General features: G+C 68.1%; 58 protein-coding genes and 6 pseudogenes (1 of these 64 cut by a window edge). 17 read left to right on the plus strand and 47 right to left on the minus strand.

Annotation, left to right across the window (positions count from 1 at the left end; genetic code table 11):
- Positions 1–323: 323 nt before the first annotated feature.
- Both ACFYXM_RS24090 and ACFYXM_RS24095 read left to right on the plus strand, forming a co-directional pair.
- Positions 324–428, plus strand: a pseudogene (locus tag ACFYXM_RS24090) (IS5/IS1182 family transposase); the annotation flags it as partial.
- Positions 429–455: 27 nt separating this feature from the next.
- A pseudogene (locus tag ACFYXM_RS24095) lies at positions 456–800 on the plus strand (FG-GAP repeat domain-containing protein); the annotation flags it as partial.
- Between the two features lie 121 nt (positions 801–921).
- Here ACFYXM_RS24095 and ACFYXM_RS24100 read toward each other — a convergent pair.
- The 6 genes and pseudogenes from ACFYXM_RS24100 to ACFYXM_RS24125 all read right to left on the minus strand — a co-directional run bounded on the left by ACFYXM_RS24100 (position 922) and on the right by ACFYXM_RS24125 (position 7231).
- Positions 922–2131: pseudogene (locus ACFYXM_RS24100) on the minus strand (IS701 family transposase).
- 83 nt (positions 2132–2214) lie between these two features.
- A protein-coding gene (locus ACFYXM_RS24105) for an IS3 family transposase (protein ID WP_389292233.1) occupies positions 2215–3452 on the minus strand; the annotation gives its coding sequence in 2 pieces (ribosomal slippage) (positions 2215–3128 and positions 3128–3452; 1239 coding nt in all).
- Positions 3453–3785: 333 nt separating this feature from the next.
- Positions 3786–4061 (minus strand): hypothetical protein, encoded by a 276-nt coding sequence (locus tag ACFYXM_RS24110; RefSeq protein ID WP_386610424.1) that lies wholly within the window; start codon positions 4059–4061, stop codon positions 3786–3788.
- Between the two features lie 67 nt (positions 4062–4128).
- Complete coding sequence (locus ACFYXM_RS24115; protein WP_389292235.1) at positions 4129–4959, minus strand: glycoside hydrolase domain-containing protein; 831 nt, start codon at positions 4957–4959, stop codon at positions 4129–4131.
- Between the two features lie 711 nt (positions 4960–5670).
- Positions 5671–5958 carry a hypothetical protein gene (locus ACFYXM_RS24120; protein WP_389292237.1) on the minus strand — a complete coding sequence of 96 codons (288 nt, stop codon included), beginning with the start codon at positions 5956–5958 and terminating at the stop codon, positions 5671–5673.
- Positions 5959–5986: 28 nt separating this feature from the next.
- A complete protein-coding gene (locus ACFYXM_RS24125) occupies positions 5987–7231 on the minus strand; it encodes a transcriptional regulator (RefSeq protein WP_389292239.1) in 1245 nt (414 codons plus the stop codon).
- Positions 7232–7582: 351 nt separating this feature from the next.
- On the opposite strand from ACFYXM_RS24125, the gene ACFYXM_RS24130 reads away from it, so the two are divergent.
- From ACFYXM_RS24130 to ACFYXM_RS24145, 4 genes are all read left to right on the plus strand, one after another.
- Complete coding sequence (locus ACFYXM_RS24130) at positions 7583–8755, plus strand: cupin domain-containing protein (RefSeq protein ID WP_389292240.1); 1173 nt, start codon at positions 7583–7585, stop codon at positions 8753–8755.
- Between the two features lie 9 nt (positions 8756–8764).
- Positions 8765–9574, plus strand: coding sequence for a hypothetical protein (locus tag ACFYXM_RS24135; protein WP_389292241.1), 810 nt, complete (start codon positions 8765–8767; stop codon positions 9572–9574).
- Positions 9575–9863: 289 nt separating this feature from the next.
- Entirely contained in the window at positions 9864–10193 is a 330-nt protein-coding gene (locus ACFYXM_RS24140) for a hypothetical protein (RefSeq protein WP_389292243.1), read from the plus strand.
- A gap of 162 nt (positions 10194–10355) precedes the next feature.
- Positions 10356–10730, plus strand: coding sequence for a hypothetical protein (locus ACFYXM_RS24145; protein ID WP_389292245.1), 375 nt, complete (start codon positions 10356–10358; stop codon positions 10728–10730).
- A gap of 43 nt (positions 10731–10773) precedes the next feature.
- Here ACFYXM_RS24145 and ACFYXM_RS24150 read toward each other — a convergent pair whose 3' ends face one another.
- From ACFYXM_RS24150 to ACFYXM_RS24165, 4 genes and pseudogenes are all read right to left on the minus strand, one after another.
- A complete protein-coding gene (locus ACFYXM_RS24150; protein WP_389292246.1) occupies positions 10774–11799 on the minus strand; it encodes a ParB/RepB/Spo0J family partition protein in 1026 nt (341 codons plus the stop codon).
- Positions 11796–13082, minus strand: coding sequence for a ParA family protein (locus tag ACFYXM_RS24155; protein ID WP_389292248.1), 1287 nt, complete (start codon positions 13080–13082; stop codon positions 11796–11798). Before ACFYXM_RS24155 ends, ACFYXM_RS24150 begins: the two co-directional genes overlap by 4 nt.
- A gap of 119 nt (positions 13083–13201) precedes the next feature.
- The gene (locus ACFYXM_RS24160; RefSeq protein ID WP_389292381.1) at positions 13202–13516 is read right to left on the minus strand and encodes a hypothetical protein; all 315 of its coding nucleotides are present in this window, start codon (positions 13514–13516) and stop codon (positions 13202–13204) included.
- A 16-nt stretch (positions 13517–13532) separates the two neighbouring features.
- Positions 13533–13628 (minus strand): annotated as a pseudogene (locus ACFYXM_RS24165) (DnaB-like helicase C-terminal domain-containing protein); the annotation flags it as partial.
- Between the two features lie 208 nt (positions 13629–13836).
- Between ACFYXM_RS24165 and ACFYXM_RS24170 the strand changes: the two are divergent.
- Positions 13837–14226, plus strand: coding sequence for a hypothetical protein (locus ACFYXM_RS24170; protein WP_389292250.1), 390 nt, complete (start codon positions 13837–13839; stop codon positions 14224–14226).
- A gap of 210 nt (positions 14227–14436) precedes the next feature.
- Here ACFYXM_RS24170 and ACFYXM_RS24175 read toward each other — a convergent pair whose 3' ends face one another.
- Both ACFYXM_RS24175 and ACFYXM_RS24180 read right to left on the minus strand, forming a co-directional pair.
- Entirely contained in the window at positions 14437–15429 is a 993-nt protein-coding gene (locus tag ACFYXM_RS24175) for a hypothetical protein (protein WP_389292252.1), read from the minus strand.
- Positions 15426–15962 carry a hypothetical protein gene (locus tag ACFYXM_RS24180; RefSeq protein ID WP_389292253.1) on the minus strand — a complete coding sequence of 179 codons (537 nt, stop codon included), beginning with the start codon at positions 15960–15962 and terminating at the stop codon, positions 15426–15428. Before ACFYXM_RS24180 ends, ACFYXM_RS24175 begins: the two co-directional genes overlap by 4 nt.
- 399 nt (positions 15963–16361) lie before the next feature.
- Between ACFYXM_RS24180 and ACFYXM_RS24185 the strand changes: the two genes are divergently transcribed.
- Both ACFYXM_RS24185 and ACFYXM_RS24190 read left to right on the plus strand, forming a co-directional pair.
- Positions 16362–17633: a hypothetical protein gene (locus ACFYXM_RS24185; RefSeq protein WP_389292255.1), complete on the plus strand. Its 1272-nt coding sequence runs from the start codon at positions 16362–16364 to the stop codon at positions 17631–17633.
- On the plus strand, positions 17630–18271 hold the full coding sequence (locus ACFYXM_RS24190) for a hypothetical protein (RefSeq protein ID WP_389292256.1): 642 nt from the start codon (positions 17630–17632) through the stop codon (positions 18269–18271). Before ACFYXM_RS24185 ends, ACFYXM_RS24190 begins: the two co-directional genes overlap by 4 nt.
- 24 nt (positions 18272–18295) lie before the next feature.
- Here ACFYXM_RS24190 and ACFYXM_RS24195 read toward each other — a convergent pair whose 3' ends face one another.
- The 5 genes from ACFYXM_RS24195 to ACFYXM_RS24215 form a co-directional block, all read right to left on the minus strand.
- A complete protein-coding gene (locus tag ACFYXM_RS24195) occupies positions 18296–18634 on the minus strand; it encodes a helix-turn-helix domain-containing protein (RefSeq protein WP_389292258.1) in 339 nt (112 codons plus the stop codon).
- A 446-nt stretch (positions 18635–19080) separates the two neighbouring features.
- A complete protein-coding gene (locus ACFYXM_RS24200) occupies positions 19081–19593 on the minus strand; it encodes a hypothetical protein (RefSeq protein WP_389292260.1) in 513 nt (170 codons plus the stop codon).
- Between the two features lie 19 nt (positions 19594–19612).
- Positions 19613–20725: a NucA/NucB deoxyribonuclease domain-containing protein gene (locus tag ACFYXM_RS24205; RefSeq protein ID WP_389292262.1), complete on the minus strand. Its 1113-nt coding sequence runs from the start codon at positions 20723–20725 to the stop codon at positions 19613–19615.
- Between the two features lie 1199 nt (positions 20726–21924).
- On the minus strand, positions 21925–22542 hold the full coding sequence (locus tag ACFYXM_RS24210) for a DUF6461 domain-containing protein (RefSeq protein WP_389292264.1): 618 nt from the start codon (positions 22540–22542) through the stop codon (positions 21925–21927).
- 307 nt (positions 22543–22849) lie between these two features.
- Entirely contained in the window at positions 22850–23086 is a 237-nt protein-coding gene (locus ACFYXM_RS24215) for a hypothetical protein (RefSeq protein WP_389292266.1), read from the minus strand.
- Between the two features lie 925 nt (positions 23087–24011).
- Here ACFYXM_RS24215 and ACFYXM_RS24220 point away from each other — a divergent pair.
- A complete protein-coding gene (locus tag ACFYXM_RS24220) occupies positions 24012–24263 on the plus strand; it encodes a DUF6207 family protein (RefSeq protein ID WP_389292267.1) in 252 nt (83 codons plus the stop codon).
- Positions 24264–24592: 329 nt separating this feature from the next.
- Here the strand turns inward: ACFYXM_RS24220 and ACFYXM_RS24225 are convergent, their stop codons facing one another.
- From ACFYXM_RS24225 to ACFYXM_RS24250, 6 genes are all read right to left on the minus strand, one after another.
- Complete coding sequence (locus ACFYXM_RS24225; protein ID WP_389292269.1) at positions 24593–24901, minus strand: hypothetical protein; 309 nt, start codon at positions 24899–24901, stop codon at positions 24593–24595.
- A 36-nt stretch (positions 24902–24937) separates the two neighbouring features.
- Positions 24938–25090, minus strand: a complete 153-nt coding sequence (locus ACFYXM_RS24230) for a hypothetical protein (RefSeq protein WP_389292270.1) — start codon at positions 25088–25090, stop codon at positions 24938–24940.
- Positions 25091–25098: 8 nt separating this feature from the next.
- Positions 25099–25536: a hypothetical protein gene (locus ACFYXM_RS24235; RefSeq protein WP_389292272.1), complete on the minus strand. Its 438-nt coding sequence runs from the start codon at positions 25534–25536 to the stop codon at positions 25099–25101.
- A gap of 104 nt (positions 25537–25640) precedes the next feature.
- Positions 25641–26027, minus strand: a complete 387-nt coding sequence (locus ACFYXM_RS24240) for a hypothetical protein (RefSeq protein WP_389292273.1) — start codon at positions 26025–26027, stop codon at positions 25641–25643.
- 31 nt (positions 26028–26058) lie between these two features.
- Positions 26059–26901, minus strand: a complete 843-nt coding sequence (locus tag ACFYXM_RS24245) for a helix-turn-helix domain-containing protein (protein ID WP_389195741.1) — start codon at positions 26899–26901, stop codon at positions 26059–26061.
- Positions 26902–27112: 211 nt separating this feature from the next.
- Positions 27113–27241, minus strand: a complete 129-nt coding sequence (locus tag ACFYXM_RS24250) for a hypothetical protein (RefSeq protein ID WP_266501892.1) — start codon at positions 27239–27241, stop codon at positions 27113–27115.
- A 700-nt stretch (positions 27242–27941) separates the two neighbouring features.
- On the opposite strand from ACFYXM_RS24250, the gene ACFYXM_RS24255 reads away from it, so the two are divergent.
- The 3 genes from ACFYXM_RS24255 (at position 27942) to ACFYXM_RS24265 (ending at position 31058) form a co-directional block, all read left to right on the plus strand.
- Positions 27942–28694, plus strand: a complete 753-nt coding sequence (locus ACFYXM_RS24255; protein ID WP_389292275.1) for an HNH endonuclease family protein — start codon at positions 27942–27944, stop codon at positions 28692–28694.
- Between the two features lie 942 nt (positions 28695–29636).
- Complete coding sequence (locus tag ACFYXM_RS24260) at positions 29637–30047, plus strand: hypothetical protein (protein ID WP_389292277.1); 411 nt, start codon at positions 29637–29639, stop codon at positions 30045–30047.
- Between the two features lie 231 nt (positions 30048–30278).
- Complete coding sequence (locus ACFYXM_RS24265; protein ID WP_389292278.1) at positions 30279–31058, plus strand: hypothetical protein; 780 nt, start codon at positions 30279–30281, stop codon at positions 31056–31058.
- A 128-nt stretch (positions 31059–31186) separates the two neighbouring features.
- On the opposite strand, the gene ACFYXM_RS24270 is transcribed toward ACFYXM_RS24265, so the two are convergent.
- The 15 genes and pseudogenes from ACFYXM_RS24270 to ACFYXM_RS24340 all read right to left on the minus strand — a co-directional run bounded on the left by ACFYXM_RS24270 (position 31187) and on the right by ACFYXM_RS24340 (position 44528).
- Positions 31187–31528 (minus strand): hypothetical protein, encoded by a 342-nt coding sequence (locus tag ACFYXM_RS24270; protein ID WP_389292280.1) that lies wholly within the window; start codon positions 31526–31528, stop codon positions 31187–31189.
- Positions 31525–32343: a hypothetical protein gene (locus ACFYXM_RS24275; RefSeq protein WP_389292281.1), complete on the minus strand. Its 819-nt coding sequence runs from the start codon at positions 32341–32343 to the stop codon at positions 31525–31527. Before ACFYXM_RS24275 ends, ACFYXM_RS24270 begins: the two co-directional genes overlap by 4 nt.
- 272 nt (positions 32344–32615) lie before the next feature.
- Positions 32616–33170: a hypothetical protein gene (locus tag ACFYXM_RS24280; protein WP_389292283.1), complete on the minus strand. Its 555-nt coding sequence runs from the start codon at positions 33168–33170 to the stop codon at positions 32616–32618.
- 133 nt (positions 33171–33303) lie between these two features.
- Positions 33304–33738: a hypothetical protein gene (locus ACFYXM_RS24285; protein ID WP_389292285.1), complete on the minus strand. Its 435-nt coding sequence runs from the start codon at positions 33736–33738 to the stop codon at positions 33304–33306.
- A gap of 59 nt (positions 33739–33797) precedes the next feature.
- The gene (locus tag ACFYXM_RS24290) at positions 33798–34058 is read right to left on the minus strand and encodes a hypothetical protein (protein ID WP_389292286.1); all 261 of its coding nucleotides are present in this window, start codon (positions 34056–34058) and stop codon (positions 33798–33800) included.
- 156 nt (positions 34059–34214) lie between these two features.
- On the minus strand, positions 34215–35774 hold the full coding sequence (locus tag ACFYXM_RS24295; RefSeq protein WP_389292288.1) for a hypothetical protein: 1560 nt from the start codon (positions 35772–35774) through the stop codon (positions 34215–34217).
- A 638-nt stretch (positions 35775–36412) separates the two neighbouring features.
- Positions 36413–36595, minus strand: a pseudogene (locus ACFYXM_RS24300) (hypothetical protein); the annotation flags it as partial.
- 463 nt (positions 36596–37058) lie between these two features.
- Positions 37059–37190 (minus strand): annotated as a pseudogene (locus tag ACFYXM_RS24305) (IS6 family transposase); the annotation flags it as partial.
- Positions 37191–37340: 150 nt separating this feature from the next.
- Positions 37341–37883 (minus strand): hypothetical protein, encoded by a 543-nt coding sequence (locus ACFYXM_RS24310; protein WP_389292290.1) that lies wholly within the window; start codon positions 37881–37883, stop codon positions 37341–37343.
- Entirely contained in the window at positions 37877–39616 is a 1740-nt protein-coding gene (locus ACFYXM_RS24315) for a DNA/RNA non-specific endonuclease (protein ID WP_389292292.1), read from the minus strand. The genes ACFYXM_RS24310 and ACFYXM_RS24315 overlap by 7 nt, the downstream gene beginning before the upstream one ends.
- On the minus strand, positions 39613–40578 hold the full coding sequence (locus tag ACFYXM_RS24320) for a sensor domain-containing protein (protein ID WP_389292294.1): 966 nt from the start codon (positions 40576–40578) through the stop codon (positions 39613–39615). Before ACFYXM_RS24320 ends, ACFYXM_RS24315 begins: the two co-directional genes overlap by 4 nt.
- 266 nt (positions 40579–40844) lie before the next feature.
- Positions 40845–41564: an IS6 family transposase gene (locus ACFYXM_RS24325; protein WP_389292296.1), complete on the minus strand. Its 720-nt coding sequence runs from the start codon at positions 41562–41564 to the stop codon at positions 40845–40847.
- A 146-nt stretch (positions 41565–41710) separates the two neighbouring features.
- Positions 41711–42007, minus strand: a complete 297-nt coding sequence (locus ACFYXM_RS24330) for a hypothetical protein (protein WP_389292298.1) — start codon at positions 42005–42007, stop codon at positions 41711–41713.
- A 503-nt stretch (positions 42008–42510) separates the two neighbouring features.
- On the minus strand, positions 42511–44169 hold the full coding sequence (locus ACFYXM_RS24335; protein ID WP_389292300.1) for a caspase family protein: 1659 nt from the start codon (positions 44167–44169) through the stop codon (positions 42511–42513).
- Positions 44166–44528, minus strand: a complete 363-nt coding sequence (locus ACFYXM_RS24340) for a hypothetical protein (RefSeq protein WP_389292301.1) — start codon at positions 44526–44528, stop codon at positions 44166–44168. Before ACFYXM_RS24340 ends, ACFYXM_RS24335 begins: the two co-directional genes overlap by 4 nt.
- A 202-nt stretch (positions 44529–44730) precedes the next feature.
- On the opposite strand from ACFYXM_RS24340, the gene ACFYXM_RS24345 reads away from it, so the two are divergent.
- Entirely contained in the window at positions 44731–45126 is a 396-nt protein-coding gene (locus ACFYXM_RS24345) for an SLATT domain-containing protein (RefSeq protein WP_389292303.1), read from the plus strand.
- A 4-nt stretch (positions 45127–45130) separates the two neighbouring features.
- Here the strand turns inward: ACFYXM_RS24345 and ACFYXM_RS24350 are convergent, their stop codons facing one another.
- The 4 genes from ACFYXM_RS24350 to ACFYXM_RS24365 all read right to left on the minus strand — a co-directional run bounded on the left by ACFYXM_RS24350 (position 45131) and on the right by ACFYXM_RS24365 (position 49347).
- A complete protein-coding gene (locus tag ACFYXM_RS24350) occupies positions 45131–45400 on the minus strand; it encodes a hypothetical protein (protein ID WP_389292305.1) in 270 nt (89 codons plus the stop codon).
- A 535-nt stretch (positions 45401–45935) separates the two neighbouring features.
- Positions 45936–48119: a hypothetical protein gene (locus ACFYXM_RS24355; RefSeq protein ID WP_389292306.1), complete on the minus strand. Its 2184-nt coding sequence runs from the start codon at positions 48117–48119 to the stop codon at positions 45936–45938.
- A 181-nt stretch (positions 48120–48300) separates the two neighbouring features.
- Complete coding sequence (locus ACFYXM_RS24360; protein ID WP_389292308.1) at positions 48301–49065, minus strand: DciA family protein; 765 nt, start codon at positions 49063–49065, stop codon at positions 48301–48303.
- A 6-nt stretch (positions 49066–49071) separates the two neighbouring features.
- Positions 49072–49347, minus strand: a complete 276-nt coding sequence (locus ACFYXM_RS24365) for a hypothetical protein (protein WP_389292310.1) — start codon at positions 49345–49347, stop codon at positions 49072–49074.
- A gap of 118 nt (positions 49348–49465) precedes the next feature.
- On the opposite strand from ACFYXM_RS24365, the gene ACFYXM_RS24370 reads away from it, so the two are divergent.
- Both ACFYXM_RS24370 and ACFYXM_RS24375 read left to right on the plus strand, forming a co-directional pair.
- Positions 49466–49618 (plus strand): hypothetical protein, encoded by a 153-nt coding sequence (locus ACFYXM_RS24370; RefSeq protein ID WP_384422963.1) that lies wholly within the window; start codon positions 49466–49468, stop codon positions 49616–49618.
- A gap of 299 nt (positions 49619–49917) precedes the next feature.
- Complete coding sequence (locus ACFYXM_RS24375; RefSeq protein WP_389292312.1) at positions 49918–51348, plus strand: competence protein CoiA family protein; 1431 nt, start codon at positions 49918–49920, stop codon at positions 51346–51348.
- Here the strand turns inward: ACFYXM_RS24375 and ACFYXM_RS24380 are convergent.
- Positions 51243–51587 (minus strand): hypothetical protein, encoded by a 345-nt coding sequence (locus tag ACFYXM_RS24380; protein WP_389292314.1) that lies wholly within the window; start codon positions 51585–51587, stop codon positions 51243–51245. The two genes, ACFYXM_RS24375 and ACFYXM_RS24380, sit on opposite strands and share 106 nt — an antisense overlap.
- Positions 51588–51658: 71 nt before the next feature.
- A complete protein-coding gene (locus ACFYXM_RS24385; protein WP_389292315.1) occupies positions 51659–52087 on the minus strand; it encodes a hypothetical protein in 429 nt (142 codons plus the stop codon).
- Between the two features lie 229 nt (positions 52088–52316).
- On the opposite strand from ACFYXM_RS24385, the gene ACFYXM_RS24390 reads away from it, so the two are divergent.
- Entirely contained in the window at positions 52317–54008 is a 1692-nt protein-coding gene (locus tag ACFYXM_RS24390) for a hypothetical protein (protein ID WP_389292317.1), read from the plus strand.
- Positions 54009–54403: 395 nt separating this feature from the next.
- Here the strand turns inward: ACFYXM_RS24390 and ACFYXM_RS24395 are convergent, their stop codons facing one another.
- The 3 genes from ACFYXM_RS24395 to ACFYXM_RS24405 all read right to left on the minus strand — a co-directional run.
- Positions 54404–55075 carry a hypothetical protein gene (locus ACFYXM_RS24395; RefSeq protein WP_389292318.1) on the minus strand — a complete coding sequence of 224 codons (672 nt, stop codon included), beginning with the start codon at positions 55073–55075 and terminating at the stop codon, positions 54404–54406.
- 17 nt (positions 55076–55092) lie between these two features.
- Positions 55093–55866 carry a hypothetical protein gene (locus ACFYXM_RS24400; protein ID WP_389292319.1) on the minus strand — a complete coding sequence of 258 codons (774 nt, stop codon included), beginning with the start codon at positions 55864–55866 and terminating at the stop codon, positions 55093–55095.
- A 373-nt stretch (positions 55867–56239) separates the two neighbouring features.
- Positions 56240–56479: the final stretch of a GIY-YIG nuclease family protein gene (locus ACFYXM_RS24405; RefSeq protein ID WP_389292321.1), read on the minus strand. 378 nt of this gene lie beyond the right edge of the window; 240 of the gene's 618 nt are visible here — the last part of the coding sequence; its start codon lies off the right edge, out of view; its stop codon occupies positions 56240–56242.

Genomic DNA, 56479 nt, shown 5'->3' on the forward strand with positions numbered 1-56479 from the left:
CTATTTAATTATATTATTCCGGGGGTTCATGCACTCCCGGTGTTGTCCGTGGTGTGCGGGCCAATCCAGCCCCCACAACCAGCCCCCCGGTGGTGGGCCCCCCCCGGGCGGGGCCCCCGACGCGGTTGGTGCAGGAAGAGTTGAGTGCGGCAAGCCGGGAGACAGGGCGCAGGTGTATGGTCCGTGTCTCCTCGTCGAACCGAGTCGCAGCGACTTTGCCTGCGAGTGGGGGGATGGTCAAGCACGGTTCCGCCGACGGCGGCGGTGTCCCGGCCGCACTCGGCCTCCATCTTGCTGGGCGCGGCGCCGAGCCCAAGCAGGACTCGGCGTGGAAGGACCGGCATCGCTCGGTCAGCGGCCACCAGGGCGCCTACGACATGCGGGAGATCGTGAACGCGATCCTCTACCAGGGGCGGACCGGCTGCCAGTCGGGCTCGTTCAACTGGGACGCCTCGAAGGTGACCTCCGGCGACTTCAACGGAGACGGCAAGGACGACATCGCGGTCCTCTACGACCGAGGCACGGCAGTCGATGGAAAGGCCGTCACGTCGCTCTTCACCAGCAACGGCACCGACCTCGCCGCTCCTCGTGAAGTCTGGACCAGCACCGGCTCATTCAACTGGAACACGAGCGGGCTGACGTCCGGCGACTACAACAAGGACGGCAAGTACGACATCGGCGTCCTCTACCGCGCCGGAACCTCTGCCGACGGCCGCCGGATTGACTCCTTGTTCACTTTCACAAGTACCGGCATCGGCATCAAGGCACCGGTCAAGCACTGGACCGGCAGCGTCATCTAGCCACTACTAGTAGGGCTTGGTCATGTTGGTGCGGGGTCTGGCATGTCGCGGTGACAGGTGGGGCAGGCGCCGGTCCAGGTCGCGATGAGTATCTGCAGCTCGCGGAGGACTCGGTAGAGGCTCAGGCCGACGCCGTCTCTTTTGGGGATCGGGTCAGTCGCTGAAGGGTGCAGAAGGCGTGGGCGACCGAGACGAGGGTGACGTGGTGGTGCCAGCCTGGCCAGGTTCGGCCTTCGAAGTGGGCCAGGCCCAGGGTCTGTTTCATCTCGCGGTAGTCGTTCTCGATGCGCCAGCGGAGCTTCGCGGTGCGCACGAGGACGGGCAACGGCGTGGTCTCGGGCAGGTTGGAGAGCCAGAACTGCACGGGCTCGTCCTGGTCGGCGGGCCATTCGGCCAGCAGCCAGCGGACCGGAAGCTCGGTGCCGGCCGTGGCCTTGCGGATCTCACGTCCGGCGGGCCGAACCCGCAGGGCCACGAAGCGCGAGTACATGCGCTTGTACCCGCTGCGGCCGCTGCCCGGCCGCGATCCCTCCCTCCACTGCACCGGCCGAGCGGTGTTCTTACCGGCCGCGACGACCAGGCTCTTCACCCGCTGGGCCGCCTCGGGGTAGGCAGGAACCGGCCGTGGGCCGCGGCCGGAGTAGGCCGGGGTGCAGGGCTGTGCGTCTTCAGGTTGCGCGGTGGTCGTGGTCGAGATGCCCACCACGTACTCAAGGCTGCGTTCTTCCAGGCCGAGCCGGAAGGCTGCGGTGTCCCCGTAGCCGCCGTCGGCGATGACCTGGGGCACCTCGATGCCCCAGGACCGCGTTTCGTCGATCATGTCGAGGGCCAGCTGCCACTTCTCGACATGGCCCACCTGGGCGGGGATGGCGCACTTGTCACGGCGGGCTACCTTGGCCCGGTCGGCCTTGGGCGAGGCGGGATCCCAGCTCCCGGGCAGGAACAGACGCCAGTTCACGGCCGCGGAGGCGCCGTTGGAAGCCAGGTGCAGCGAGACTCCGGCCTGGCAGTTGGTGACCTTGCCCGCGGTGCCCGTGTACTGCCGGGTCACGCACGCCGACGACATCCCCGTCCTTGAGGAAACCTGTGTCATCGATGATCAACGCGGTGGGCTTGACGACCGGCTGCATGCGCCAGGCCAGACGGGCCCGCACATGCGCCGCATCCCAGGGGCTGGAAGTGACGAAGTGGGCCAGGGCCTGCCGGTTCCCGTCTTCGCCCAGGCGGGCGGCCATCGGCTCCACCGACTTGCGCCCGCCATCCAGCAGCAGGCCCCGCAGATAGACCCCGCCCCACCGCCGCTGATCCGCCCGCGCGAACGGCTCGAACATCTCCGCCGCGAAGTCCTCCAGATCACACCGGACCGCAGCCAACTCGGGCCTTGTCCCCGGAGGGTGGACACCTGTTCGTGTCGTTATGCGGCAAGTGTCAGGGTAGCTGACTGTTGTTCGTAAGTGATCGGTGCCTGCTGTCCGAGGCGTGAGTGCCTGCGGCGGGTGTTGTAGCGGGTGGTCCAGCGGAAGACGGCCAGGCGGCAGGCGCGGGCTCCGTCGTAGCGGCGGGCACCGCGGAGCGTCTCGCGTTTGAGGGCCGCGTTGAATGACTCGGCGAGTGCGTTGTCCGCGCTCGTGCCGACCGCGCCCATGGACTGTCTGATGCCCAACTCGGTGCAGATGTCGGTGAATTCGCGGGAGGTGTATTGCGCTCCGTGATCGCTGTGGAAGACGGCGCCGGCCAGGCTGCCGCGGGCCCGGGCGGCTGCCTGGAGCGCGTCGGTGACCAGCGAGGTGCGCATGTGGTCGGCGATCGACCAGCCCACCAGACGGCGTGAGAAGCAGTCGATCACCGTCGCCAGATACAGAAACTCGCCGTCGCCCACCGGCAGGTAGGTGATGTCGCCGACGTACTTGGTGTTCGGGGCGCTCGCGGTGAAGTCGCGCCCCAGCAGGTCGGACACCGGTGTGGCGGACGGTTCGGGCACGGTGGTGACCTGGCGCTTTCGCAGCCGCAGCCCGGCGATGCCGTACTTGCGCATGACCCGTCCGACGCGCTTGTGGTTCACGCGCTCGCCGTCGCCGCTCAGCTCGGCGGTGATCCGGGGCCGGCCGTAGGTGCCGTCCCACTCGGCATGGACGGCCCTGATCCGCTCGGCGAGAGCGGCATCCGCCCGTTTGCGTGCGGCGCGGGCCTCACGGCCGGCCCTCCACTTGTAGAAGCTGGAGCGGGCCACCTCCGGCACGGCGCACAACCGCTTCACGCCCCAGGCGCGGTGGTGGTCCTCGATGAACTGGCAGCGGTTGGTCACCAGGTCATCTCTTGTGCGAAAAACTTCGTTGCCTTGCGGAGAATGTCCCGTTCGGTGGCGAGCTTGTGCATCTCCTTGCGGGCTGCCGCCAGCTCCCAGCGCAGGGCCTCGTTCTCGGCCTGAAGCTCCTCGGCCGTCGGCGGGGAATCCACCGTGTTCTTCTCCGTGCTCGTGCTCGTCGTGCTGCCCCCGCCGCGGCGGGCCCGTTCGGCCCGCACCCAGTTACGCAGCGTCTCTCTGCTGATCCCCAGATCCTTGCCGATGCCCTCGAAGGTGTGGCTCGGATCCGACAGGTACAGCGCGACAGCGTCCGCCTTGAACTCGGGCGAGTAGACCTTCATCACCATAAAAGATGCCTCCTACCCGACCCCTGGCGGGGCCGGGATCAGAGGTGTCCACCACTCGGGGACAGGTCCCACCCTCCACGACGGCCTGCAGGCCGTCCTCGCCGCCCACGCCTCCCTGCAAGCCTCCCGTAACGGCGCCACTACGGCCGTCCCAACCCTCATCGACCTTGGCGCAGCTTGATCACCCTGTCCGCCACCGAAGGGACGTGCTCGGTATTCCGTCGGCCATGGTCGATGAGCGACCATGGCCGGAGTGGTTGGCCGAGGATCCCCTCCAGCGGCCCGCACCCAGGCCCTGGACGCTCCTCGGCGCCTACACGTCACTGACCAAACTCAAAGATGGCGAGGAGCACCGTGGTGCCGACGGCACGCAGGACGATGATCCCATCGGGCGACCAGCCGCATACGGGGCTTCCGGGGAATCCTGAGCAGCCAGGCGATCCCGATGGAGGCGAGGGCGCAGACCGTGAGCCAGGCGAGCTGGGCCTGCCCGTGCGGCTGCGGGGCGCTGGGGTCGAGGTCGTACGACTCCATGTACATCGCCAGAGCGGGCATCAGCCAGCACCCCGACAGAAACGCGGTGACACCGAACACGGTGATCGCAAGCACAAGTCGGCCCTTGTTGCACGTTCCGGGATGCTAAATATTCCCCTTACGCACTATCTGTGCTCTCAGGTCAGCCGATGATGGCGACGGGAGCGTCCCAGGTGTTGCGGTCGACGTTGATGGTGTAGCCGCCGCGGGTTTCCTTGCTGTTGGCCTTGTACTGATGGCCGCGGCTGTGGTCGGTGTACAGCTTCGGGTCCCACGGCCAGTCCTTGGTGGTGGTCTCCTGGCCATTCCACAGGGCGTACCAGAGGTTGCCCGGCAGGTCCGTGCGGTCCTTGGCGGTGGCGATAGCCTTGGCGCTGGAGCTGCTGAAGCCGTAGAGACCGGCGCGGTAGGTCTTGGCACGCAGGGTTTTGGTGAAGGACCTTACGTAGGTGAGCGTGGCGTCGTTGCACGCGTTGTTCGTGATGTCGTACGACTCCATGTTGAGGTAGATCGGACTGCCGGGCTTCATCCCGAGCGCAGCCGCCTTGGCGACCGCGTCGTTTGCGTTGGCGGCACCGACCGAGGTCGCGGTGGCGGCGGTGAACCTGTCCTTGTTACCGCTCTGCTGACACGGCGGCTGGGCGCCGACGTACAGAGGGATGACCCGCCAGCCGAGCGTGTCGACCGACTTCACCCAGGACTTCGTCAGGTTGGCCTGGGCGCAGCCGCGGTTCTTGCCGCCAATGTAGACGGCGACACCGCTGTAGTAGCCATCCTTCTTCCACGCCTTCATCGCGCTGAGCGAGGGCGCCGCGCAGGCGTCGAACGCCCGGCCCGTGTACGTCTTCTGAGCCGGCCACACCGTCGCGGCCATCGAAGTCTGCGCCGCAACCCCGGCACCGACGACGACCGCGACCCCCGTGGTCGCCAGCGCTATGTAACGGCCTCTCTTGGAAAGCCGGTGCTTTGCCATATTCCTAACCCATCTGCTGTGTGGCCCCAGGACTCTGGAACCGCACTCTATCCGGAGGCGGCGAGCCTGCAGCGATTGCCAGACTCGGCCCTGCCCAGGCTGGCAGCGGCCGTGTGGTCCATTGGCACCTGCGGGTGCGCCACCACGCGTGGCAGCGGCTGCGAGCTCGTCATGCTTCCTGCTCCATCCGCCGGGCGGCCTCGACCTCGGCACGGGCCCTGGCGCGGGGTGGATGGCGTGTCACCGGCCCCTGGGAGAAGATGCCACCGGCCGACGAGGCACCGTTCACCACGACAGTCGAGCGGGCCAGCGAATAGGCCCGGGCGCCCAGGAGCCCGCACAGCGGCCGGGCCCCGGCGCGGGCTCGGTACCGGGAGACGACAGCGAGCCCGAGCCGTCAGTGAGGCCGTGGCCGGGGTGAGATGATCGTGCGTCTGTTGACGAGCTCCGGCGTGACGACGGCCCTGACGCCGGGCGGGAGTCGAGGGCCGTCACACGTGCCCGACCGGGGCGGGCGTTGCACGTGTCGGCCTGCCTAACGCGCCGCACGCGGCAAGGTCACGGAGCCGGGGGGCTCGCGGAGCACTGCAGGCCGGGGGCCGATCTCGCCTCCGAGTCCGCGCGGCCGAGGACCGCCGTTGGCGCGTGCCGCTTCCATCGCGGTCCGCAACGCGACCCGGGCCAGGTCGAGCCCGGACGTCTCGCTGCCGCTCATGCCTGCCCCCACGGGGTGTAGCCGAGGTCCAGGTGACCGAGGCCCGCGAGGCGCTGCACGGTCGCGACGAACGCCCGGGTGAACAGGCGCTGCGCGGAGTGCTCGCCGTAACGGGCGATGTGGTCGTGGACGATCTGGTGGTCGGCGGCGCGGTTGCGCCAGTCCAGCACCTGCTCGCGCGTCAGGTCCTCGAGGACCAGCTCCTGGTCGTCGTCGACGTCCGCGACCTCCGGGGCCGGGGCGGCGACGGCCGGACGGGGCGTGGGCAGCACGAGCGGGGCCACCGGCGGCCGCGCCTTTGCACCGCGGCTCTCAGGCGAGGGCATCACCGAGTAGCCGGCGCGGGGCACCGTCCAGGTGCCGGTGGAGCAGTTGGGCGCGGGAGTGCACCAGGCCGGTCCGGTAGGCGGGCGGCAGTCTGTCGTAGACGGCGGCCGCCATCGCGGCGGCCTCGCCCGGATCTCCGTCGACCCGCAGACACGCGGCGGTATCCATGGCGATCAGGGCGCGGGTCATCACCGACGGCGAGGTCGTCAGGGCCAGGGCGTCGTCCTGCGCCCGGTACGCGGCGCGGGTGTCGCCGAGCAGCGTGTACGCCTGAGATAGGTGGACGTGGTGCTTCTGGGCCGGGTAGCCGAACCAGGTGTCCGCCGACTCGGGGCCGTCCAACTGCTCGGCCAGGGTGCGAACGTCGTCCACTGCGCGGCGGGCGCCGGGCAGGTCGCCCACGGCTGCCAGGGCACGGGCGTTGACGGCGGCCGCGAGCGCGGCCGCGCCGGACGGGCGGGCCCCGGCCTCCCGGCGGGCCCGCGCAGCGATGCGAGCGGCCTGCCCTGGGGCGCCGTAGTTCAGGCCGACCATGGCGTGACGGCCCAGGACCCAGGCAGTCATCCTCCGGTCCCCGGACTCTCTGGCCGCCTTCGCCGCAGTGGCGAACCAGCGGTGTGCATCGGCCTGGTCGCCACGGTCGTGCTGGACGATCGCCACCAGGCCGGAGATCCCGGCAGCCGTGCGCGCCAGGTCGGTGCGTTCCTTCGCAGGGTGGGGCCGGCGCAGGACGGCGGCGAGGAGCGCCAGGTCCTCACGCATCTCCCCGAGGACGGCATCGGGCGCCCGCCCGTTGTAGCCGCCCCGGTGCCGCTCGAACGCTCCCTCCAGGTAGGCGAGATCCCCGGCACCGTCCCCGGCGAGGCCGGTGTCGATGCCCTCCCGGGCCTGCGCGATGCCAGGCAGCACGGCGAACCCCGCCGTGGCCGCCGCCAGGGTGAACAGCTTGCGTCGCTTCACGTCGTCGTCCTCCATCCTCTGCTGCCTGCGGTATCTGCGGGTGTTCTCCAGGGCCTGGTCCAGCTGCTCGTCGGTCAGGCAGTAGACGGCGCGGATCGCCGAACGCCAGACCGGAGTCGGTAAGCGGCGCTCGGTCTCCCACCTCTTCAGGTTCTCGACCGTGCACACCAGGCCGGCGGCCGTCATGCGCTTGGCCTGCTGCTCGCGGGTCCGGTCCGCCCTCTCCCTGATGGTGCGGAGCAACTCGCCGATTCCGTCCGGGCTCACCATGCCGGGGCCTCCCCTGTCCAGGTGTCGAAAGACCATCCTGGCCCCCCAACGCGGCACCCCGCAGCGGGAATCGGCCCCCCGCAGCGGCCCTCCCCTGTGCTCTTCCCCAGACCTTCAATGGTCGAACGGAACCGGCCGGAACAACGCCTCCAGGGGCCCCCCCTCCCAGCCGGCCCCGTACTGGCGCCCGCCTCGCCTGGGGGCGACGGGCGCCTCCACGCTCCATCCGACACGAAGGAGTACGTCATGAACGGTCTGATCCTCTCCAGCCGCTCCATCAAGGGAGCCGCGACCCGGACCCCCGACGGCGGGGGCACCGGCAAGGGCGACGGCAACGACTGATCGCCGACCATGACCTCCGCGATTGATGCGGCGGTCCGGAGCCTCGGCGGGGACTTCCTCGCCGGGGCTTTCGGCCGCTCGTACCAGCACTGGTCACAGGCCGCCGATCTGAGGGGCCTGTTCACGTGGGACGACCTGAACGACCTGGTCGCCCGCCACCGCCTCGACGCTCCGCGGCTGCGCCTTTTCAACGACGGCACGCAGGTCCCGCCGTACGAGTACCTGCACACCTCGGTCACCAAGCGCACCGAGGTCCGGCACCGGGTCGAACCCTCCGGCCTTCACCGGCAGATCAGCGCCGGCGCCTCCTTGGTCCTGGACGCCGTCGACAAGCTCCACCCCGGCGTCCAGGTCCTGGCCGAGGCGCTGGAGCGGCACTTCCGTACCGACGTCCAGGCCAACCTGTACGCCTCCTGGCACCCGACCGAGGCTTTCGGGATCCACTGGGACGACCACGACACGGTGATTTTCCAGCTCGAAGGTGCGAAGCGCTGGAACCTGTACGGGGCCACCCGCACGGATCCGCTACGCCTGGACGTGGAGGCGCCCGAGAAGCCCGAAGGGCCGCCGCTGGCCGAAGTGATCCTGCAGGCCGGGGACATGCTGTACGTGCCAAGGGGCTGGTGGCACGCGGTGGTCGCCACCGAGGGCCGGTCCCTGCACCTGACATGCGGCCTGACCCCGGCGACCGGGCACCACCTCCTGGTGTGGCTCGCCGGCCAGCTCCTCCACTCCCCCACCCTGCGCGCGAACGTGCCCATGGTGGCTGGCTCGGCCGAGCGCACCGCGTACGCCGAGCAGCTGCGCAAGGAGGTATCCGAGGCGCTCCACCCCCACGTCGTCTCGGAGTTCGCCGCCTCCCTGGACGCCCGCGACCCCGGCCGTCCGGCCCCCTCCCTCCCGTACATCGGCGACGTCCCCGCGGATCCGGGGCTGGTCCTGGCCCTCACCACCGCCCGGGCCGCGCTGGAGGGAGCCGACGAGGCCGTCGTACTGCGCGCCGCCGGACACGAATGGGAGCTCCACCCCTCCGTGCGCCCCGTGCTGGAGGCTCTGGTCTCCGGCGCTCGCCTGCCCTTCGGGGAGCTGGCCGAGCGCTCCGGTCTCACCGTGGAACAGGTCGCAGCCCTGGCCACCGAGCTGGTATCCAAGGACGCGGCAGCCGTCTCCCAGCCGAGGTAGGACCCGCCCATGTTCGAGACCCCCACCCCCGCCACCGCCGACCGGATGCTGGCTGCCCAGCAGCACGCCGCCGATCAGTTCGGCCTGCGAGCCACCGGCCGCCGGGTGTGGGGGTACCGGGGCCGGACCCTCTCCAGCGCAGCGGGCCCGCACTGGCTGCGTGTGGTCTGCGCCGAGGCCGGCACCGAGGGCGGCACGCTGTGGAACGGCCCATCCACCTCCCGCGCCCTCCCCGCATCGGTGCCGCGCCCCGACCTGTTCCGCATCCGGGACTGGACCACCGACGGCTACGCCTACCGGGCCGAGCTCTACGCCCTCGCCCCCGACCCGATGGTCTCCCCGCGCCCCGTCCTCGACGAGGACCCGGCCCTGCCCGAAACGTGGTGGAAGGAGATGGCCGCCGCCCTGGACGCCCTCGCCGACGTCCCGCTGCCCGCGGACCGTGAAGCCGTACGCGAGGAGTACCTGCGCCGCGTCATCCCTCAGTTCACCGGCCACCAGGCCGACGCCGCCATCACCTGGAGCACCGCCCACGGCGACCTCCACTACGGCAACATCACCCGCGGCCCGCACATCCTGGACTGGGAAGGCTGGGGCCGCGCCCCGTACGGCTACGACGCCGCCACCCTGTACCTGTACGCACTGCTGGCCCCCGCCACGGCCGCCCGCATCCGGACCGAGCTCGCCCCCGTCCTGGACCGGCCCGAGGCGCGGACCGGCCTACTGACCGTGTGCGCCCAGATCCTCCAGGCCCAGGACCGCACTGACTTCTACGCCGAGCTCGCCGGCCCCGTACGCGAGCGGCTGGCTCACCTGTAGTGGAGCTGCTGCACGTCGCCCGCCGTTTCCAATGGAAACGGCGGGCGCAGCGTCATGTGGCCGCCCCTCACCCATTGGGGTCACGGCGGCTGTGGCGCCTTGCACCGCCGCCTCACTGCGGGCTTCGATGTGCCTGGGCTCGTGAACGCCCGGCCGCGCGATGGAAAACGCTCCCGCACTCTTTCGCCGAGGACCGGCCAGAAGCATCACCATCCGCACGACACCTGTTGGACCACCTCAGCAAAGCGCTCGCCGCCGGGGGCCGGTGTGGCGCGGAACAGCAACCACGATGCCTCAGGCCGCCCTGGCCGTCACCGAAGACCGCCGCCGCTGCACCGGCGAGCCCCACCAAGCACTCCGTGCACTCCTCCCGGACACCGACCAGCCGCTCACCATTCCCGCGGCTCGGCACCCGGAGCAGGCACAGCTGGAGGCCGCGGTCTTCCTTGCCTGCTGCGAGATCGGCAGCCTCTCCGAGCACCCCCTGGGCATCATCCAGGTGTGTCCAGAGGAGGACCGGACGGCCGGGCGGATTGCCTTCGTCAGGTCACGCCTCTGCGTCAGACTCGGGCCGGGGCTTTCGAAGTCGGGTGAACTCCTTGGCCTGTTCGACGCGTGAGCGGTGCGGGCCGCCCGGCGTCGTGCACCGGGCGTCAGCGCCCTGGCCGCAGTCAGGACAGGTCACCTCATACACCCGCCACGGGGGCGGCGGCTTCGGCTGGTTCCTCTGTCGTTCCCTGCGTTCGTCGATGATCGGCTGCAGCCGCTCGTCATGGGGCACGTGCCGCACCTGACGACTGCGGCTCCCGTCGTCGACGACGCACTCCTGGCCGCTGCCCACCCGGCACCGTGGACAGCTCGTCTTCATCCAGTGCCGCCGCGCGACCTGCTTGTGCAGCTGCGGGCGCCGACGCGGCTGCTCAACCGACGCGCGCGGCGCGGCGGTCTGGACCGGGGCCGGCTTGTTGAGGCCCGCGCGCGCCTTCCACGCAGCGATCTGGGCTTCCTGGCGCGGCCCGAGACCGCCGGCCTCGGCCGCTGCCTGAATCAGCTGCTGCACCCGCGCCGGGCGCCTGCCTGGGCCGTACTCAACAGCACGGACGTTGCACCTCAACTGGAGGGCGAGTTTTACCGCGTAAAAGTCACCTGCTGCTGACCACCCTGCGGACCAGACTTTTACGCGGTAAAACTGCGGGCCCTCAGCAAGCGTCGAGCAGGCCTTGGACAATCTTCTGTACCGCGTCTGCTGGACAGCGCTCCAGGATGACAGCGATGACGGCATCGGGCTTCGTCCAATCGACCGGAACATCAGATTTGTCGGAGGCCCGTGACTCAACACGCGGTTCCGGAACGCCCTGCTGTGTTGCCGCTGCGGTACTCGAGGCCCGCCCAGACGGATTCAACGTTTCCGAAGGAGCCGCTGCGGCTGCGGAAGGCTGGGATTGGACCTTCTTGATCGCAGCAGCGGCCCGACCCCTGACTGGCCTTGGCTTCCGCGCCCGTTCAGCCTCGCGCTCCGCCATCTTGGTTTCCACGTAGGCGGTCTGCTCCTCGCGAGGAAGAGTGCCGGCCTTACGCGCGATCGCGATAGGTACCTCCTTATCTGCGACGCGCTGCTGGATCGGTTCTGGCAGCTTGAGGAGCGCGCGCCGAGTAGAGATCCAAGAGTCGTTGACCGCTCCACCCAGGACTGTTACGACTGCGGCAGCACTGCCGTGGAATGCCACCAGGGCTTCAATGGCTTCGGCCTCCTCGATCGGCGTCAGGTCCTTGCGGAAGTGGTTCGCACTGAGCGCTGCAGCAAGAAGATCCTCCCGGGTGCCTGCCGACGAGTCATCAACTGTGATCCGCAGGTCGATGCCGGCCTCGCGCGCCGCCCTGAGTCGGCAATGCCCGTCGATGACGACGTACTCGTGCTCGGCAGGAACAGCGTCCTGGTGCTCGGGATGCGCGACGAGGAACGCCAGGCGAGTCATGACGGTAGCCGTCTGAATCTGCCCGACCTCCCTCATATTCCGAGCCAGGCTGTTCAGGTACTCCTCGTCGAACTCGCGGCGGGGGTTCGCCGGGTTCTCGGCGACGAGGTCAGGCGCAACAGAGGCCGGAGGAGCGCCTACTACGGAGTCAATGATCTGTCCGCGAGTGCTCCGAGGGGCTCGGGCGGAGCCGAATGCTGCACTGGGTCCGGTTCGTTCGGCCGCGGACTTTCGACGGTCGGAACTCAAGACGAGATCTCCTTGACGATCTGACGCATGACGCGTGACTGGGCACAGGACGGGTCGTAAGCGAGTAGCGGCCGACGCGCCCGCGCGGCCTCCCGCTGCTCCTTGCGCCGGGGGATGACTCCTATGACGCGGGGTTCTTCCAGGGCGTACCACTCGTCGAGTGAGCTGGTGACGACGTGCCCATCGCGGGCGTCGTAAAGGTTGACCACGAGCCCGAGGTACGTCGCCGTGATCCGCCAGTCGATCACGCCGTCGTCGATCTGCTCGACGAGCATGGTGTAGGCGTCGGCTGACGAGTCTTCTGCCTGCACCACGATGAGGATCCCGGACTCCCCTTCCCGCTCACCGTCCCGCTCTCGGCCGTAGTAGATGGCGGCATCCATCGCCATGCCCAGGCTCGGCGGGCAGTCGATGATGATGACGTCGTAGTAAGCCTCAAGAGGTTCGAGGGCGTGCTCAAGGGTGGCTTGCCGGTTACGGGCGGCCGAGATCATGACGTCCAGCAGGAATGCGTCCTGGCAGGAAGGCAAGAGGTCCAGCCGGCCACCAAAGCGCTCATCGTCCACGGGGACGACGAGGTCATGGATGTCGCCAGTGACCTGCCGCGACATGAACTTCGCCAGGCTGGGACCATTCGCGGGGAGCTGCTTGACGCCAAGCTGTTTGGCCAGATGGCCCTGTGGGTCGTAGTCCACAAGCAGCACCCGCAACTCCGGGGCCTCGTACGAATTGTCTGCGTCGGCCGGTGCGGACGTGCCGGTCTCTGGCCCTTGATCCGTCAGCAGCGCGGTCAGCCGGGCAAGTTCCGCGGCGCCGGGAAACGCACCGCCGGCAAGACGGGCGAGTTCGGCATCCTCAGCAAAAGCACCTCCAAGACCGGCCGTGACCGCAGTCTTCCCCACGCCCCCCTTCTGGTTACAGATGATGAGACGGCGGGTGGTGCGTTCCAGCGGTTGATAGCGCGGTGAAGGGTGTGTGGCCAGCCAGAGAGTCACGGCCTGGGCGAGCCCCTGAACGTAGGGAATCCCTCTCTCGCTGCACTCCGACTTGAACTGCGAGATGCTCGGTTCCATGAGCCAGGTCGCGAACGGCGGTGCCCCCGCTGTGTCGACCTGTGGAACCTCCCCGTGCGGGGTGGCCTTCCACTCGTTCATTGCTTCGGCAACAGTGTCTTGGATGTCCACGCGGAGTTCTGCCGCGCGGATCTTGAGATCGGCTTTCAGGGAAGCTGGCAGCTTGAAGGTAACCTTCTGCCTGTCTGCTTGCTCGTCTGAGGGCAACATGAGGGGAGCTTACTTACCCTCGCGCTACTCAGGAAAGTTGACGCGCGGCTGTACGCCTCCCTGAGGGCCTGCCAAGGCTTCCGACGTCACGTCATACCGGCAGCTCGCAGATCGGCCGCCTACACCCCAATTCTTCCGGTCGCTTTTGTCCGAGATGGAAAATTTAAACCAGCTGGACGACGACCGCAGAGGAACGGAAACAGCGGGCCACTGCCTTGAACCGCCCCAGGTTCGGTAGAGATCTCAGATCGTTCCTCGGCCACGCCGGGGGCGTTCGCCATCTGGGCGCGGCTGCGGCCGGTGAACACCCGAAGGTGGACCAGACGTTCGTGCTCGGCGGTGCACAGGTCGGACGGGGCGACGTCGAGGGCCGCGGCCAGCCGGGGCAGCAGCTTTGGGCGGGGAACGCGGACCTCGGCGAGGTAGAGGCTCACCGCGCGTTTCGTACGCGTCGTCGCGGTACAGGAGCATCACGACGTCCGCATCCTGTCCCAGCGAACCCGACTCACACAGATCCGCCTTCATGGGCCGCTTGCCAGCCCGCATCTCCGGGACCAGGAGAAGCGGGCCGCCATCTGAACCTGCAAGCTGTCACAGGGAGCAAAGGCCGGCGCCCCGCCGATCCGGGGCGCCGACCTGCTGCGCGGCAAGGGCCGCGACAGGTTTTGAGGTTCAGGCAGGCACTGATGCCACCTAGATACCCTCGTTCTCGTCTCCGCGGGCACCCCTTGGACCACACCACCAGGAGAATCCAGTGTCATACCCGCAACTGCTCACCCCCGAGGAGAAGCTCGCCGACGCAAAGAAGCTGTTGAGCCTCCCGCATATCGTCGTGATCTGCGGCTCCACCCGCTTCATGACCGAGATGACCGAGGCCGATCTGCGGGAGACCAAAGCCGGAAAGATTGTCGTCAAACCGGCCATTGACATGAAGTCGCCGCACGAACTTTGGGCCGATCCTGCCGAGGCCGAGGCGCTGAAGGTTCGACTCGACGATCTGCACCGAGCGAAGATCCGGCTCGCTGATGAGGTGCTCGTAGTCGGCGACTACATCGGAGACAGCACCCGAGCCGAAATCGCCTACGCCCGGTCGCTGGGCAAGCCCGTGCGATTCACGCACCCCGAAGTCGACCCTGACGCCTGACCGCCCGCTGCCACCTCGACAACCAGGGCCGGCAGCCCGCCGCCTGACCGTCTCCCGCACGTCGCTCTCGGCATGTCAGCCAGCTGCCACACCCCATCCAGGATCTCCCTGTTGGCCGTGCAAGGGTTGGCTCATACGGTCGCATCGCGGTAGTTGTCATGGGCTCGCAGGGTACGTCCGGCCCGACGCAGGCGTCTGCTGGAAGTGCGGTTACCAGGAGCGGAGCTCGGTGGTCAGTTCCTCCCACCACTGATGTTGGTGCTCGTCTTCGGGGTCGGGGCAGGGGCCGAGGGCGAGGACCTGGTCATCGACGTGGTAGGTGAGGCGGTAGAGCAGGACGCGGGTCGCGCACTCGAGCCAGCGTTCGGTGTCTCGTGCTGGTGGGGCCGGTCCGAGGATGGTGGCGAACCACGCGGGCAGGAGCAGGCGGTTGCTGACGGCGTCGGCCAGAGTGCTGCGTAGCGCCAGGGTCAGCCGTTGCTCCGCACGCTGGCCGGCGGAGATGGCCGGCTGTTTGTCGGCGGTGGCCGCCCGGTCCGCGGCGAGGGCCGCGGTGGACGTGCGGGCCTCGGAAGCCTGCCGGGCAAGGCCCTGGTGCTCGGTCGCCTCGCGCGCGATGACGGAGCGTAACTTGGTGGCGGCCTTGGCATGGGGCTGGGTGTTGTAGGGGGTGTTGAGCAGCGTGCCGACCAGGGCGACGGCTTCCTCCCGGGTCGCCTGGTGCCGGGCCTGGGCGTCGTGGAAGCGTTGCACCCGGTTCTGGTGATGGGTGCGGAGGGTGCTGGTGAGCAGGACGTCGGCGGCGTCCCACCCGGACTCCATCGTGGCGGCCAGGGCGCGCTGGTCCTTGGTGAAGGTGTCCAGGTCCGCGGGAGGGACGTTCCCGACAGCCATGATCTGGCCTTCCAGCAGCCGCACGTGCTGGGTGAGCCTCTTCACCATCCGCTCCGCGGTGTTGACGCGGTCATCGAGCTCGTCGACCCGGCCGTCGACTTCCTCGGTCGTGGTCTCTAGGCCGGAGATGTCGTCGCGAAGGGAACGCAGCTCGTGGTCCAGGTCCTCGGTATAGCCGAACCGGGACTTCAACCGCTCGTGCTCGCCCTCCAGATCGTCCAGCCGGCTGTCGAGACCGCTTACCTGTAGGTCGATGTTGCGGACCCGCCGGTCGGTGTCCCGGAACTGGGAGTCCAGAGCGTCGCTCACTTCCCCGCCTCCTGTCCGTCCGCGACAACTGTGCCCACGAAGGCCCAGCCGATCAGGAAGGCGACGATGAACCAGGGCGACAGGACGCCCAGGGCGACCAGGACGAGCAGCGCCCCCACCGCGTGCAGAGCGATGGACGCGTTGCGGCGGGCGAGATGGTTTTTCACGGTCGCTTCGAGCTGCCAGCCGCAGAAGGTGCCCACCAGGTGCGGCACGACCAGGGCGTACCACCAGTCCGAGTACCCCAGCAGGCGGAAGACGAGGATCAGAGCGATCGCCACCGCGCTCTGGGCCCGCCAGGACCAGAAGATGACCTTCTGGCTACGCAGGCGTTGTGGTTCGGCCAGCAGGGCCGGCATCTGCTTCTCGTACGCCATCAGCGCCTGCGCGCGCTCCATCAGGATGTCGAACGCCTCGTCCGGAACACCCTCGTCGTGGCCCTGAACGTCGGTAAGAGCGTGCTGATCGGCCAGAGCACGTACCAGCTTCTGGTGCTCCTGGTGCACCTCGTGTTCCGTCCGCGCTTCGCCCACCGGCCCCCCTCACTCCGAGCCCTCCCCTGCATTCCGGAGGCGGGCGAAACGAGTATTGCGACAGCCGCACGGGCCCGCTGGATCTTGACGAAGGATGGCGCGAACCCCACCATCACGGCCTGAACCAGGAGCTCGGGCCAGCTGCCAGGCTGAGTTCATTCTTCCGGCCCGCCAACTGATTCCGCCCACAACAAGGGAGGAGCCGAGCAGCGCAGACGTCGGCGGCCAGGGCGAACGGCGGAGGCGGTCCGTCGCGTTGACTACGTTTCCCGCATTCCGGCGCGACTCTCCGTGACGCTCGATAGGCTGAACAGCTGATAGCGATCTACCTCTTCTCGCGTCCGCGGGACGCTCTCGTGCGGGCGGGAGAGGCGGGCTGTGCTGGCGAAGGGGCTGGCGATGGGCGTTGACAACCGGCAGATCCAGACGGCCGTTCTGGAGGATCCCGAGTCCGATGATCCGGTGGTCTGCCCGACGGATGCCGACGAGCTCGACGAGTTCCGCGAGGATTTCTCCGAGACGACGTTCTGGTGCGGGGTCCTGCTGGGCGGGTGCGGCGGCCAGCTCCTGACGCGGCGGGGCAACGTCCGCGTCAGCCACTTTGCTCACTTCCCCGACCCCGACGGGCTGCTGCCCGAATGCGGGCGCCGCTCCCGGGACGTCGCGAGCGCGGACCACCTGTACGTACGGACGGCCACCCAGGCGTGGCTGCGCGGCCAGGGACACACCCCGCGCTACCGCTACATCGACCAGGACGACGCCCCGGTCGGCTCCCTCGTGGAGATCGAACTGGACGGGCACACGCTGCTGCTGCACATGGACCCCATCACGCCGCCCGACTGGGACGCCACGGAGGCAGGCGACATCATCCTGGGTCCCGGCGTCCCCATCGACCACCGCACGCTGGCGCGCCGGGGCTACGTCCACCGGGTCAAGTTCGTCAGCGAGGGCAACCAGCGGGTCATGATGCTCGGCACCGAGCTCCCGCATGTGGGCACCGACTGGGACTTCGAGCTGGCGGACTGCACCGTCGACGAGCACGGCCGGCTCATCACCCCCGTTGTCACATGCCTCGAGGCCACACGCGCCGCCAAAGCCCAGACCCCGGTGCCGCAGCCGCGCACCGAGAAGACTGAGGGGCCGGTGCAGATCGGCGCCCTGACCCGGCTCATTTACCACGCCGTGCACAAGCAGGAGACCGACGCCGCCCGCCAGCTGCGGGACACAGCACGGCTCCAGTTACCTCGCTGCGAGGGACAGGCCCTCGAACACTTGCAACGCGCGATCGACCACGCGAACGACTGGATCCACCAGCAGGACCGGGCCCGCCGACGGCTCTTCAACCGACTTGACGAAGCCATCCGGTACGGACATGACCGCAACGTCTCAACGCTGATTCCCCAGGTCAGAAAGCATCTTCTGGGCGACGCGGCGGCCACACCGCAAGAGGCCGCAACTCTCCAGGCAGCCGACGCGTTCCTCGAAGAAGCGCTTCGTCGTGCTGCCCGGGAACGGCGTGCGGCAAAAGAATTGCGTGCGGCAGAGGCCCGGACGCAAGAAGCGCGCCAAGCACAGCCGAGGAGGAGCGCAGAGCGCGCCGAGCGGCAGCGCGTGAGGAGCGGCGGACGCGTCGCGAGGCAGAGGCTCAGGAGCGGGAAAATCAGCCCGTGACGCAGGCCCTGGGTCGCAAAGCGCGCAACAAGGCGCGAGGGCGGGTTCAGAGCATCACCGGCCGTCTACGCCGTGAGGCGCTGTCCACTGAACAACTGCAGGAGCTTGTCGAGGAGCTCGTGGTTGCGGCGAAGGAGGCCGGAGACATTCTGTCCCCGGCTGAGCAGAACAAAGTGAAGGAATGGGCAGAAAAGGTCGCCGTCCCCGCAGAAGAGCCGGACGCGCCCAAAACCACGCCCACGCAGCCGCAGCCGCAGCCGGACATCATCACGGGCCCTGCCACGCTGCCGGCGCATCTCGTGCCCACTGCGGCGGCTGTCCGGGGAGCCCTGAAGAAGGCGGCCAGGGAACGGACATCGACCAGCTGGAGCCGGCTGGAGCACCAGCTCGGCTCCGCGCTGCCCTCCCTGAACAACAGCGAACGCGTCCAGGTACTGGTCCAGGTCGACCGATCCACGGCCGACGACGAGCCACTCCTGTCATCCCTGCTGGCAGCGGGCGACCCCCACTTCGCCTACCAGCACTACCGGCACGTCCTCACCGCGCTCGGCCTGGACGCCCCGGACGACGACGAGGACCTGCGGGACGTCGTTGAAGCCGACGCCGCACAGGTATTCACCGACTGGCGCTCCCGCTGAAACCGAGCGGAATAGCGCGAGAGTTCACCTGGCCTGGCGCAGCACGGGACAGCCCTTAGGCGGGCGCGGATTGGCCGTGCCCAGCGCAAAACATCGGTCCCGCGCGCTGCCCGCGTGGCCTGCTGCTGGTCTGGGTTTACGGGGTGAGGTCCAGGACCCGGACGGATTTTCCCGACCCTCGGTGGTGCCGGTGTCGACGAGGGCCTGGACCTGCTGCCGCCACTGCTGGTGCGCGGCCACCTTCATGCCGAGCGCGTGGTTGAACGCCCCCCGCGCCGCGCCGACATGACGAAGCAGCACTTCTTCCTGGGCGGAGGTCGGGTCCAGCGTGAACCGGAACGCTCGCAGCACCTCGGACCGCACGAAACCCTCCCTCCCTTCTGCTCACCAGTGCCAGGTCGCCGCCGACTGTAGAGGACGACACTGACAACCGCCCTGACCTGCGGAGCCGCAGCAGCCAGCCGCACGCAATCCGGTGCCAGCCCACCCCGAGGAACTCGCGCGACGCGAGTAGGTGCCGTGCTGTTTCGACCGTTCCGCCGGGGCTGGCGCCGGGAATGGGAACGGCCAGGAGGTACTGAAGCGGGCAACAGCGGCCGCGTACCGTGGCACGGTGCCCGCCGCGGTTGCCGACTTTTGTCGACGGAATAGGTGAACGTCTGAAGGCGGTGATGCTGTCTTGCTCAGGCGCGCAGCTGCTGCTACGGCGCGACGTCGTACTTCACGACTGTGTCCGAGCAGGCCGTGGCGAGCTTCTTCAGAGTCCGGGCCGCCGCCTGTGAGGCGGCGGCCCGGCTGCTCTTGCGCTCCTAGAGCTGACGCCATTCGGTGCCGACCTGGTCGGTCTGGCGGATGACTTGCTCGTCGGCTGTCGGGGCAGGCCATGTCTGAAGCAGGTACGCCTCGACCGGGTCGTCGTCCGGGCCGAGGCTGTCCTCGGCCCGCCCGGCATCGCGGCCGCGGGCGTGGACACGCATGCGGTAGCTTCCCGGGCCGGCGGAGGCGAGGTCCGGCAGATCCTCCACCTCGCCGTCCTCCCACGAGGTGACCAGGGCCGAGCCGGTACTGGAGGTGAAGGACGTCTCCACCACCTCGTCCCAGTCCCCCTCAAGCGGCGGCTCGGACTGGTGTGTGGTGACGGTGACCTCAACCGGACCGACGGTCAGCCCCGTCAGGATGCCGGCCCCGTCCTCCGCCACAGCGACCAGCCCGTTGCCCGCATCGGAGATGTCCGGTGCCTGATCGGTGCCCAGTTCGGGGTCGACGACGTAGAACTGACGGGCATACACCCACACACGGGCGACCCTGCGTCCTTCCGGCATACCGGGTTCCTCCTCGGTGTCAGGAGATGGCGACCCAGAAGGCGTCACCGTTCAGGATCCTATTGTCCTTGTACGCCTTGAGCAGGTACTTGGATCCCCCGGCCGTGCTGTTGTGCTTCTCGTTGATCATCCTGCGGCTGAAAACACCGGAGGCCCCGCCCTCCTTCGTCGACGCGAACGGGTACTCGTCACAGCTCTTCCCCGCCGGACGGGGCAGGCTCTTCGGGCACGCCTTCGAACGGTTCTTCTCGATCAGCTTCTTGTCAGTGGTCCGGTGCAACGGCTTGCCCACACCGGGCTGCCCCGGATGCCCCTTCAGCTTCCGCTGCGCGTCCCAGACATGCTGCGCCGCTTCCTTGACGTTCTTGTCGCCGCGGGACATCGCGAAGACAGGAACGGCTCCGGGGTGGACACAGCCGCCCGCCTTGGTCGTGATGCCCTTGACGGAGTCGCAGCGCACGGTGGCGGCCTGCGCGAGACTGCCGGTGGCGGGTGAACCCACGGCCGCCTTCAGCGTGACGACGGGCGCCTCCCTGTGCTTGAGCGTCTTCGACCCGGGCGACTTCAGAGCGAACGGGAAGCTCGTCTCCTTCTTCACCGAAAGCCCCTTGGCCCCAGGCGCGGAAGTCACCACGCACTTGGTCTTCGCGGACTTCCCGCAGTTCAGCTTCAGGCTTGCGACCACACCCCGCGCCGCGCCGCTGGCGCTGGTCGGGTAGAGACCGATGGTGTGCTTCCAGGTCCGCGAGTCCCTGGCCGCCAGAGACGTGCGCTGCGTGACCCGGATGTTCATCGTGCCCAGCAGCTTGCCGCTGGGCACCTCGATGATGTCAAACCGCAGGCTGCTCACCGAGCACGCTTTGTGCCGGTCATAGGTGAGGTAGCCGGACTTGCAGGTCAGCCCGGCGGCCGCTGCCTTCGCGGTGGACGAGGGGGCCGTCGTCTGGGTCACCTGGGTGCATGTGGCGGTGCGTTCGCCGCGCGCGGCAGCGGACTGGACGGCTCTGTCGCAATCGGCGCTCAGTGCTTGGGCGGTGGGCTGTGCCTGGGCAGGTGCGGCGCCGGTCACGAGAGCGGCTGTGATGCCTGCCGTTCCGATGACTGCCGCGACCCGCTGACGTGTGATCGTCATTGATTCCCCCTATTTTGCTGGCCCGGAGCACGGCGGAGCCGCAAGTGAGAGGTCTGTCTGGCTCCCCCGAGCAACGTGCTGTGCTATGGCCGGGCACGCGTAAGCCCTACACAACAGCGTTGGCTGTTGCAACCGGAGCAAAGCTATAGTCAGTGGCCTTGCGCAGCAAGCGAGTTAAGAAAATCGGGCAGCCTCGCGCGATAGAGGGGATCGATAGCTACCTGGCGGGGCCAGCCGGTGAAGTTTCCCCGGGGGAGCTAATGCAAATAAATGTTCGCAGGATGACGATCCCGGCGTCTCCGCTGACCCGCCGTCCGGACAGCTGCGCCAAGTCGCGAGCGCCAGGATCACGAACACAGAGTGGTCGGGCCCTCCGCTACTCGCATCACATGTGCGTGCCCGCCCAAGGCGGTTCCGCCGCAGGCCCGACTGGAGTAGCCGGCCGGGTGTTGGTCTGCTGTTGTCCGTACCGTCGGGCGTGAGTGCCCTGACAGGACGGCGCTCTGGTTGGCCCTACGGTCACTTCGCACGCCCCGCAGGGCCAACCTCGTTGCCCTCAGCCACCGCCGCGGAGGTTGCCGCAGTCGCCGTTGGCGTCGCCAGGCCGGAATCACAGCCACCGTTCGCCGCCCGCCGCATGCCGTCCGTTTGTCGGCTGGGCTCGGCCGGTATGCGGTACAGTTGATCTTGACGGTTCGCCACAACTTACGGCAGCTGACGTTGCGTTGGTGGTCCAAGGAAAGACGCCCCGCTTCCTGCGGGGAAATGCAGGTGCAAGGCCTGCCCAGCGCTCGCACACGAAGCCCTTCCCTCCACCGTGGGAAGGGCTTCGTCATGTTCCCCCGCACACCCTGGAGGAGTAGCCGGCGGTCTTCCGCCCGATGACGGCCGGCGCGATCGACACGTCCGGGCGGCAACCGGCATCGCGGGGTGCATTGAGAACCGCAGGTCAGCCGTGTGTTCCTCGCCTGCGCCCCCAGCCGGGGAAGGACTCTGATCGACCGACGGCTTTACCTTCCCGAACATCTCCTGGTTCAGTGATCCCGGACGTCGCACCGCGGCCGGAACCCCTTGACACCGTACGGGCTGACATCGCGACCACACTCATGAAGTTGGCCCAAGCCGCAGGCAATGTGCCCTACTGCGCGACGCCGAGTTCGAGAAATGATTGGACTCCGCATGCGGTCGGACCGGCAATTTCATGTGGTCGGTGGCGGGTCGGTTTGGGTGAGGCGTATTCCGTAGCCGAGAGATCTCACGGGCTCGGGTTGTGGCGGGCCGTATCCCTGACTGTTTTCCTGTAGCAGCACGGTCAGCAGTGGGCTGTTGACCGTCTCGTTGCTGAGTGTCGCCCCTGTGTGCTCGGACACAGCCCGCAGCACGGGGGGCCAGCCGGGGAATTCCTCTGCGGCTTCGCTTCGCCGGAGTTCGACAGCGTCCCACCACGGGTGAGGTGGTTCGGGCCGGGTGCTGGGCATGCCCGGCTCGAATCGTTCTGCCAGATGCCCGTCACGCCAGAACTGGAACGCCTGACGGCCGCGGACGTCCTGCTGAAGGCTGAGTGTTTCGGTGCCCTGGGAGAGCCGGGTCAGCAGAGTGGTCATGGAGCCGAGCCAGCCCCACTCCTCAAGGCAGAACGACCAGTTGCCGATCGCGCCGACGCGCAGGACCGTTGCCGCGAGTCCTTCGTGGCCGATTCGCTGGCCGAGTCGGTAGGCTTCCTGCGGGTCCAGCAGGCGTGCCTCCTCGGGCCGGGCGCCGTACCGGGTGAGCAGCCCTGACGGGGCCAGGCCGTGGGTGAACGTCAGGCACCACATGATTTCGTGGTCAGCCCAGGACGTCGACGACCGGGGATCGGTGTGATCGCTTTGCACTGTGGTGTCTCCTAGCTGGGCGTCTGCACCGGGCCGGGCAGTTGTCCGGCCCGGTGCAAACGATGCTTTTGGGGTCAGGGGGTGAACTCCAAGCCGAACGTGGGTGCGCAGGCCGTCGTCTTCTACAGCACAGGCACCAGTGATGCGGTGTCACCCGTGAGAGCGGATCAGGCCGGTGCTGAAGAAACCCGGGGCGTGGCCACTCGTCGGTAGGTGCAGGGAACCAATCCACGACCACCTGCAGGGGGACCTACATCACCCCGCCTTTCTTCACTTTGTACAGTTCGAGATCTCTGTTCACGAACAGCTGTACGTAGCCGCAGTCCCAACAGATCAGCCCGGTCGCCGACTCGTTCGCCCAGCCGAAGTTCAGGAACTCCATGCCGGTGCTGTTGAGTTTCACCTCACGGTCCCGAAACAGATCGCCTTGGCAGAAGCTGCACTTGATCCACACGCCCCCGAGAGCCGCACGCACAGGCTTGGCCACGCCCCCACCCCTTCTTCCCAGAGCAACCGGAGTGGCGCAACCGCCGTGCACACCCCGCGCGTTGATCAGCATAGTCAGGGCCCTCGAACCGGGCCGTGAGCGGGAGGGACCCCGGGCGGCGTGCGGCCAGGACCCGGGACGCGAGAACTCCCACGGCACGCCGGACGTCCTCCAGCGCTTCCCACAGCCCAGCCGTCACCTCACGGCCCGTGCCGCGCTCAGCGGCGGCAGCACCGGTCCGGCGACGTCCTGGTCGCGCTTACCCATACCTCCAGTGTGCGCCGCACCAGCGTGGCGGCTATTCCCCGGCGAGGCCCTGACGGGCAGCGTCGATCGCGTCCTCCAGGGGGTCCCGCACGGCCACCGGGGCGAACTCACGGGCCGGAACAGGGACCGAAACGGGCGCAGCAGGGACCGAAACCGGGGCCGGAAAGGTCCGGTCCAGGGATCGGCCTGAGTGCGGGGCTTCCCGGCGGAGATGTGGTAGGGCTGCCTGCGCGGTCCGGGTCGCGTCCCTCGTGGTGGGCCTGTCAACGCGCCTGGTCCGGCGCGCCGTTGCGTGACGTAGGTGTAAACAGCGACGTACCGCCACGACACGGGTTTTCCGGTCTGAGCCGACGCTGTGCCGCTATGAGAAATGCCCGGTGCCATTTGGCAGTCGAGCCGGGCTGTGGGAATCAGCGACGGCCCGGAGGCTTCGCTGCCCCCGAGGCGTATCGCGCTGATCACGGGGTTCAGGCCAGGACCCGCACGACGGACAATTCACGTACCCGGAACCACGCGGTCGCCACCTCGGAGACGGCAGAGCGCGGCGCGCACCTCACCGCCCCGGGCGCCGCACGATCGGGCGCGCCCGGGGCGCAGGCCGGTGAGACTGCGGTGGCGGTTGGCGATGCGGTGTCACCCGTGAGAGCGGATCAGGCCGGTGCTGAAGAAACCCGGTGCGCCGCCACTCGTCGGTAAGAGCATGGAACCGATCCACGAACAGCACCTCAGCGAGCCCGGCCTGGCCGTGCTCGACATCACCGCAGCCGACGAAGCGACCGTCCACGCGGTCATGACCGCGCTCGACCAGCTCTGGGCAACCTCCGGGAGCAGGCCCACGCGACGGACACCCGGAGAACCCGGGGTCGGGGCGCGGGTGTACGCAGACATCCGGCGTCGCCCCGCCGACTGATCCTGGCCGCCCGTGCCGAAGACCGCGCCTGTTTCCGGGGCTGGGGGCGCTGGGCGGGCCGCCAGTGAAGCGGGCGCACGTATGGGCCAGGCACCAATGACGTACGGTGCTGGTGGCCGGGGTTCTTTCACCCTCCGGTGATCGTTCTTCACCCCCGGCCTCCCGCGCCCCGGGAGCCAGCGCACTCTGGCCCCCGGGGCGCAGCTGTTGCTGCTCCTGATGTATGGCCGGAGCCGGTGAGATGGTGCGCGGTGTGCAAGTCGGCACCGTCGCCGTTTTCGTGTGCCTCGGGAAGTGCAACGGGCAGAGGTCCGGCCGGGTGCGGGTGCTCAGGCGGCGAAGCCGTCGGCCTGGGGCCAGGGCGGCTCGCGTTCGCGATTCAGAGGGTCGTACGGCGGTTCCCGACCGGGACGCGGCGCTGTACTGCCGGGCGGCCGCGCCTCGCCTCGCCGCCTCCGATCCACCGCCTCGACCGTGCCCGGGGCCAGCGGCTCCAGCCGGTCTTTGCAGCACCGGGCCACCACCGCCTCCGCCAGGCGCTCGCGCGACAGCTCGACCGGGCACAGCTCGCCCGCCAGCCACTCGGTCTGGTCCTCCTCCGTGCACTTGCGGAGCCCGAAGGCACTCCGGACCTTCATCCGGTGCCGCTTGATCGCCCGCCCCGGCTGGCACCTTCACCTCGGCTCGCGCCCGTCGCGCCGCACGGCCGTGACAGCCCGCGGCTTCTTCCTCGCCTTCTGGCTGGCGCCGTTCTTCCGGGCTTGCTCCATCGCGGCCCGCAGCGCGACCCGGGCCAGGTCGACCCCGGACACCTCGCGCTCGCTCATGCCTGCCCTCAGGTGGTGTGCCCGAGGGGTGCGTGCCCGCCAGGCGCTGCGCCTCGTCGACCAGCTGGTGGCTGAACACCCGCCGACGTCTCGCCGTACTGGTCGATGTTGTCGAAGACGACGCTGTGGTCCTTCATCCCCCGCACCCGCCACGTGCGGACTTGCTCCTGGTCGTCGCCGTCGACCGGGTCGGGCACGGCGACCGGACGCGGCGCCGCGGGCAGCACGACCGGCGCCATTGGCGCGGCCGGGACGTCGCCGGCCGACTGCTCGGCCGCGGCTTCGGCGCAGGCCTGAGCTGCGACGGCCTGCCGGGCGCGGACCTGCTCCCACCTGTACGCCTTCGCCCACGCCCTGGCCGTTACGTCCTGGTGCAGCTGCGTGGCGGTGGCCTCCCGCCGCTCCGCCTCCGAGGCCCCGGGCATCGCGGCGTCGACGGCGGTCACGACCGTGCGGCGCTGGTCCTGGCGGTCTTCCTGCCGCTCCGAGCAACGCGGGCAGTCCCGGCCGGAGTCGAGCAGGGCCGTCCGAAGCGGCCCTTGGTGTCCGGTCAGCCGTCACTCTTGGAGATCTGTTCCCGCCGGGCAGCTGCCAGGCGGGCGCAGACGGTTGCGGGCTCGGCTCCGGTGACGGTGGCGATCTGATCGATGCTCAGCAGCAGTTTGTGGTGAAGGAGGTGGGTGTCCTCGACGGCGGTGGAGGTGCGGCCGCTGCGGCGTGCGACGGTCTGGGTAAAGCGCTGCCATGCCCAGGCCGAGGGGCGCCGTTCGGCAACCACGGAGGTCCAGGTGCTGGCCACGGTCTCGAAGAGCTTCGATGTGGCTATCTGGGCCTCCTCCGAAGGAAGGTGGGCGGCGGCGTAGGCATGGTAGGCGGGTCGGTGGAGGTCGTAGAACGCGTAGTAGGCGTTTGTGAGGACGGCGAGCGAGGGCTTCATGGTCAGCGTTTCCTGGTTCTGCCGTTCCCGGTCAGCCGAAGGCCTCTGCGGGGAGGCTGCTGCCAGGCCCATGGGCGGACGTGGCGTTGCGCCACAGGGGCAGGGCGATCTCGGGCCTGCTCAGCAGGGCGGTCGCGAGCCGGTGGTACACACCCCATTCCGGCACCCCGGGGCCGTGGAAGGCCCGCCGGAGTTCCTCGATGGTGATGCTGCGCTGGGTAGAGCTGAGGATCCGGTCCTCGCGGGGGGAGCCTGCGGCGTAGTTCAGGGCCTGGAAGTAGGTGCGCAGGGTGTGCACTGGGTCGGCGGTGCTGACGGGCTCGTCGGCGGCGATCTTCCAGAGCAGTGTGGCGAACTCGGTCTCGGTGACGTCGCCGCACTGCCCGGCGATCAGCTCCACGTACAAGAGGGTGGCGGACCGCTCGCCGGAAAGGATGCGCGAGAGGTAGGAGCGGTGGATGTTCATGTGCTTGGCCAGCTCCTGCTGCGGAATTCCGGACCGTTTCCACATGAGGGTGAGCGCACAGGCCAGGCGCTGGTGGGGGTCTCGCAGCGAGGCCTTCTTGGGCATGGCCCGTTTGGCGGCGCGCTGTGAGCCGAATGCCAGTGCGGGGCGTTTACGGGTGGCGAGATCGCGGTCGACGGATCGCGGCGGGTACTTCCTGCGTAACCGGTCCGCGCTGACCTTCAGCACGGGCTCGAGGTCGGTGAGCGGTTCGCCCCGAGACCGCTGGCGCACGACGAGCGCGGCGGTCGTGTCCTCCATGAGGTGGGTGAGCTGGACTGTGCATTCGAGGAGGTCGGTGGTGGGCGCGTTGGGGTCGGAGGCGCGTGCGGCGAGTGTCTCGGCGATCCGGACGGCGTCTACGGCCATGCCACGTACCGCGGTACTGCAGCGGGCGGCGCGCTCGGTGTCGGCGACCGGCTGCCTGGGAATGGGGGGCGGTTTGTGCGAACTGGTGGGCACTGCGAACTCTTTCGTGGGTGTTTGAACGGGTATCTGGACCGGTTCTGTCGTCGGGCACTGCGTGGCCTGGACTTCGGCCGTGGCGAAAGGAGCAGCCGCGGCCGAGCCTTGTTTCAGGTCAGCGTCGACGCACCCACTGGCGGACCAGGGAAGATCCGTGAGCGGCTGTCAGGAGAAGCATCAGGGCGGGCAGTACCTCGGGCGTGAGAATGCCCGGGATCACGAGCAGCGGCAGAGAAATCGCCACGACGGGCATGCTTCCGCGCATGGTGACAGAGGTGACAACCTCGCACGAGGTTTCAACCATGCGCGGGGCAGAAATGATAGGTTCGCGGCTCGTTTCCCCTGCAAGCGCGTGAGCGGGAAGACGGGTTCGGCGTCGGTCGGCCATGGAGGGGCGTCCTTTCAGGGTTCGGCTGAACGTTGAGACAGCGACAAGAGACCCCGGCGCCCCGGCTACCAACCTGCGGCCGGGGTCTTTGTCTGCCCCGACGGAGAGTCGGGGAAAACGCAACCTACTACCTCGGCTCATGGTTGGTGCCGCAATGTAGTGGTCAATGGGTGCGTGCACCCACCCCGCCCACCACGGTCAAACAGTCACGTAACTGACCAGTAAGGCCCAAAAGCCGACCAAAATCAGTCGGATGAAACGGACAACGGTAGCGAAGAGCTCGAATCCACTGGAGCGGAGTGCCCCCGCGCAATGTCGCGCCACCCCCACTCCCCCCGGCCGCGCCCGGACGGTTTCCACGGAACTTGGCACCAACCGCATAGCTCGAACGGGTGAACGGCCGTACCCGCGACCGGCGAACCGGGTACCGATGCCCAGCGGCGTCGCAGTCCTCACCCCGGCGAAGCCACTGCAAACGCCTATATGACGATGCGTCAGCCTTCGTCGCTCTCTGAAATCATGAGGCTGTATCAGCCCTCGACTTCGGAGCATCGCCGTGAAAGCACGCCGCCTCGCACCCATCGCCGCCATCTTCCTCGCGGCTTCGCTCGCCGCCTGCAACCCAAGCTCGGCGAAGAGCGAGACCGATTCGAAGCCGTCAGCCCCCGCCGCCGCGGCCAGTGCTCCCGGCGCCCCGGCCGATGGAGCCTCTGCTGCCCCGGGCGCCCCTGCCAGCGGCAGCGACCTGTCCCTCGTGGAGGCAATCGCACAGATCCCGGCCGCGGACGAGAGCCGGACCGGCTACAAGCGCGATTCCTTCCGCCATTGGGTCGACGAAGACAAAGACGGCTGCTCCACCCGGAACGAGGTGCTGCTGGCCGAGGCGACGAAGAAGCCCGAGCTGGGGGCGAAGTGCGCCCTGACCGGGGGTGAGTGGCTGTCGTACTACGACGAAGTCACGGTCACCGAGGCCAGGAAACTGGACATCGACCACATGGTGCCGCTGGCCGAGGCATGGGACAGCGGGGCCTCGGCGTGGGATCCGGACCGGCGTATGCGATACGCGAACGACCTCGACTCCGAACGGTCCCTCGTGGCCGTCACCGCGAATACCAATCGCAGCAAGGCGGACAAGGACCCGTCGGAGTGGATGCCGCCGGCCGACTCCGCGAAGTGCACCTACCTCGCCGACTGGACCGCCACGAAGCTCCGCTGGAAGCTGTCCGCGGACGGCAAGGAACGGGCTGCACTGGAAAAGCTCGCCACAGGCTGCTCCGACACCGTCGTGAAGTACGAAGTCGCCCCCTGACCAGCAGTCAGGAACGGCACTCTCACCTCATCCGTATCACGGTGAGGGTGCCGTGCCGGCCGGACCCGGCCGGCACCCCAGATCCGTCTCCAACCGTGTGTACGACTCGCCCTCTGCCCGCCGCTCCCCCACCACCGCCGCGCCGCTCAAGACCTCACCGACACGAACCGCAAGGACGGGCTCCAGGCGGGCGGACACCCTCACCAGCCCGCCCTCGTCCCCCACCGCCAGGACCAGAGGGTGTGCTCTGAGCCGGGGGCCGGTGAACCGGTGAGGCCGTCGCCACCCTGCGGATCGAAATTCACCGGTTCCGGGCTGCCTTGTACGCGGCAGCGAAGCTCCGACGCTTGGGCCGGGTCCGCTTCTCGGCGGGTTCGTCCCACTTCACCTGTGACTGTCATGCGCGCGACCCTTCAGAATCGCGTCTGTCAGGTCAAGGCGTGTGCGCACGGCGGCCGGAACGTGGCGGCGAAGCCACCGGCCCGCAGCCGGGGTAATGAGCTGGGCCGGCCTGCCGTGTTCGCGCCCGGCACGCTTCTTCCGCGCTCCTCTGGCGGAGTGAACGCGCAGGAGATCGCCCGCATCCGACCAGGGCGGCCGGGGAGTCTGGTGCCGTGATCAAAACCGTGAAGCGTGTCGCGGCCTTCGCCGCCCTGGCCCTCATGCCGCTCGCCGTTCCCGCCGTCACCGCCTCCGCCTCCTCCCCGGCCGGCGGGGTAAACACTCCGGGCACTACGGCTGGGCGGAGCCCGAGGACCTGGACGCGCCCACCATCGAGCGGCTCAAGGCCGCCCGCTCCAACCTGCGCTTCCAGGACCGGCGCGTCGCCGACCTCGAAGCCCGGATCGCGGGTCCCTGACAACCCGGAGGCCACTCAGCCCGGTCCGGTGACCAGGGGAAACCCTTGGTCGCCGGACCATTCCATATGCCAGGCTCCTGGGTATGGAGCCCCACAACGAACAGGCCGCAGGCGAGGTTCTGCGTCAACGCGGCTGGCGCAAGGTCTTTACCGTCCAAGAGATGGTCGACAAGTGGGCCTGGCTCGTGGGCGAAGTCGAGGACGGCTACGACGACCTGGTGGACGAATACACCAACGACCTCTACAGCCGGAACTGGCTGCACGAGGCGTGGCCGATCCTCACTGAGCGCGTGATCATCCTATGGACACCGCAGATCAAAGCCCTCGACGATCGTTTCCGGGCCGCCACCGTCTTCGACGACGGCATCTCCTTGTCACGGTTCCACCGAATCACTGACTTCGACCCCACCGACATGTGGTGGTGGCGGCGACACCCGCGTCTGCTCGTCGGCGATCTCGGCCGCTCGCTCCGCTCGGCGGGCGCCACCGACTGATCATCGGCAGGACAACCCACGAGACGCCGCCAGACCACGGTCGCCACCCGGATCACTCGGACAAGCGACAACATCGACCCAACTGAGCGTCACGGACATGTAGTCTATGAATCGTCGCAGTTCAGAGTAGGTTCACGAGCTCCTGCGGTTGGTAAACTCGCCGGCCTCCAGGAGCGCAAGGCACGGGCGTTCTCCACCTGGGCCGATGTCACCTGCGACGGTGCCCTGCGGTTGGAGGCCCGGCGTGCCGAGCAGGCCGCGGCCGCTGCCCGCCTCCAGCACCAGCAGCGCACCGGCAACATCACTGGCGGCATCACGGACAACGACGGGCCGGCCGTGACGCGGGTGCTGACCGTACCGACGCAGTGGGAGCACGCGCGCTCGGTCCTCGCATACGTGGCCGACCACAGCCCGCTGCCCGGCCCGGAGGCACGGCTGCTGGTGCTGATGCTGACTCTGCGCACCGCGCACACCGGCACCGGCAACCTCGTCGGACAGGACATCGCTGCGCTGGGCCTGACCGGCCCGGAGGACCTGGTCGAGGAGCTGACCGGCTGCGGCTGGCTCACCCTGCCCGGCACCGCCGGGGACCTGCTCGCCTCCCGGCCGGAGAACCCCACTCCGGTCCGTGTTCCCTCCCTGGTGCCCCGCGAGGACAAGGCGGGCCCGTTCACGTTCGGCAAGAAGATGCGGCCCAAGCTCTCCGGCTGGGCCCAGAAGGTCATCTCGGACAAGAAGCTCCGCAAGACCAAGGCCACCGCCGCAACCCGGCTACTCGCCCTGACGCTGGCCACCCAGACCGACGCCTCGGGACGCCTCGGCCCCGGCGGCCAGGGCATCGACCTGACCGCCCTCGCTGCTTGGGTGCCGGTCGGTTCCGGGGAGCTGCAGCACCTGGTCGACCAGCTGGCGCAAGCGGACTGGCTCACCAACGTCGGCCTCACCGGCACCCACCTCACCGGGCAGCCGACCGAACGAATCCTCCCGCTCACCTGCCCCCTCCGGGCGTGAGGCACAGCAGCCGTCCGAGTGAGCCCGCGACGCAGTCATTTCCTGGCCCGCCCATCGGCTCCGGTGTGGAGGTGGGGTGTCAGCTCTCGTGGATCACCCGTCGCGCAGTGCTTCGAGTTCTGCCCGGGTCAGGGTGAGAGGAGGGGTGCGGCCCTTCCAACCCTGTTCGACGGCGTGCCGCAGGCCGGCCGACGGTAGTTGTCCGTCGTAGCCGGGGCCGTATGGGTGATGTCGTCCAGGAGCAGGCCGATGAGCCTGGCCAGCGCGATCGGGCCGCCGCCTGCGTACCCGTAGGTGTAGCCGCCGCCGATCTGCGGTGCGGGGAACACCGTCCCGTCCTGGGTGGTCACCCATACCGAGTTGTGGCCGCGGCCGATGGTCAGATCGGCAAGCGGTGAGTGCGCCGGCAGCCGCTGCGGGGCGACGGTCTCGATTACGTCGCCGGTCCGCGCGGCGGGCATGTCGGTCACCGGGTCGATGAGGATGTCCCGTTCCTGGTCGTCGCCGAGGTACGTGGCGAGCGCGATCCGAGGGCTGGCCTGCAATCGGGACGCCCACCGCCTGGCCTGGACGCAGGAGGACGGGTCCACGGTGATCTTGCAGGAGCCGGGGAAGTACCGGGTGTCTCCTCGGCGACCGGTTGCGGCGGGTGCGGCATGACGGGGCGGGCGGCCACCGCGATGGACGCGATGCCGTCGCTGGCATCGACGTACTCGGTGATCTCCTTGTGTGCGGAGTCCGCACAGTCCCACAGTGCGCGCCGTGCGACCTCGAGCGCGGCTGCGGCCGCGTGGGAGCCGTCGGGTTCTTCCGCGGCCAGGCGCAGCAGCGGCGCCGGGTCCGGAGTGACGACGGCCGGCATGTGCAAGGTGGGCGCGCCGGGCTTCCAGGCCATCATCAGCTCGGGGTCGCGCAGATTCGAATGCCAGTAGGGGGCGGGCATGCCGAGCACCCGCTCCAGGCGGTGCCAGGTGGTGCCGTAGTGCTTGTCCGGGCCGGCGGCGTCGATCGCCTCCAGGCTCGGTCCGTCAGGAGGGCCGTAGTCGGGTTCGACCACGGCCAGGGCCACGGCGTTCTGGGCCAGTTCGCGCAGCAGGGCGAGGCTCGGGAACGTCATCCCCGTCTCACCGTCAACCCCGTGGGCGAGCACGACGATCCCGAACTCCGTGTCCCACCGGTACAGCACCCAGTCTTGGCGCCGCTGCGCCCCCAGGAATTGGGACGGTCTGGTCGCCGCCGCGTTCCACAACAGCCGCGTCGTGCTCCCGGAGCGTTTGAACACCACGAACCTGGCCCCCTGACTTCACCCAGTGACTCAATACCGAAGGACCATCCAAGCCGAGTCGGCGGTCGTATGTGGTCAGATCAGCGGAGTGCCGAGGGAGAGTTCCCTGTGAGAGGTCTGCTGGGTGCGAGTGCTCGGGTTGCACGTGCCGGCAGTCGTCGGGGGACGCAGCCGGTCAGCTGGCCCGGTGTCCCAGCCCTGTTCCCGGCCACGGCTCATCAGGCGAAGGCCGATGCGCGCTCACACCTCTCCCTCTCCCGCCGTTCCGGGACTCAGGCGTCCTTCCATGCCCGGAGGAACTTCTGCTGGTCCTCCCAGGCTGTCCGGCTGCGGCCGGCGTGCAGGACCTGCCAGGCCGCGCTTTCCACCTCGCGTAGCCACAGCTCGCCGACGTAGCCGGCGTCGTAGCCGCTCAGGTGTTCCGTACCGATTTCTTTGCCGATCACTCTGGCGACCGCGGAGCGCTGCTCGCTGCTCATCTCCGCCACTGCGCTCAGGAGCTGGTCGGCCAGCGCGGTGCCGTCGCCGTCCACGGCGCGCAGCAGCTGGTGCCGCAGGTTTCCCGGCAACAGGACCGGGTCGTCCGCCGCCTGCCACAACTCGAACCAGAAGTCGCGTGGTTCATCGCTGGGCACAGGCAGGCTCGCCATCAGCGAGACGAGCCGGGCCGTTCCCGCGTAGGCGGGTGCGTGAGCCAGGGCCAGCAGCGCCAAGTCGGCAATCCGCTCCACGCTCAGCTGCCCGGCTTCCAGCTCCGGAGTCATGTTCATCTGGTGCGCGAGCAGCTCCGCGAACGGCTCGGCCTGGTACACGCGGGGAACCAGCATGCCCCACCCTTTCCGTCGTGAACGATCCAACAGCCCCTGATCTTCGCAGTGGTGATCGCACTCCCGCTTGCATTCGCGCGAGTTGGCTTGATCAGCTGCACGGCTCAAAGGCAACCCTGCCGCCGGCCGCGGGTCAGTTCTTTTCGGGTTCGCCGAGGGTCCAGCCGCTGATTGCCGAGATCGGGCCGCGCCAGGTCGGCAGGGTGTGGGTGGTCCGGCCGGAGCGGTGGGTCACGTCCTGCAGGTGAAGGAAGCGGGGGTCGACCTCGCGGCGGCGCCGGCCGTTCTCCGCGGCCTCGTCCAGGTGCCCGATCGCGTGGCGCGCGACCCGGCGCAGGGTGTCGTCGTGGTCGCCGAGCTGGCGAAGGTGCAGGCGTTCCCAGGTGTCGGTGGAGACCAGGGTGCCGGTCACCAGCGCGCCGCCCAGGGCCAGGGTCACCACGATGTCGTCGGCCTCGATGTCCTCGTGTTCCGCGCCCAGGCGCAGTATCTCCAGGTGCGGGTCGATCCGGGTCTCCGGCTGGAGCAGCATCCTCAAGGCCGGCTGGACCGCATCTCTCCACGACAACGTACTGCTCCCCCGGTTTGTTGAACGCCTGGGTCAAGGATGTCCTGCTCATGTCCCGGCTATGCGCCGGCCTTCTCGACCGTCACGGTGAACGGGGCGTCGTCCGTCGGCGGCGTCTGCTTCCAGGGACCGGTGACACGCCAGCCGTCCTGCTCCAGGACCCGGTTGGCGGCGTCGGGGTCGAACGGCTCGTCGGGTCCGGTGCCGGTGCAGTAGCCGAGGGGGCCGCGGTCGGGGTCGTCGATGTAGACGTGCCAGTCGGTGTCGTACTCGGCCCGCGCGGTCAACGCGGCTGTGGTGGTGGGGCTTCCGTGTGTCATGCCGACACCGTAGGACCGGCGACGGAACGCCTCACCGAACTTGCTGGTTCTGGCACACACCGGCTCGCTATGTGCTCAGGGGCTTGATGATCCGGGAGCGCGGGCACGACCGTCTGGTCGTGCCCGTCGTAGCGGCGATCCGGCCGATCCGCAGCATCAGGCCGTCGGAACGGCCTCGAGCCGGGTGGTTGCCTTCAGTTCCATCCGCCGCTTCACCAGGTCCTCGCCGGTGAACGAATCCCAGTACGGGTGTGTACCGACGGTCTCCGACAGGGCCAGGCACTCCTCACGGAGCTGGTCGACGTCCTTCTTCTCCTCGTCCGTCCAGCCAGGCGACGGCGGCCGACCACCCGTGACCTCACCGGTATGCGCATGCTCCTTGCCGGGCCAGCCCTCGTGCGGCTCCACCGACCAGGGCAGGGTCCGCCCGAGCGCGGCGAGCTCCGCGGCGGCCCGATGCAGGCGGACCTGCGCGGCGCGAAGATCATCGGGGAACGTCGTCTCAGCCATACCGGAACGATACGCGTGTTCGATTTTCGGGCTGGGGAGACACCGCTGGGGAAATGGGGGCTCGTCTACCGTCATCGCCGTTGGTGATGTCTCGGTGACGGTTGGCTGAGAGGATACGGGAGGCACGAACGGCCACGCCCCAACTGGCCGGGCCGGAACCGACGACTGCACCGGGACCGGTGGAACGCGGGCAGCGGGAGCGGCCAGCGTCGTGTCGACGGTGGTAGGCGAAGGCATGGTGGCCGGTCGGCATGTGGGAGCACGGTGGCTGGCGCCCGTGGGAAGTTCTCGCTCCCCCTCCGGGCTGGCAGGCAGAAGAACTGGCCTTCCGTTGTTGTGGTCATCGAGGCGGTCCCGGTCCGTGTCCGTTACCCAGAACCGGTGCGTGCGTGTCCCCGTCCGGTGCTCGACTGGCACGATCAGCCCGGCCGCCGTCTTACGCACCAGGTCGTCGAAGAACACGTCCCGTGGCTTCGGCGTGACGTGCCACTTGCCGCACCGGTTCGAGGTGTCCGGGCATCGGTACAAGGCCCGGATATCGCACCGCCAGAAGTCCAGCACTCGGAAGCCCGAAACAACACGCAGGTCACCCGACTTCGCGATCACCTGCGTCGGCAGGTCGTCGCTCCGCGTCCAGTGTGTGTCGCTTCGGCTCGCATAGTCCGAGCGGTCCGTGTGCCACGCTGGCGTGATCCCGTACTTGGATGCTTTGTTCGCACGCGCTCGCACGCTCCGCGGCCCTTCGTGTCCGGCAGACGAAAGCTGAATCTCCCACCCGATCCGGATCCCGTTCGCACCCTCGACAAGTGTGTCGGTCTGGATCCACGATCGAGGCCCCACGGCCGTACGCACCTCGCTCGCCGCCCGATGCCCGTCCCCCTCCGACACTCGCACGATCCGCTCCTGGTACGCCTTGTGCTCGTCCGACAACGCCGCCTGGTGCCGTTCCTCATCCTCGGACCGCTCGTGCACAGCCTCCCGGCGCCCGTTCCGCTCCCGCAGATACATCCACGCGACCACGCCCGCGTCCCGGCACACCCCACCGCATTGCAGGCCCCGCTCAGGCACTGGCACGCCTCTGTCGGCGTACAGCCGATCCGTTTGATAGAGCAGCTCCCATAGGCCAGGCCTGCTCTCCCAGCCGAGATCGTCACGGGTCAGATCCAGCTCGATGCGCAGCTTCTCGTGCCAGACGATGTTTGCCAACGTGCACCGCCTTTCACCATCGGAGAACTATTTCCTCGACGGTAGAACCAGGCACTGACATCCCATCAGAAATGGGATCAGCCGCTCGAAACGGGGTGTTCTGTTCGGGTGGCTACTGGTGGATGCAGAAGTAGCGGCGAGGAGAAACGCCCCGTCCTGGGCAACTGCCTGGGGCGGGGCGTTGTTGCGGGCGGCTACCCGATCCAGATGATGTCCAGGACGGACAGGTGCCGGGTGAGCCGGTTGATCACGTAGACGACGGACAACTGCCCGACCGACGCGGCCTGAACATCCTCGCCTTTGGGGGCACCAGTGTTCCCTGGGGCCAGCCCCAGGGGGAGCGCACCGCGATGTCCAGGACGTCGCGGACCGTCTCCTTCGAATGCTCGGGCAGCGAGGTCAGCGTCTTCGTAGCCTGTGGGGACAGGCGCACCGCCCACGGCTGACCGGTCACTGGCGGGCACCGAGAACGTCGTCCAGGCCCACGAAGCCGGTCTCATCTCGGCCGGAGTCCATGTACGCGTCGAGGGCCGGGGCTGCGGCGAGGCGCATCTGCCAGGTGCGGACGACGACGTCGTACAGGGGGCGAGGCTGTAGGTGTGGCGGGAGTCCTCCAGGGCCTTCGCCCAGTCCCGCTCGAAGGCCAGCATCCAGGTGTCGGCGCGGCGATCGGCGCGCAGCTGGGCGAGCAGTTGCGCAGCGGCGGCCGGTGTCCGCGTCGAACGCCACGGGTCTGCGGATCCTGATGTGTGCAGTGGCAACCCAAAGAAAATTACCGAGAGCGAATGCCTGGTGACGCATACCAGTTCGCCATCGCTCATCCAGCGGATTTAAGCCATCCCGCGCCACCCGGACGCCACCCCCACCCAGCAGCGAACACGCGAACTCCGGCCCGCGTAAAGGAAATTTGCGAAAACACAGCAAACGCCGGATAGGCCGGATCGAGCGTCCGGCTCGCCGAGGACTCCACCGACGCAAAAGCATGGGCCGCGCAGGGGCCGACACGCAGGGACTTCCAGATCAGGCACCGGACGCGACGCCGACCGTCGCGCCCGATGACCTGCGCGGCGAGAAGGTCCGCCTACCGCACGTGCACGGGCTGGAAGGACTCAACCGGCAGTGCGGGCGGCGAAGTCAGGACAGAGACCGGCGACCCCGGACGGCGCTCAAGCGTCCCTCATGTGTCCTTAGCGTGGTCGAGGGCGTCGGCGAGCTGGTCGTGGGTCATGGCGGAGCGCCAGCGGATGCCGGCCTTGGTGGCCTTCTCGTACAGCTCGGCCCGAGCACACCGCGCTCGAGCATCAGCTCCTCGACCTCCCGGAAGCTGAGCGGGAAGCGGAAGTACAGCCACACACAGTGGGAGATCACCTCCACCGGGTACCGGCGCCCCTTGTACAACGGCGGCGCGGACGACACGAGCGAATCCTCCCCGGAACGATCAACCACAAGATCATCCCACGCCGGTCAACCAACGTGACAACACCCCGTGAGCGCACTCAACAGCGATCGCCCCCAGGGACCCTGAGGGCGATCGCTGTTCACATGTGCCTGCGGATCAGTTGCCGATCAGTCGATGCGGTCGCTCAGGCCCAGCACCTGCGGGCAGTCGCTGGGGAAGTCCCTGGGCATGCCCGGCACGTGGATGGTGCGCCCGTAGACGCCGGTCAGGAACTCGACGGCACCGACCGGGAACTCCGACCAGTCGCCGTTGTCTCCGCGGACGACCACCGGCCAGGCGTCCGGGTCCGCAGGGCTCGTCCTCCAGTAGAAGGAGTCCCCCGAATAGGACGATGCCCAACTGATCAGGCCACCCGGCTGCGGGAAGGGGACGTAGCCCTCGGTGTCGCCCATCTCGTACAGATCCTGAAGGATTTCGTCCTCCCTGGCCTCGGAGGCCCACAACGCCTCGGTGCCGGGCCGGGGAACGGACACGCTCAGGAAGTCGTCGATGACCAGCACCGGGTACGCCTCCGCTAGAGCGCGGAAGTCCGAGGGCAGCGCCGTCCCGAGGACCGCCTCAAGGGCGCCCCAGTCCACGTTGCGCTCCCCAGACACACGCCACCGTGGCATCGACGGAAGCGCGTTCTCCAGCTCTTCGATCCTCAGCATGTCGTCTGCCAATCCGTGCTGTTCTTGACCACGACGTTGTCGAACAGTACTCCGTCCTTGGTGTAGGCGGACATGGTGATGCTGCCCGCGTATCCCGTGGTGTGGCTGTAGTTGACCTTCCCCATGTACTGGACCCATTTTCCAGCCGCGAGCTGCTTCTCCATCTTGATCTCGCAGCGCCGCATTCCGCTCCGGTTCATGCGCTTGAACCCAGTGAACAGGTTCTCGTTGACCCAGTCGCCGCCCACCTTGTCGCCGACGATGTGCGTGCGGTCGAAGATGTTGCCTTTCCCCGACCTGGGAGTGTTTTGCTCGGGGTCAGGGAATCCGTACACGTCAACCGAGCCGGTGTCTCGGTCCGCGAGCGGGGGCTTGAGGTCGCTCGGGCAGATCAGGGCGGTGGCCCCTTGGGCGCGGCCCTCCCCGTCCAGCGACTGGTACTGGAAGCGCGACGACTTCGGCTCGGATTCACACCGCTGCTTGTTGTCCGTGTCCGTATCGGGCCCTAGCCGCGGCGGGGTGGTCGGAGCTGGTGTGCGTTCGGCGGGCTCCGAGGGAATCCGGACCGCCGCGACGGACGTCACTTCGTCGATGACGATCCGGGTGCCGCTGACACTGGCCTGGGCCTGGCCACCGCGCGCGATGGCCGCGTCGAAGGCCGCCTGTCCCGGAGAGCCGAAAACCCCGGGTGTCTGCACCCTCAGGGCCCTGTAATGTCCGTTGGGTTTGCGGGCCAGGCCGTCGTAGGTACCGACCGGGCTGCCGAGCTGTGCCGCCTGCGCGGCGGGAAGCCGCCTGACGGCCTCAGGCGTCAGATACGCCGTGCCCGGCTGCATGTCGACGGTGGTGCCGGTCTGCTTCGCATACGCCTTCAGGGCGGAGGCCTGCGGCTGCCTGGACGGGCTGTCGGCAAGGCCGGCTTCCTGGCTCTGCGAATGGTCGCGGTACTGCGGCGGACCGGCCGCGTCACCGCCTTGGTCCATCATCGCCGCCGGGTCCGGTGGATTGTCGTCGAGGCTCTGAATGGCCTGGGCCATCTGCTGAAGCAACTGCTTCCCCAGGGACTGCAGTTGATTCTCCTTGCTCCGGAGCGTGCGGGCCTTCGCATCGTGCGCTGAGGAGGCGGCGGTGAGCTGGGACTTCTTCGAACGGAGCTGGGACCCCTGTTTTCTGAGCTGATTCTGCTCGTTCTGCAGGCTGCTCTTCGTGGTCCGCAGCCGGGCCTGCTCGGCCCTCAGTCTGTTCGCCTCGGCCGCGTACGCGTTGGCCGCGGCGGCCTGCGCGGGCATCCGGAAGGTATGCGGCTTGCTGTTATGGGCGCTGATCTTGGCGTTCAGGGCTGCCGCGCGCGAGTTGAAGTCGCTGGCCTTCTGGTCCACGGCAGCGCTCTTGGAATTGAACGCCGTGGTGGCAGTGCGTAAGGCGGCGGCATCCTTGGTGATCCGCTCCGCCTCGGCGACCAGGCTCTTTGCTTGTTGCGCTATCTCCGCTTCCTGCCGGTTGAAGTCCTCGATCTTCTGCACGAGGGCTGCCGAGACGGCCGTGATGTCTCCGGACGGGGCCAAGGGAGAGACGGTGCCCGGCTGGGCCAAGGCACGCGCAACACTGGTTGCCGCGCTGGCCGGTGCTCCCGTGCCAATGATCAGCCCCAAGAACGCCACCAGCACCAGGGGGATGACGCGCCGCATGGTGCGCCGGTGGCGAGCGACCGGCTTGAGCGGGTTCGTGGTCATCGGCTCACCTTCCTGGTGAGCTTGTCGGCGAGCTTCGCGGCGGTCGGCTGGCCGTCACCAGCCTGGCAGACCGAGACCTGGACGAGACTCGTGCCGTTCACCCGTGCCTGGTGGGAGCAGGCCCAGTTCGCGTTGCCGTCCTGCGCCGCCGTCCACGCCACAGCGACCCGGGTGGAGGGCTGTGCCTTGTACATCCACTTCGAGGTGCGGCCGTCCTGATCGGTGCGCGTCGAGGACGAGCACGCGTTCAGCCCCTTGGTGAGGGTCGAGAAGGCCGCATCAGCCTTCTCGCTGTCCGGGAACACGCCGATCACCTGATTCACGGTGTAGGCGCCCGTGGCCCCCGCGTCCTTGTAGGTCGCCGACACGAACGCGGTCCACACCTGCCCGTAGACCGACTGGGTCGTCGGCCCCGCCGCGACGGCGCAGCCCGACGGCGACACGGTCAGCGGGTCGTGAGGACGGTTCGACTGGGCGCCGGCGACCACCGTTGTCCCGGCCACACGGCTGACACTGTCAGGGCCGAGAAGGTCCGCTTGGACCGTCCCCGCAGCGATGTGCGGTGGACCGCTCGCAGGCTGCTGCGGCCAGAACCACCACCCGATGCCGGCCAGGATGAGACAGGGCACCACCGCAGCCGCGAGCAGCTGCCAATGACGCAGCAGCCGAGCAACGCCGCGCCCACTCGCACTCTGCGAAGGAACAGGCTGCGGAGCCGGTTGCTGCGGCGACGCGACCACGCCGGAAGCCGGGCGCGGACGTCTCACCCGCAGCGAGCGAAGCAGTCCGCCACGCCTTGACGTCTCGAAGTCAGCTGCCGCTCCGCCTGGGCCTGATGGTGGCGAACTCCCTTCGCCGAGCGGCCCGGCAGGTGAGGCAGCGTCAGCCGGGCCGCCCCTGTCCAGGTCCGACGTCGACGGAATGACGTATTCGGTGTCCTTGTCCACCCTGATCTCCCCCATGGCTCAGGCAGCAGCCTGCGCAGATATTGCTACATACGGTCACCCATTCAATGCGGCAGAGCAAGCCCTTCCCATTCGATTTGAGGACTTTCTGAGCAACCATCAGAACCGCCAACTCTCGTCCGTTCAACGGAAGTTCGCAGTCAACATGCGCTGCCCTGCTCAGGCCCGCGCACCGGAGCAGAGACAAGGGCGTTGTCACGTTGTGGGTGCGTGACTGTCTGATGGTGCGTCGGGGCGTGGTGGGCCCGTGGCCGGGCCTGTGTTCAGGCCGTGGTGGGCAGGTTGGCAGCGCCGGTGATCTGGTCCCAGATCGTGAAGCGGACGGTCATCTCGGCTCGGTGGGCGGAGGCGGTCATCAGGTGGCGGTGGGGGCGGAAGTACGGTGAGATGCCGCTGAACGCGGACAGGAACCGCTGCGCTGCGCCGACGGAGCGGAAGCCTTTCATCGCGCGTTCCCGCTGCCGCGTGGGCTGGTGGGAGTTCTCGGCCCGGTTGTTCAGGCCCTTGTGGGAGCGGTGCTCCACGGAGGGCATGACCTCACGGCGGGCTGCGTCATAGAAGCGGAGCTTGTCGGTGACAACTACCCGCGGGACCGCACGCGTCTTCTTCATCAGGCGGCGGAAGAAACGCCTGGCCGCGGCCTTGTCCCGCCTGTTCTGCACAAGAATGTCCAGGACGTTGCCGCTGGCGTCGACGGCCCGCCACAGGTATTTCAGCTCCCCATTGATCCTGACGAACACCTCGTCCAGATGCCATTTATCCCCGGGCCGCGGCCAGCGGCGGCGCAGTCCGTTCGCATAGGCCTGCCCGAACTTCGCACACCAGCGGCGGACCGTCTCATAGGAGACGATCACACCGCGCCGCAGCATCAGCTCCTCCACCTCGCGGAAGCTGAGCGGGAAACGAAAGTACAGCCACACACAGTGGGAGATCACCTCGACCGGGTACCGGTGCCCCTTGTACGACGGCGACGCGCTGTCCACGGACGGCCCCCTCCACCACGACCAACCCGAAGATCATCCCACCCGGTCGGCCAACGTGACAGCACCCCGGCAGGTGGTTCTTCCAGGAAGCGGAGCTCGCCCATGACCACAGTGCCGAGGCGGGCACGGTGGTGAGCCAGGGGAGTCTAGCGGTCGATCTCCAGTTCGCGAGGTCCGAGTTGAAGGCGGTACTGAAGGAGCGTGACGAACTCAGAGATGCGCTCCGGCGGAAGCTCGGTCAGCAACTGGAGGAATCCGCGACGGAAGACGTCGTCGTCCGCGTCAACACGCTGGAGGAGACGCTTCGCCACCGCGAAGAGGAGTTTGGGGCGTTGCAGGCCGAGCGAGACCGGCGCCAGGAGGAATTGAGCGAGCTTCAGGATGACTTGATCGCGTCCCAGGACGCGAGGAGGCGGCTGATGCAGCAGGTCAATCGTTCTCAAGCTCCGGAGTAGTCACGTCGGTGGCAAGCAGCCTTCTGGTACTGGACAGCCAAGCCGAGCGCCGCCAGGTCCAGCAGATTGAGCGCCGCCCAACTCGTGCTCAAGATGATGCCGAGCCGGCCGTAGTCCGTGACGGCGAGCGATCACCCATTCCAGTGCGGTGATGACGTGTTCGGGCTACAGGCCGGTGCGCGGGGCGGGCCCGACCAGCAGCGTCGGGCATTGAGCGACGGCACGGTCGGCGGCCCACCGGTGATCGAACCTGCGGTTGGCGAAGTGCGAGCTGGAAACCCGGGGGTGGAGGAGCTGGAAGACGGCCCGCAGCAGCGGCGTTTATCCGGACTGAGAACAGCGACCCGGCTGCGATCTGAGTCCGACATCCGTACGCGATGGTGCACGAGGAAGCCGTACGCCGTCTGCGCGGCAGCCTCAACTCGCTCCAGCGGCCACCTGAGCGCGTGTGCTTTCCCCTCCTCGAAGGAAGGAAGTATCGGCGAACGTACTCAACCGCGGCAGGACAATTCCTTGATTTGGATCGCAGTGGGTTGAATTTCGTCCGCACTCCGTCCTGCGTTCGGCAGGCGGTCCCGAAATGCTTTTAGCCACTTACCGCTGCTTACGTACTTCATCAGGGCGTCACGAAGGCGTGTGCAATCCTCATGGTGCCCCTTGGGGAGGGCGATGCCGTATTGGCTGGGCCCACCGATGGTGAGATCCGGGACGACCTTGAACTGGTCGTCTTCTAGCGCCCACGCAGAGAGCGACAGAGTGTCTGCGGCGATCGCGCTGAATTCCCCTCGATGTAAGGCTTCGACGCAGGAACGGAAGCCTGGCATTCCTCTCACGTCGAATTCCTTATCTGCGACCTTATCCATGATCGCCGCCGCTATTGAATCCTCCTGCACACAGATGGTCCCGTGGCTAAAGTCTTCGAGGCTCGTGATTTTCTGCGTTGTTTCATCGGCCAGCACTAGGAAGCCCAGCCTGCCAGAAGCGATGGGCCCCACGAAGTCAACTTTTTCCATGCGCTCCCCCGTCATGGCGAGCGCGGAATTTAGGTCCACCTCACGTTTCTGCAAAGAGCGCACCTGGTCTTGCCTAGGAATATCGACGCGGATTGGCCTCGATTCGATATTCGCCTCTTTCAGTAGCTCCCCTACCACATCCAGGCTAAAGGCCGAGAAGCTGCCCCATGTGGGGCTTAGCATAACGGAATTATCTGATTCGCTCTCCAGTCCGACCAGCACTTTGTCGTCGCCGAAAAGGCTTGAATTGGAATTTGTCAGTAGGTCACCCAGCAGTGGGGGGAGTAGAGCCACAGCGGATAACACTATTGTGGCTGTAACATTTCTCGCCCTCATGCGGCGGAGTGAGGCTGAATCTGTTTTCGCAGCCGGTGCCGGTGTGCCAGCCGTGGACGGTGCCTCCGGCTCTCTGGCCGGCCCTCGGACCAGAGAGAGCTCGCCGACTGCACCGACGGAGCGCCGCTGCGGTCGAGGAAGGCCGAGCCCGTCTAGCTCTTTGTCGACGTGGCGGTGCACTTCGTCCAGGGTGAGTGGACCAGGAACTGTCAGGGCTTGGAGCATCGACCCGGTGAACGCCGTATGGGTGGCGCCGGGCGGGGCATGGGAGGGGGCGGTGGCCGTGGTGGAAGTCAGCGTGTAGGTACCAGTCAGGTTCAACTGTCCCAGGGCCAGTCCCCTTGGTCCGGCCATAGCGGAGATCGCCTTGCCGGCAAAGCAGCAATCCAGTACGAGCACCCGGGCCTTGGCGCGAGCTCTACCGACCATCCGTTTCACGAGGTCGAGGTGGATGGCGGACCAACTGACGTTCTGGTTGTCGGTTCCGGTGAGGGCGAAGTGCAGCAGCCCGGCTTCGTCGAGTAGGCCGTGCCCGCAGTAGTAGACCAGCAGCAGGTCCTCGCACTCACGAACGGCTTGCGACAGCGCCGCGCCGACAGTGGCCTGGTCCTTCGGGTCGGCCACCACCACGCAGTGTTCGGGCGCGAACACACCATGAACCGGGTGAGTGAGGGTTCGCCGCAATGCGTCCAGGTTTGCCTGCACGGCAGGGATATCAGGCAACTCGGGGTCGTGGAACGTACCAGCCCCGATGAGTACCGCCCGGCTCGTCGCACGCTCCGGGAAGCGTGTGCCAGTCACCGGGACTGTGAACCTGGCGCCGGAAACTGTTCCGCGATCTCCCGCAGGAGTGCCTGAGGGTCGGCTGCGCGCTGAACGTCCACCTCGATCCGACGCCCGTCCTCAGCACTGATCGTGATCTTCATGTCGGTGCCGCGAGAGGTGAGCCAGGTGCACACCGATTGGATGAGCACGGCCAGGATGCCGCCGGAGCCGAGCGCCACCGTCAGGAGCTCCATGGTGGAGCCCATGTGGCCAGGGAGGGGAGGCTGTCGTTGGAGCCGCACCCGGCCGCGCAGATCATCCTCAGACACCAGCCAGTCACGCAGCGCAATCACATGCGGCTCGGCTCCCGACTCTCCTAAGCCCTCGACAGCCACTCTCAGTTCCGTTCCGGCGGGCATTCCTGGCACCACAACCCCCTAAAAATGAAGGCACTTGATCGAGTCATCATGGCACGCAGGAGTCGCACCGAACCCGAGAAACCCCACTACCGGATGCTGGCGACCGTGGGGACCACCCATCTTCAGGCCCGGGACCTGGACCACGGCCACGAGCTGGGCAACCGGTCCGTCGACCCCCTTGCCCTGCGTCCTGCAGTCCCTCATCATGATCGGCTCCGCGTCCACGACCACGATCGCGGCCCTGGACACAGGCAAGGAGCTGACCTGGCAGAGCGTCACCCTGACCGGGATCAGCTTCGCCATCACGGTGGCCGCGATGTTCACTGGCTACTACAAGTTCCGCGAGCGCAGCTACTTCCTCCAGCAGACCGCCGACGCCATCGAGCAGGAAGCCAACGCCGTCACCCTCGGCATCGGCCCCTACAGCGAGTTCGGCGAGAACAGGGAACTCGAGGCGCTGAAATTGTTCACCCAGCGCGTCGAGGACCACCGCAACGAACAGCGGCGCCGCCAACAGCAACTGGACCAGCCCGCCGACCAGGCCGCGCCCTCCAGCCAACCACCGGCGCCCTGACCGGCTACCCACGCCGCCGGCCTCCTCTGCATTCGGACCGCGCGGGCACCGGCGGCACGACGGTGGGGCCACGGGTCCCGCGCCCCCACGGGAGGAACAGGGCCAGCGCAGCCAGGACCTGCCCCAGGCCGGGAAGGATGTGCGGTAAGTCCTCGGGCCGGGCCTTCGCCGCCACCGTCCGCGCCACGATGGAGACCACGGTGAGCAGCACGACGGTGATCGCGAGCGCGGCGAGCAGCACGTAGGCGGGCACGGCAGAAGCAAGATCGGTCACGGGGTACCTCCGGATATAGGTGAAGCCCCGGCGGGTGCCGGGGCTTCGAACACGGAACAGCAGGGTGGTGGGTGGGAAGACAAAGAGGTCCCGCCCCGGGGGAGTCCGGGCGCGGGAGCCTTCGGCGGTAGAGCCAGCGAGGGATTTGGTGGAGCTATCGACCTCGCCGTTGTGCTTGCACCGTACGTGAGAGAGCTCGGCTACGACCTCGAACGTTCGGTGCCTCTGTATGCGGTTGTGGGGCAGCATCGTTGCAGTGCTGTTCTCGCCCGGTCAAACCGGGTGGTCAGCGTGGCGAGAGGCAAGCGGCCATTGTCCCGGGAACGAGGGCTTCGTGCAGCTGGTGCACCGGCGGTGAGGGAGTTTGGAAGAGCTCTCTGAAACCTCAGCCGTAAAACCGCGCCCTACGTGAAGGACCTCGTGGAGCGTCACCTCGTCGCAGAGCGCCTGCGGTTGTAGTGCGCCATCGTGGCAGTGCCGGTGACGACCGGTCAAACCTCGTGGTCACCGGGCACGCCTTACGTGATCGAAGCGGCTACACACCGAGCTCGTAGTGGCTGACGCCGTCGAACACCGTCACGGTGCCATCGGCGCTCAAGGTCCCCCACGGCTGCTCCGGCAGCGAACGGTTCAGGAACGAGGAACCGCAGCTCTCGCAGCAGTCGAACGAGTCCTGCCAGGCCGTCACGTCATCCTCGGTCGTCGGATTACGCATGGTGTGCCGGTCGTGGCCCTCGCAGTCCTCAGCCTCACACGGCTCGCCGTGACCGCAGTCCGGTGTGCTGCACGGACACGGCTGGTCGCACTCCGCTGGCTCCCACGCCTGCGTCGCCACCGCCCGCTGCTGCGGCGACATGCCCTCGGTGATCGTCGTCATGAGCGGGACGCTATCCAGATCCGACCGGCGAGCCGACGCCGCGTCCGGCACGTCGTCGGTCGGGGCCATGGTTCCCTGCTCTTCCTTGGTCTTCACCAGAAAGTGAGACATCAGCTCCTGAAGGAATTCACCGCTCGTGCACGGCTCGCCGGGGAAGCTCAGCGGGTGGGTCAGCAATGGCGCGGCACCGAACACGGCCATGGCCGCATGGTGTGCACCAAGGTACGGCTTCAGGTTTTCGTACATGACCCTCAGATGTGTCGCACCGCGGGCCAGAACTCGGTCGTCTACCCGTGGGTCGGGCGAATCACTCGCCCTCTTGCTGATCGCGTTGAGAAGTCGCTGAACCTCGAACGGGTTCCATGATTGCTGGTTGGCGCCGAGCCAGGCGAGGTCAGCGGGGGTTTCGCTTTCCGGGCTGGGAACGCTGTCGGGCTCGTCAGCACCGCCGTCGTCGTGCTCCGGAATGGGCGCGGGAAGAGATGCCCGGAGCGAGGGAAGCGTTGCCTCGAGGGGGTTGACGTCGAGCACGTTGAAGAACAGAACTCGGGTCATGGCGGCCGCGCTGCAGCGCTGGTCCTCCCTGAACGGCTTGATCGGCCAGTCGGGCTCGTCTACGGCCCGCTTCGCGAGCGACTCGAGCTGGTTCACCGCGAAGGTGGTCATGTTTGCTCGCGGAGCTCGGGGGTTCTTCTGCGCTGCCGCGGCCGCGGAACGCGCCGCACGCCATGCCAGGTTGTAGATCTCGCTGAGAGGACGGTGCGCTGAGACCTTTCCGACGGCGTCGCCCAGGCGAGCGGTGTGGTTGGCGGGCACGTCGGGCAGGTTGAGTTCGTCCAGCTGGTTGGTGAAGTAGCGGATGGCCTCGCCGGCGATGAGCTCCTGCGCGAGCGCGAGGAGGTCTTCCTGCTGGGCTGCCTTCATGCTGGCCGGCCGGAGTTCTTCGGCAAGGTGGTCGTCCAGAGCCTTGACCGCAGTTCCGGCGCTCGGTCCCTGAGGGGCGAACAGGCTGGCTTCGAGCGGGTAGAACCGGTCGGTGAGTTCCGGTGACGCTACGGCGTCCAGGTCACCGCCCGCCTGCTGCAGGGCGTGCTCGTAGGACTGCGGCTCCCAGACGAATGCGCCAGGCGGGCTGTTGGGATGGATGGCCAGAAGACCCGACTGGATCGTTGAGGCGACGATCGTGGAAGCCTTGTCCGTCTCGGGGTGCAGGGGTGTCATCCAGTCCCGAACCCGGGAAATCGGTGAGGTCGACGGTGCGAACCGCAGCAGTGCCAGCGTCGCCACCATCTCGTTCACGCCCGTACGTGGGAACCCGCCGTCGCGGGGGAAAACGGCCGGGTGGTCGGCCGCGATCGCTTCCTTCTGCTCGGCGATCCAACGTGCTCGGGCGTCCTGCGCGGCCTGCTGGGCCAGCTCCCGCACCCGGGCCTGTTCGCGCTTCGCCTTCCGGGCCGGGTCGATGACGTACTGGACTGCCTCCAGCAGGGACGGCGTGCAGTCCACGCACACCGTCTCCTCGTCGTCGAGGACCTGCTGGAAAGCCGTCCGGGAGGTGAGACTCAGCGCGCCGCCGCACTGGGGGCACTTCCGCTCCGGAACCACAGCGCGCACGCCGGCGGCCGCCACCGCGTAGAGCTTCTTTCCCCAGCCCGCGACGCTGATGGCGTTGGCCTTTTCGCACCAGACCGGCGTTCCCAATTCGGGAGCGAAGCCCGCCAGCGCCCAGTACCGCTCCCCCAAGGCCACGAGCTCAGGATCGGCACCAGCTACTGGTACGACGGAGGGGATCAGCCGGGTCAGACCGGCAACCAAAGGTGAAGGTTCAGAACTCTGCGTCACCAGATCACCCTATCGGCCCTACACCGCCAGCCATCCCCTTCGCTCACACCTGCCTCCATGGGGTGTAACTGGGGTCCAGGTGCCCAAGCGGACAGGCGCTGTACGGTCGCGACAAACACCCGGGGTGAACAGGCGCTGTAGCTGTTCACGGTATCGGCGGCCGCGTCATTGAGGCGTCGGCTCATGCCACTTCACCAGCTGCCTGCCGAGCGTGTGACACCGAGGGGATGATTGCCCCTGCTCGCTCGGCACGGGCCCGGCGCAGTGCGGCAGCCTCGGTCGCCGCGGCCTGGCGGCGGCGCTGGGCGCGGGCCGTCCTGATCGGGGCCGGCGCATCATCCGGGACGACGAGGTCGGTCTCGGGGAACGCCCTCCGGCTGAGCTCGCGCATCGCACGGTTCTGCCGTTCGATCGCCTCGGTGATGCCCGGGTCGATGCGCTGCGCGGGCGCGACGGCCTGGTGGGCGGCGAGCGCCTGGTGGAAGCCGGACGAGGCCATGTCGCGGGTCTTCACTGGTGCGTCGGGCGCAGCCGCTGCCTTCGGGGCGGTGGCCAACTCGCGGGGTGCCGGGGCCGTCGCGCCCACGACCAGAACCCGGACGGAACGAACCGCCTGGGTGCCGACCGCGTCGTTCGCCGCGGCGACGATCCGGGCGCTGATCAGTCGCAGCTGGGTCGCGTACGCGGGCGAGTCCGGCCGCAGGTCCAGCTGTCCCGTCTCCGCGTGGAAGGCAACCGCCTCAACGTGCGCGGCCAGCTTCGGCGAGAGTCCGGCCGCGATGGCCGCCCACTGGTCCAGGATGCTTCCGCCAGCGGCCGGAACGTCCCAGGCCCGGTCGGCCATCAGGCCCTGGAGCACGGCGGCGAAGCCGGTCGGCTCCCGGCCGTCGCCCCGGACCATCGTGGTGCGGGCGCGGTGCTTCGCCTTCCGGGTGCCCGACTCCAAGCGTGTCTAATAAGCCTCCGGCAGGGGGCCGGCCTTCTCGACGGTCGCGGCGTAAGGGGCGTCGTCGGTCGATGGCGTCTCCGTCCAGGGGCCGGTGACACGCCAGCCGCCCTGCTCCAGGACCCGGGTGGCGGCGTCGGGGTCGAACGGCTCGTCGGGGCCAGTGCCGGTGCAGTAGCCGAGCGAGCCGCGGGCAGGATCGTCGATGTAGACGTGCCAGTCGGTGTGGTACTCGGCCCGCGCGGTCAGCACAGCCATGGTGGTGGGGCTTTTGGGCGGCATGCGGACACCGTAGGACGGGTGACGGAAGACCACGCCGAACTTGCCAGTTTTGACGCGCAGTTCGCCAGAACTCGGCAATCGGTTCCTGGCCGGTCCTCCGGGGAACCATCCTGGGATCATGGAGGACTTCGAGTTCGAGTGCTGGAGCTGCTGGGAAACCAACTTCATCCAGGGCCGTCCCAAGGGGTTTTGGACGACAACGCACTACGAGTTACCCGGCGAATGGAACTGCTGGGCATGCGGGGCCGTCAACACCACGCCCGACGAATGACACCAGGGCTCGGAGGTTTGGGATCCGCAGCGCGGCGAATCAGCCGTGGATGTGCACGGTGACGTACAGGTCCCCCGCCCCGCCGCCGCCCCTTCCTTGCCCGTCGATTCCGCGGAGGCGGATCTTTTGCCATCCGCATCCGGACAGCATCGCGGCACGCCTGGTGATGGTCGGCGCCGGAAACTGACGAAGACGCCAGTCAGCCCTCGTGGGCCGACGAGAAGATGACGGGATGCACTCACATCTGCGGTTCAAGGCCACCGCCATACGAGCCAGATCATGCAGGAGGTGCGATTTTCATGCCTTTCGTTGCTCTCCACCCCGAAGTTGGCCGCCTTGACGCCACCCAGCCCGGTCTCGGGGCCGGCCTGGAGTGGTCCCGGGTCTACAAGGTCTCGCCCCGCGTCGCCCTCACCTGCCCCGAATGCGCGTGGGGCGTGCACGCCAAGCACTCGCCGAGCCGGGTGCGGTTCTTCTGCCATGACGGCGGGCGGCCGCCGGAGTGCTCCCTGGCGAACGAGTCCTGGGAACACCACATGCTCAAGCTGGAGATGGCCGGGGCTATCCGCGCGGCCGGCTGGTTCGCCGAGCTTGAGGTCGCGGCGGCCGACGGCTCGTGGCGGGCCGACGTGATGGCGGCCTCGCCCGACGGCGAGCGGCGGATGGCGTGGGAGGCGCAGCTCTCCCCGATCACGGTGGAGGACATCCAGGCGCGGACCGACCGGTATGCGGCCGAGGGGGTCATGGTGTGCTGGGTCTCTTCCCACAAGCGGCCGCCGGTGTGGCTGGGGTCCGTTCCCTCCGTCCGGGTGCGGGCGCCCGAGGAGGACGGCGAACACTGGGTCGTGGACGACGGGCTCGGGGGCTTCGACTCCGGCAGGTGGTTCTTCCAGGAGGCGGAGCTCGCCCAGTTCGTGAGGTGGGTACTACGCGGACAACTGCGTCCGTGCCGGAGCCTGCCGCGCCACCGCCAGGTGTTGCGGCCTGTTGACGGTGAGAGCCGCTGGTTCCTTCGTGATCTGTGGTGGACGTCCCGTCAGTCCGCCGAGGCGCAGAGCTCACACGAACGGGAACGGCGTCAGCGCGAGGAGGCCGCTCGGCAGCGTGAGGCCCGGAGGCAGGAACTGGAAGACGCGTCCCGGGCACGCCGCAAGGCCTGGCTGGCATCGCCGGCGGGCCAGAAGGCCCAGAAGAGGCGCCAGGAGATCAGAAACCAGAAGGAGGTACGGAAGCGCGAGCAGAAGACAGACGACCGCCGGGCCCGGGCGCAGCGCGACGAAGAGATTGCCCGCCATCGGGCGGAGGCCCGGGAGCGCCGGGCCCGGGAGTTCGCGCTGGCGCAGGAGCGCGAGGCCCAGCAGCGGGCCGCCATGCGGGAACTGGAGCTGCGGGCACACGCCGCAGCAGAGGCATGGTGGGCGCGGCTGTCCCGCTCTCAGGTGGAAGAGCTGTTCAGGGCCGTCTTCGACGCCGCGTGGAAGCACGAAGCGCTTCGGGTCCGGATTCCTGAGGGCGGCGGGGTCGCGGCGAGCTTCGCCTACGGAGTCCCGGTCCACGCCTTCAACCGCCTGTACGGAATCGTGCGACCCTGCCCGGAGCTGCTTCCACTCTCCCCCCAGCTGGCCTACCACCAGGTGTTCGTCCGCGATGCGCGGGAAGCACAAGCCCTGGAGGAAGGCGGTCTGCGGAGCACTCGCATCACCCACTTCGGGCTCGCCGACCGCTCGTAGATGGCCCCCTGTCCGCCCAGCAGATACACCAGAACCGTCCAGGGACCGGTGACACGCCAGCCGCCCTGCTCCAGGACCCGGTTGGCGGCGTCCGGGTCGAACGGTTCGTCGGGTCCGGTGCCGGTGCAGTAGCCGAGGGGGCCGCGGGCGGGGTCGTCGATGCAGACGTGCCAGTCGGTGTGGTACTCGGCCCGGGCGGTCAGCGTGGCTGTGGCCGTGGTGAGGTGGTCGTGCGTCATGTCATCACGGTAGGGGCGGGATCGGGTCCGTGGCCGGTCTTCCGGATTTCGGTCCGCCAGTCCCTGCTGGCCTATTCGCTGAAGTCCCACCTGCCGCGGTCGTTGAGGAAAATCCCTCCCGTATCGAAGGCGGCGCGTACGACGTCGGCACCCTCAGCCGCGTGGTCGGCGCGGGGCATGGCTTTGATGTCCGCGACCTCGCGGGCTTGTTCCGTGCTGAGCACGCCCTGTTGTTCGGCCATCGCCAGGATGACGTCGGCTGTCATCTCGATCATCTTGCTGATCTTTTCGGCGGTGGTGATCTTCGGCCCTGTGAACGGGTCGTCCAGCAGAAAGTCGTCCGTGCGGATGCTGTGTTCCAGGCTGAACTCTGCAAGTGTCAGAGGACGGCCGTACTCCTCCTGCAGCCAGGCTGCGCCTTCCTCACCGAACTCATCGATCAGGACGTCGTCGGGGCAGACCTGTCCGTAGCTGGGGTGCTTCGGTCGCGGCTCGCTCAAGGGGGCCGCGAGGCGACGGCGAAGATTCTTACGCAGATCCCGGGGCCGTGCTGTGCGGCGCTTCCGTGACTTCGGCATGTCACTTGCTTACCAGATACAGGCGATGCCTCGAGCTTTTTCGTTCTCGTAGTCGTTCCACCCCGCTGTGTCGGTGGTTTGTCCTAATCTCAGTTGCCAGGTTGTGAACGGTCTTTGAACCGGAGGCAGGATGGTCAGGGATCCCCGTCTTGTGCAGACGGCAGTGCTCGATAACGCTGATTCCGAAGACCCGGTGGAGTGCCCCACCCTGGCGCCGGAGCTGCTGCTGTTCCGCCGTGACCACTCTGAGCGCACCTTCTGGTGCGGGACGTGGCTCGGAGGATGCGGGGGAGAGCTCATCACAAAGCTGTGCGAGGACAAGGTATGTCACTTCGCGCACAAGGCTGATCCCAACGCCTTGGGCTCCCCTTGCCGCAGGAAGAACTCCAAGACTGCTGGCACGGGCAGCGCCGACCACCTCTACATCAAAGCCGCCGTAGCCGATTGGATGGCCGGCCGCAACATCACCGGCGGCATCCTCATTCCGCGGGATCCAAGCGGAAGGATCCGTCTGGGAGCCCAGGTCACAGCGGAGCCCACCGGCCACCCGCCGGTCCGCTTCGTCCTCGACGAGACCGCACTATCCCCCTCCGACCAGAGCGCTACGGGTGTGGTTTACGGGATGAACGTCGAGCCTGATCCCCGGATCCTGCGCGAGCACGGGTTCGTACACCGGGTGCGCTGCGTCTCCGACGGCGCCCACCGGCGGACACAGATCGGCACGCAAGGCATAGACGGCACCACGGACTGGTACGACCTCACTGCTGACCACGTGGAGCTGACCGCGCACGGCCTGAGCACCGAAGCCTCCTCGGAGATCCGCCGCCGACGCACACAGACGGTACCGATCGGCGCCCGGGCCCGCAGGCAGCCCGCGCAGGACAGCACAGCACCACGTCCTGCCGCCGCTGGACCGGCGCAGGAGGTCAACCGCGACGAACTGGCCTCCAATCTGCGCGCCGCTCTGGCAGAGAAAGCCGGCGTCACACCGCTCCAGCGGCACCTGGACCGGCTGGAGCGCGCCGTCCACAGCAGCGCCACTTTCGAGGAAACCGAACTGATGCGGCGCGCCCATGAGATGCTTTTGCTCCTGCGCCGCGGTGTCGGAGCGGCCCCGCCGCCCCGGAAGCGGAAGACCACCAAGAAGAGAAAACCGGCGGCGGTGTTGCCGCTCGTACGGCCGCGAGTCACCAGGCCCTCCCGCTCTTCCCTCCTGCCGGAGCAGACCCCCCAGGCAGAGCTGAGGGATCAGCAGTACCGACAGCGGCAGGACGTTTCCGCAGCGGTGCGTGAGGTGCGCGGTATTCTCCGCAGGTTCTCCGATCGACAGACGGCCACCATCGAGAACCCTGAGGTCAGGAACAACCTCAGCGCCGCCCTGGAGCTCGCTCAGGAGAAGCTTTCGGTTGCCGAACGTCGCCGTGCGAAGGCGCTGCTCGCTCCTCGGGACACGCCGGGTCGGCAGTCGTCTGGCGGGGCTGACGGGGTGAACCCGCAGACCCTGCGCGCTGCGGCCGTCGCAGTCCGCGGAGCGTTGAAGAAGGCGGCGCGGGAGCAGCGCACGACCAGCTGGGACCGGCTGAAACGTCAGCTCGGCTCGGCACTGCCGTCCATGACCGCCGCCGAGCGCGTCCAGGTCCTCACTCTGGTCGACCAGGACGCCGCCGCGGGTGACCAGCCTCTGCTGTCCGTACTTGTGGCCGCAGGCGATCCCGCCATGGCGCAGGCCTTTCAACAAGTGGCCCTTTACCTTGGCCTGGCCGTCCCTGAAGATGCCGAAGGCCTCTCCGACGTCATCGCAGCCGACACCGAGCATGCTCACCGCTTCTGGCGGGACAAATAACGCACGGACAGCACCGGGCGCGCCATCCCTCATGCCGCGGGCTTCGGATCGGAGCCGGCCGGTTCCCACGCTCGCTCGGTGACCAGCGCGCCGATCGCGGCCGCAGGCTACAGACGGCCGCGCCTTCGCCTTTTTCCCGTCGCCGTTCCTGCGGGCCTGCTCCATCGCGGCTCGCAGTGCAACCCGGGTCAGGTCGACGACATCCGCCAGTCGCTCAAGCGAGGGGTTCGCCACCGTCATAGCCTCGTCAACCGCGCTCAAAGCGCGGAGTAACCGAGCACAAGGTCTCACGCCTCAACCCGTCATGCGGCATCATCCCCCTTTGAGCCTGTGGCTGAAGGGATTGTTCCAGGGGTCGCCAGCATCTCCGCAGGACAGCATCGTGAAACGATCAGTTAGGCGCGGTCGGGCCGTTCCGGCTGGCAGATTCCGCACAGCTTGAAGCGTTTGCCACCCTTCGGGCCAGTGCGTTCCGCGATCCAGGAGGCGGCCTCGTGCCGGGCGAGCACCATACGGGCCTCGCCGGGGATGCTCCCGTGCCCGTCGTGCACGAACCACTTGAGATGCTGGTCGTACTCGTCGGAATTGATCTCGCCCGATTCCGTGAACAGGAATCCGCACGAGCTTCCCAGCTCCTCCATTTCTCGGCAGGTGATCCGGTGGAGTGTGGACCGGGTGGCAGCCCAGGGGTGGGCAGCCGGGTCGCGGTACCGCTCGCGCTGCACGAGTACCTGGTGGAGGCGGTGGTCGAAGTCTGGTTTCCGGGCGGCGCACTCGTCGCAGTCGCCGAAGCAGCGGGCGGTGGCGCGCTGGACGGGGTCGGCTTCCTCCGGATCGCAGGCAAGTACGACTTTCTCGGCCAGGCTGGCGAGGAGTTCACGGGCCTGTTCGGCGGTGAGTTCGCTGGCGACGACTTTGTCCAGGAGGGCGAGGACCGCGGGGACTTCGACTGCGGTTCCCCAGCCTTCGATGTGGCGCCTGTCCTTGGGGTAGTCGCTGCCCCAGGTGAAGCGGATGTCTTTGATCGGTTCGTCGCCGATGTTGAGGTTCGCGCGCCGCGTCTGCACTGTTCTTGCCTTCCTGGTCAGGAGATCTCGTCGAGCCTGGCCTGGATCAGAGTTACGAGGTGTTGGGGGTGCGCCGTGGTGTCGTACGGCCCTAGATCGTGCCATCCGGTGTAGACGGTGCTGCCGTCCTCCAACACCTTGCCGTCCTGCTCGCGGACGAGATTCCAGCCGGAGTCGCCCCGGTGGAAGTCCCACACCTGGCCCTGGTGCTCGAAGCTGATAGCGCAACCGCACCCGAACCCGCTGTCGTCCTCGCTGTATTCACCAGGGCCGTGGTACTCAGTCACCTTGGCTGCGGGCCCGAGGAGGGCGGCGACGGCGGCGAGGGTTTCGTGTGCGTCGCCGGGGAGACGGGTGAGGTCCGGGCACGCGTTGAGGGCGCCCACGACACCGGGAGCGAAGTTGCGGGTGAAAGCGACGGCTGCGGCGGCGTGCGTCAGACCGTCCGCTGCTTCAGTGGTGAACGCGGTCTCGCGGCGGGCTTCAGCGTGCTGGATCAGGCGGCGGAGCGACGCGAAGGCCTCCGCCGCCGCGCTCAGCTGAGCGAACAACGCGGAGGCGACGACGGCAGCCTGCTGCGGGGTATAGAGAGCCCAGTCGGATTCCAGAACGTCACGGATGCCCTCGGCTGCTTCCGCTCCGGCGATGGCGAGGGCGATCGTGTCCGCAGGTTCCGGGGCGGGATCCTCGGTGATAAGCCGGATACCGTTACAGGCGTCTCCGACGACGCTGCGGCTCTCGGGTTCCTCGTACTCTTCCCAGAGCGTGCGCCACGGCTCGGTGCCCGTCATAAGTTTGTCTCCTCGTGTTGGTGGCGGCGTAGGGTCTCGCCGCGGCGGCCTGCGGCCATCTTGCGAACTGCTGGCGCGAACTCACGCCGTGTTCACTCGCTCAGCCTTAACGAGCGGATCTGAATCGCGGGAACGGGCGCGAGGCGCTCCGCTCCGGCCGCACACAGTCGGCGGTCAGCAAGCATGGTGCGGCACTGGGGTCGCTCGATTGAGAGCCCAGCCCGCTGCAGCGGCGTCCTGGCCGTCGACGGCCAGGACCTCGCGTGCGCACGCTCGTTCCGGCCGACGGCCTTCACCCCCACAGGTGTGCAGGCCGAGTGGGATACGCCCAGGCCCGGCGCCAAGCCGGTGGTGACGTCGGGCGGGAATCGCTCTACCCGTCCTGGAGTTTGGGCCGGATATCGAGCCCCAACTCCACCAGCGCGTCTATGACAACTGTGGCGGGATGGCCGAGAGGCGTCAGGTCGAACCACTCTCCCCTCACCCGGTGATCCGCGAACCTCTCGTGGAGGGCACTCTCGTAGTCGCCCTCTACGTCCAGAAGCGGAAGAAGGGCAGCGGGCTGGCTGGTCTGGAGCTGCGCCATACGGGACTTGAGGGTGGTGGTGGTCTT

The sequence above is a fragment of the Streptomyces sp. NPDC002476 genome (genome assembly GCF_042889785.1).
In the GTDB taxonomy this organism is placed as follows: Bacteria; Actinomycetota; Actinomycetes; order Streptomycetales; family Streptomycetaceae; genus Streptomyces.

What these genes read in the sequence shown, in the direction of transcription:
- ACFYXM_RS24230 (WP_389292270.1), bottom strand. Translation starts at nt 25,090, where the DNA reads ATGAGCGAGCGCGAGGTGTCCGGGGTCGACCTGGCCCGGGTCGCGCTG.
- ACFYXM_RS24245 (WP_389195741.1), bottom strand. Translation starts at nt 26,901, where the DNA reads ATGGCCGTAGACGCCGTCCGGATCGCCGAGACACTCGCCGCACGCGCC.
- ACFYXM_RS24115 (WP_389292235.1), bottom strand. Translation starts at nt 4,959, where the DNA reads ATGGCAAAGCACCGGCTTTCCAAGAGAGGCCGTTACATAGCGCTGGCG.
- ACFYXM_RS24135 (WP_389292241.1), top strand. Translation starts at nt 8,765, where the DNA reads ATGTTCGAGACCCCCACCCCCGCCACCGCCGACCGGATGCTGGCTGCC.
- ACFYXM_RS24310 (WP_389292290.1), bottom strand. Translation starts at nt 37,883, where the DNA reads ATGCTGAGGATCGAAGAGCTGGAGAACGCGCTTCCGTCGATGCCACGG.
- ACFYXM_RS24225 (WP_389292269.1), bottom strand. Translation starts at nt 24,901, where the DNA reads ATGAAGGTCCGGAGTGCCTTCGGGCTCCGCAAGTGCACGGAGGAGGAC.
- ACFYXM_RS24370 (WP_384422963.1), top strand. Translation starts at nt 49,466, where the DNA reads ATGGAGGACTTCGAGTTCGAGTGCTGGAGCTGCTGGGAAACCAACTTC.
- ACFYXM_RS24400 (WP_389292319.1), bottom strand. Translation starts at nt 55,866, where the DNA reads ATGACGGGCACCGAGCCGTGGCGCACGCTCTGGGAAGAGTACGAGGAA.
- ACFYXM_RS24185 (WP_389292255.1), top strand. Translation starts at nt 16,362, where the DNA reads ATGGGCGTTGACAACCGGCAGATCCAGACGGCCGTTCTGGAGGATCCC.
- ACFYXM_RS24375 (WP_389292312.1), top strand. Translation starts at nt 49,918, where the DNA reads ATGCCTTTCGTTGCTCTCCACCCCGAAGTTGGCCGCCTTGACGCCACC.
- ACFYXM_RS24210 (WP_389292264.1), bottom strand. Translation starts at nt 22,542, where the DNA reads ATGTGGTGCCTGACGTTCACCCACGGCCTGGCCCCGTCAGGGCTGCTC.
- ACFYXM_RS24290 (WP_389292286.1), bottom strand. Translation starts at nt 34,058, where the DNA reads ATGACACACGGAAGCCCCACCACCACAGCCGCGTTGACCGCGCGGGCC.
- ACFYXM_RS24365 (WP_389292310.1), bottom strand. Translation starts at nt 49,347, where the DNA reads ATGCCGCCCAAAAGCCCCACCACCATGGCTGTGCTGACCGCGCGGGCC.
- ACFYXM_RS24320 (WP_389292294.1), bottom strand. Translation starts at nt 40,578, where the DNA reads ATGGGGGAGATCAGGGTGGACAAGGACACCGAATACGTCATTCCGTCG.
- ACFYXM_RS24240 (WP_389292273.1), bottom strand. Translation starts at nt 26,027, where the DNA reads ATGAAGCCCTCGCTCGCCGTCCTCACAAACGCCTACTACGCGTTCTAC.
- ACFYXM_RS24140 (WP_389292243.1), top strand. Translation starts at nt 9,864, where the DNA reads ATGCCTCAGGCCGCCCTGGCCGTCACCGAAGACCGCCGCCGCTGCACC.
- ACFYXM_RS24155 (WP_389292248.1), bottom strand. Translation starts at nt 13,082, where the DNA reads ATGTTGCCCTCAGACGAGCAAGCAGACAGGCAGAAGGTTACCTTCAAG.
- ACFYXM_RS24130 (WP_389292240.1), top strand. Translation starts at nt 7,583, where the DNA reads ATGACCTCCGCGATTGATGCGGCGGTCCGGAGCCTCGGCGGGGACTTC.
- ACFYXM_RS24200 (WP_389292260.1), bottom strand. Translation starts at nt 19,593, where the DNA reads ATGCCGGAAGGACGCAGGGTCGCCCGTGTGTGGGTGTATGCCCGTCAG.
- ACFYXM_RS24260 (WP_389292277.1), top strand. Translation starts at nt 29,637, where the DNA reads ATGGAGCCCCACAACGAACAGGCCGCAGGCGAGGTTCTGCGTCAACGC.
- ACFYXM_RS24380 (WP_389292314.1), bottom strand. Translation starts at nt 51,587, where the DNA reads ATGACGCACGACCACCTCACCACGGCCACAGCCACGCTGACCGCCCGG.
- ACFYXM_RS24315 (WP_389292292.1), bottom strand. Translation starts at nt 39,616, where the DNA reads ATGACCACGAACCCGCTCAAGCCGGTCGCTCGCCACCGGCGCACCATG.
- ACFYXM_RS24205 (WP_389292262.1), bottom strand. Translation starts at nt 20,725, where the DNA reads ATGACGATCACACGTCAGCGGGTCGCGGCAGTCATCGGAACGGCAGGC.
- ACFYXM_RS24280 (WP_389292283.1), bottom strand. Translation starts at nt 33,170, where the DNA reads ATGCTGGTTCCCCGCGTGTACCAGGCCGAGCCGTTCGCGGAGCTGCTC.
- ACFYXM_RS24125 (WP_389292239.1), bottom strand. Translation starts at nt 7,231, where the DNA reads ATGGTGAGCCCGGACGGAATCGGCGAGTTGCTCCGCACCATCAGGGAG.